The sequence below is a fragment of the Bradyrhizobium sp. SZCCT0148 genome (assembly GCF_018129985.1).
Taxonomy (GTDB): domain Bacteria; phylum Pseudomonadota; class Alphaproteobacteria; order Rhizobiales; family Xanthobacteraceae; genus Bradyrhizobium; species Bradyrhizobium japonicum_H.
The window spans coordinates 1-56453 of the sequence record NZ_JAFCKT010000003.1 but is presented as its reverse complement, the minus strand read 5'-3'; the positions used below and the strand labels follow the sequence as shown (position 1 = coordinate 56453).

Here is a 56453-nt window from a genome sequence, read left to right as displayed (position 1 = left end):
CAGGTGATCACCGTGCGCGGGCTCATCACCGTCGACAGATCGCCATTGGCGAAGGCGTTGCGGGTGAGATCGGCGAGGCGCACCATCTTGTTGACGATATCGCGGCCCTCCTGGGTGCGGTAGTGCTTGGCCTTCGCCAGCACGATCTCAACTTCCTCGTCATGGCTGAGATAGTTCAGCGTGGTGACGATCGACCAGCGGTCCATCTGGCCCTGGTTGATCTGCTGGGTGCCGTGATAAAGGCCCGAGGTGTCGCCGAGGCCGACGGTGTTCGCGGTGGCGAACAGCCGGAACGACGGATGCGGCTTGATGACCTTGTTCTGGTCGAGCAGCGTCAGGCGTCCCGAGACTTCGAGCACGCGCTGGATCACGAACATCACGTCCGGGCGGCCGGCGTCGTATTCGTCGAACACCAGCGCGACGTTGTGCTGGAGTGCCCAGGGCAGGATGCCGTCGCGGAATTCGGTGACCTGCTTGCCGTCGCGGACCACGATGGAGTCCTTGCCGACGAGGTCGATACGGCTGATGTGACTGTCGAGGTTGACGCGCACGCAGGGCCAGTTCAGGCGGGCCGCGACCTGCTCGATATGGGTGGATTTGCCGGTGCCGTGATAGCCGGTCACCATCACGCGGCGGTTGCGGGCGAAACCGGCGAGAATGGCGAGCGTGGTGGCGCGGTCGAAGCGATAGTCGGGGTCGACATCGGGCACATGAGGATCGACTTCGGAATAGGCCGGGACTTCGAGATCGCTGTCGATCCCGAACACCTGGCGAACCGACACCTTCATGTCGGGCAGACCGGAAACTTCCTCAACTTTGGACATGGCGGCGGTCGTCATCAATCCTCCGAGGTCCCGGGCGGTCCCGAAACCGGTTATTCGCACGTTGGCTGCGGCTGGGTGCTGAAAATCAACCTATCAGAGACAGCTGGCCGGCAGAAGCCCGCCCGCCAATCAAAGTTCCATTGTCTTTTCATTTAGATAGGCAAGGAACGCAGTTTTTGGAGGGCTGCCTTGCGAATCACGCTCAGATTTCGGGCGGGAGGGCGGCCCTGCCTGCGCGAATGGCACTTTCGCCCGCTCTGCTTACTTATGTAGGGTCCAACCCCCGGCGCTCCAACCCTCCACAGAGACGACGTGACGTCCTTCCTCGATCCCCTCATCTCGTTCGTCTCGGCCCATCCGTGGCTGGCCTATCTGACCCTGTTCCTGGCGGCGCTGCTCGAAGCGGTCCCGGTGGTGGGATCGGTCATCCCCGGCTCGACCATCATCCTGGCGCTGAGCGCCCTGGTTCCGGGCGGCGAGCTGAAGCTGCAATGGGTGCTGCTCGCCGCCGCCGTCGGCGCCGTCCTCGGCGACGGCTCGGCCTACTGGATCGGGCACCGGCAGCAGCGCAAGATTCTCAACACCTGGCCGCTGACGAACTATCCGCGCGTGGTTTCGGAGAGCGAAAGCTTCTTCCACCGCTTCGGCACCTGGGCCGTGTTCTTCGCCCGCTTCGTCCCGCCGATCCGCGCCTTCGTGCCTGTCACGGCCGGCGCGCTGGCGATGCCGCCGGCAAAGTTCTATGCGGTGAACATTCCGGCAATCCTGGTGTGGGCGCCCGCGCACGTGTTGCCGGGCGTGCTGGCGGTGTCAGCCCTGCACGACTATGCCGGGCTGCATCACCACGGCCATGTCGGCAAGCACATCTGGATGCTGACGGTGGTTGGCGCTGCGATCGTGGGAGGCCTCGGCGTCTGGTACTATCGCCGCCGGCAGAATGGCGGCGATGTCGAGGTGTCGAAGCCGCAGGCCTAGTGCTGCAGGGCGATTTCTCTCACTGCGGATTGAGCAACACCCACAGCCTCGAGATTTTACCGCTTTCGATTTGGGCCACGTCGGCTCCGGTGACTGCGACCGGCCCCTGCTCGGGCCCTGCGTGCCAAGCCAGGCGCCCCAAACCGTGATGCCCGACCGCCACGCCATCGGGTACGAACCTGAAAGTTGGTCCGAACTGATTCAGAAGCTCTCCGGCAACGCGTGATATTTCCGAGCGGCCCTGAACGACACCCGTCGGCTCGTACATGACGGGCTCTTCGACGAACAGTTCTGCAATCGCGGCCCGCCGCTTGTCCTCGTCCCGTTCGTTGAACACGCGTTCTAGATTCGCCCGTAGAAGGTGATCGAAGTCCGTATCTTGGGTGGTCATATCGCAGCCTTTCATCGTCTCATCTTGTTGAAGAACTTGCTCGAAGCCATCAGCCGAACTTGACCAGGTTGAGCGCCGGGAGCGGACCACCTGGAAACTGGGTCAGCCTGGCGCCGACCGCAAGCGAGCCGAGATCGACGCCGAAGAATCCGAGCCGGTCAATCAGTGCGCCGACAGTTGCCTTCGCATCAGCGTCGTCTCCCGAATAGAACAGCACACGCTTGCCGCCGTCGCTTGCCGGGTCGGTTGCGAGGAGCTGCGCCAGGAGGTGATTGAATGCCTTCACCACCCGCGCGCCGGGGACCAGATCGGCGAAAATCTCTGACGAGGCGCGTCCACCGAGTTCGGCGGGCTTGAACAGGGGCGCCTCGATCGGATTGTTGGCATCAACAACGATGCGGCCGCCGAAAGGCGGCAGGCCGGCAAGCGCATCGGGCAGCTTTGACCAGTTGACGGCGACGAAGACGATGTCCTTGCCAGCGGCCTCCGCGCGGGTGCCGGCGGTCACGAGCGGGCCGATCTCGGCCACGGTCGTCGCCAGGCTCTCCGGACCACGGCTGTTGGACAGTGTCACGGCGATGCCGTTGCGCGCCAGCGTCTGCGCGATAGCGCGGCCGATATGGCCTGCGCCGATGATGCCGATGGTGGACATGTAAAATCTCCGAGCTGTTTGAGATCAGGCGAGCTGATCGGTGGCCCAGAAATGCCCCAAACATTGCCCTTTGATTAGACGGATATCGCTCGTAAGATTATCAATGAATACTTGAAAATGAGCCCATGGAAACGCTGGCCAACCTGGAATCATTCGTTCGCAGCGCCGAATGCGGCAGCTTTTCAGAGGCTGCGCGACGCCTGTCGCTGACACCGGCAGCCGTCAGCCGCAACGTCGCGATGCTGGAGCGCAATCTCGGTGTCCGATTATTTCATCGTTCGACCCGGCGGCTGACGCTGACGGAGGCGGGTGAGTCGTTCCGCATGGCGATCGCCGGCCACCTCGAGGGGCTGCAGGCTGCGATCGGGGGAGTATCGACCGGACGCGAGGAGCCGGCGGGCGTTCTCAAGATAAGCCTGCCGCCGACGTTCGGCACAGCCCATATTCTGCCACTGCTTCCGGGCTTCCTGGCCCGCTATCCTCGGGTCCGCCCTGAGTGGCACTTCGAGAATCGCCAGGTCGATCTGGTCGGTGAAGGCTACGACGCCGCCATCGGAGGCGGGTTTGAATTGTTGCCGGGCCTTGTCAGCCGAACGCTCGCGCCGGCACACATCATCGCCGTGGCGTCTCCAGCTTACATGTCGGGGCGGGCATCACCGAACAAGCCGGACCAACTGGGCGCCCTGGACGGCATCGTCATGCGCTCGCTGCAGACGGGTCGCATCCGGCACTGGTCGATGCGCGATGTTTCGGGGCGAGAAATTCCGGCGCCGCTCTCGGAGTCGATCGTGGTCAACGACCCCGCGGCGATGCGCGAGGCGGCTCTGTTGGGCCTGGGAGTTGCCATGCTCGCCACTGCCGACATTCTTCCCGCGCTCGAAAATGGGTCACTGCTACGCCTGGTGCCACGCTGGTACGGTGACGCCGGTGCTATCTCGATTTATCACGCATCGCGCAAGCTTGTGCCCGCCAAGACCAGAGTCTTCGTGGACTGGATAGCCGAGGCATTCAGGAAGAACCGGCTCGCCGAGCGCTTTGCTGGAAGCCTGAACTAACTGCATCTTAGACTGTGTTTAGGCTCTGGATCGCAGGCCCCGCCCGCCGTCCCGGCGCCGTGTCCGGCGCTAAGCGTGCGGCGTGAATCAGATGCGCGTATAGCCACGCGAACCCCGCGGTCTGGCGATCGGGGAAGCGCACATGAGTGGCGGCCCGGTCATAGTCTCTTGGTTATGGACTTCGATTTCCAAAACTTCTAGCCTTCTGCTTCTTTGAGCAAGGCGCATGCCCGACACCTCTACGAACCTCTTATTGCTTGCTGCCATCGAGTTTTCTGACGACGCGATCGTTACAAAGACCCTCGATGGCATCATTACCAGTTGGAATAAGGGCGCCGAGCGTCTCTTCGGTTTTTCACCGGAGGAGGCGATCGGGGCGTCCATCTTCATGATCGTTCCCGAGGATCGCCAGGACGAAGAACGTCTCATCCTCGAACGCCTGAGCAACGGCGAGCACATCGACCACTTCGAGACATTACGACAATCGAAAGCCGGTCGCCTGATCGAAGTGTCGATCAGCGTATCGCCGGTCAGATTGCCGACCGGAGAGATCATTGGCGCGACCAAGATCGCCCGGGACATTTCGAAACAGAAGGAGAGTGAGCGCGTCTTGCGTCAGGCCCAGAAGCTGGAGGCGGTGGGTCATTTGACGGGCGGCGTCGCGCACGATTTCAACAACATCCTGTCGGTGATCACAGGGACGATCGAAATCCTTGCGGAAGAATTGAACGATCGCCCCGATCTGCAGGGGATCGTGAAGTTGATCGACGCCGCGGCCACCCGCGGTGCCGAATTGACCTCGCGTCTGCTGGCGTTCGCCCGCAAGCAACCGCTATCGCCGGTGGCGACCGACGTGAACAAGCTGGTGGAGCAGACTGCCGATCTGCTGAAGCGCACCCTGCCGGAGAACATCGCGCTGGAGATCGATCTGAAGCCCCATATTGCAGCAGCCATGGTGGATCCCGACCAGCTTGTGACCGCGGTGCTGAACCTCGCGGTCAACGCCCGCGACGCCATGCAGGAGGGCGGAAAGCTCATGATCGAAACCGGGGACGCGAGTTTCGATGCCGACTACCTCGCCGAAAATCCCGAGGCCATTCCCGGTCAACAGCTGATGATCGCCGTGAGCGATAATGGCGACGGCATACCCAAGGAGATCCAGGGCCGCATATTCGAGCCATTTTTCACGACCAAGGCGACCGGCCGAGGTAGCGGACTTGGATTGAGCATGGTCCACGGGTTCGTGAAACAATCCCGGGGGCACATCAAGGTCTACAGCGAGATCGGCGTCGGAACCACCGTCAAGATCTATTTGCCGCAGGCCGACGGTGCGGCAGAAGAGGTCGCCCTTCGTTCAAGTGGGCCGATCGTCGGCGGTCATGAACATGTGCTTGTGGTCGAAGACGATGAATTGGTGCGCGAGACCACCACCCGGCAGCTCCAGAGCCTCGGCTATGATGCGGTGGCGGTCGCGAACGCAAATGATGCGCTCGTGCGCCTGGCGCGCGACAGGTTCGAGTTGCTGCTGACAGATGTCGTCATGCCGGGGAATATGAATGGAAAGAAACTGGCGGACGAAGCCCAACGTTCCTTCCCCGAACTGAAGGTCGTTTTCATGTCCGGCTACACGGAAAATGCCGTCATTCATCACGGCCGCCTCGACCCCGGCACGCTGCTCCTCAGCAAGCCATTTCGAAAAGCCGATCTGGCCAAGATCATCCGACGGGCACTGGACCATGGTCTTCCACCCGGAGCCGGAGCCTAAGCTCTTGGCTAGCTGGCGAAACCTCGCAGCTCGACAGCTTCCGACAGGCGGCGGATAAGCTCGGTGGTGTCGTAGGGCTTGGAGATCGACGGAAGCCCGCCGAGATCGGCGGGCCTTGCGAAGTGATCCGAATAGCCCGTCGCGAACATCACCGGTATGCCTCTCTCGCAGACAAGACTGGCGATCGGCCACGATGGCTTTCCGTGCAGATTGACATCGAGCAGCGCCACGTCGAAAGTTTCATCGACGGCGGCCTTGAGACCGTCTCCAAGCCCGGGACAGGGCCCGACGATCGCTGCACCAGCTCGGCCGAGGACTTCGCACACGTCCTCCGCGATCAAGCCGTCGTCCTCGACAATCAGAATCGTTACACCGGTGAGTAACGGCAACTCCGGCCGCTGGAGGGCCTGTTGGTAGGAAGCCGCCAGCCCCGTTTCCGCTGGCCGGCCGCGCACGACCTTCTCGAAGGGAATATGGATCACGCAGCGCACACCGGCCGGATCCATCGCAAGAGCGACCTTCCCGCTCACGTCCGCTGCGAAGACCCGCTCGAGGAGCGTCCGACCAAATCCGCGCCGACTTGTGGGCTTGACGGGAGGCCCGTCGGACTCGATCCATTGAACAACGAGCCAGGTCTGGCCTTCCGACACGACCTCGTTCCAACTTACCGCGACTTTGCCCATCTCGACGGAAAGTCCACCGTACTTGATGGCGTTGGTGATGAGTTCGTGCAGGACGAGAGCAAAGGACAGTGCCGTGCGTGGCTCCAGGCTATAATCATCGCCTTCGACCCGGACGTTGCCTTCCAGATGCGAGCGTTGCGCCGCAATCTCGTCGTCAACGATGCTCCGCAGCGAAGCACTTTCCCAGCGCGATGCGGACAGAAGACTGTGCGCCTTCGCCATCGACTGCAGTCGCCTTTCAATGGACAATGTGAACTCCGCGAGGGTTTCGGCGCTTCTGCTGGATAGGCGCACCAACGATTGGACGGTTGCGATGGTGTTCTTGACCCGGTGATCCAGCTCATTCATCAGGAGGTCCTGATGAGCCCGCGCTTTCGCCTGTTCGCGCAGCGACTGGTCTATGCGGTGGAGCACGACCTCCAGCACGGTGGTTCGCAGCAATGTAGCGGCGTCGATCTCGACGGCGCTCCATGGGCGGGACTGGCCGGTGACGGTCTCCTGCCATGCTTCAAATGACTTGCGCGGTGTCAGCCGGTCGCCCAGAGGACCGGTCGTCACCGGCTTGGCAGGATTCCCGGCCCATTTCACCGTCGAGATCAGCTCGGGAAGAAACCACATCACGTAATCCCGAGGTTCACGCGACACCGAGAGCGCAAGCAGACCGGCGCCACGGTCGAGAAAGGACCGGGCCGGAGGATAGACTTCCGGCAAGCGGGAGGTGCAAAAGATGCCCTCCGCCTGCGTATCGTTCAGCCAATAGGCCAGGGCTTCGACCTGGACATCGTCGGGCGTCGAGCCGAGAGCGAAGTTTTTGCCGTCGATCCGAACCACCACCCCGGATGCGCAGATGTAGTCGAGCAGGTTCGGGCGATGGCCTACCAGCGCCTCGGCCAGGCCATTCTGACTCATGGCCCGAATGAGCTGATCGTGAAGGTTGCGGGTTTGAATGCGATCGGTCGCCTCGGCCAGTTCCAGCGTGCTGCTCAGGTGAAGCGAAGCGAGCTGGGCGAACACTTCGAGCGCAAGCCGCAGCCGGCTGCTCAGATAGAGCGGGGCCGCAGCGTGGCAGGCGATCAGACCCCACAGTTTGCCGCCGACGATCAACGACAGCGACAGCGACGAGCGAACACGCATGTTCGCGAGATATTCCAGATGGATGGGCGACACCGCGCGAAGGCGACTATAGGTCAGATCGAGCGGCTGGCCGGTCTTGGGATTGAAGGCCGGGTTCAGTGGCATCGGCGTGTGAACGGTGTCGGGGATATAGCGAATCCAGTTACGGAGGTAGAGCGCACGCGCCTGTGCAGGAATGTCGCTCGCCGGATAACGCAGCCCGAGATAGGAGGAGACGGCGTCCGACGACCGACTTTCGGCCGCCACGCATCCGCTCTCGTCCTCGAGGAAGCGGTAAACCATGACGCGGTCGAAGCCCGTCACTTTCTGAACCTGATCCGACAGGCTGCTCAGCAGCGGGTTGAGCGTTTCGGCCGGCTGCAGCCCGCCGATCATGGCATTCACGAGGTCAAGCACGTCCGCGGTCGGCAGCGGCCGTTGCGGCTCCAATTCCAGGATCACCAGACCGTCGTGAAGATGCGCGGTGGCGTCGATGCGAACGCCGCGCAACTCGATCTCAAGAGCAAGCGATGACCGCGGCGCCGAGCTGCCCTGCCCGAATTGCGTTTCTAGCCTGACCTTCGCAGCCGCACCGATCTGGGTTTCGAGTCTCTGCCCGATCAGGTCCTGTTGGGAGACACCAAAATAGTCGTGCGCGTTTCCGGCAACGAGGACGATTTCCAGCGTCTGGGGATCGAAAGCGACCAACACCCCATGAGGCTGTATCGAACCGGGAACATGGATTGGCTCCTGCGCGCACCTGTCCAGATCGGCGTTGCTGAATGCAGGCATCAGCCCGGTCCAATCGATATATGTTGCTACATATCGCCTATTTTTGCGCTGTTACGGTTCAGGAATCAATAGGCCTGATCTGTTGCGAGCGTGGGAAAATTGGGCAATGCTGACTCGCAAGCTCTCAGATGCGGACCGTGCATGGCCTCTCGGGTGTTGTTGAATCTCGACGACAAAGAAAACAAACCCCTGCGCAAGCGGCTGGTCGGCAAGGGCTTTCTCGCCGAACGCGTGGTGATCCAGCAGACCGCAGCGTTCGAATATCGGTGGTCGGGAGCCCCCGACTACCTGGCGTTGCATGATTTGAGCTTGAACGACGGCGAGACTTTCATCGACGGTGAGCGTTGTTCGCGGCTTTGCGACCTGGCCAACCGAATGACTTTCGTTCCCGGCGGATCTGCCATCTCCGGCTGGTCGGCGCCGAAGAGGCTAGGTGGCTCATTTACTGCCGTCTATTTTCGAACCAGCGAAATGTCTGACGAGATCGCGGAGCATTACGCGTCGGTAGAATTGCAGCCGCAGGTCTATTTCCAGGATAGTCCTCTGCTTTCCACCATGAAGAAGATCGACAACCTGCTGCTTCATCGCGGCACCCAGGATCAACTTTATGGAGAAACGTTGGGCTTGACCGCGGTGATCGAACTGCTGCGCATGCTAAAGATTGCGCCGAAGACTGTCGCATCGCGCAAGGGCGGGCTTTCGCTCGCCCAGCAGACCATCCTGCGCGACTACGTTGAAGACTATTTGCACACTGACATTTCGCTTTCCGATCTTGCTGCAGTGGTGAACCTCACCCGATTCCACTTCGCCCGCGCCTTCGCCGTCACGTTCGGTGAACCCCCACATCGCTATGTCTCACGAAGACGCATCGAATACGCGAAACAATTATTGCGGGATACCGATCTTGGGATGAGCGAGATTGCCTCCAAGGTCGGGCTGAAGAACAGCACGATGCTTGCCAGACACGTGCGCAAGTTCGTGGGAGTCACGCCGCTGTCGCTCCGCCGGCGTCAGCCGCTCTGACGGTTACCTCCAGCGCCTCTCCACAGACCGGACGTTGCCATGCGCATCCAACGGGAAAGTTCCGCGCCGCCGCGAAAATATAGTGCTGTAATTCGCCTAATCTTGCTGCCAACCTAGGCCGTCTTTAGGCCGCAGGTTTGGCCAAGGGCGATGGCGGAAGGGAAGGGAGGAATGAAAAATGCGACGGCGCGTCAAACAAACGGAATCACTTCAGGACCGAGTTCAGGAATGGGCAGACCAGTTGCGCCGGCAGGCTGAGCGACTTGCGCCGGGCCCTGAACGAGACGGACTGCTCAAGAGGGCCCGCCAAGCAGACGTTGCGTCCAACATCGACAACTGGGCCAACTCGCCAGGGCTTCAACCCCCAAGGATCGAAGGCTCCGAAACGAAGACGTAGCCAACGTCATGATGTCTGAACGGCGATCTAGGGCTTTTCCGCTACAGCCGCCCGCCGTCCCGGCGCGGGCCCCACGTACCGCGCCCGCGGCCTTATCAACTTCCCGAACTGCAATTGCTCGCTGGCGTGTGCGATCCAGCCGACGCTGCGGGCCATCGCGAACAGAGCGAGTTCGCTGCCCGCCGGCAGGCGCAGCGCGTGCACGAGCACGGCGAGCGCGTAGTCGATGTTGACGAACTCGCCGGTGGCTTCCGCGATCCGCTCCGGCACCTCGCGGGTGAATTTGCGCGGCGCGCCGGCGCGCGAGAGCGCGTTGAGCAGCGATTGCGCGCGGGGATCGCCGCGCTTGTAGACGCCGTGGCCGAAGCCGGCAAAGCGCTCGCCGAGCGCGACGCGCTCGCGCACCATCGGGGCGACGTCGCGGTCGACCAGCGTCTTGACGAGTTGGGAGGCCAGTACGCCGGCGCCGCCATGCTTCGGGCCCTTCAGCGCGGCGAGGCCGGCGATCACGGCATCGTAGAGGTTGAGGCCGGTCGAGGCGGCGCAGCGCGCGGTGAAGGTCGAGGCGTTCAGTTCGTGATCGGCCAGCAGCACCAGCGCGCGGCGGATCAGGTCGGGGGCGTGCTTGTTGTCGGCCGCCCAGGCCTTCGCGATCTGCTGATGCAGCGACTCGGATGACGGCTCGGTATTGAGCATGGTGGCGACCAGCAGCCGGACGATGCGGCCGCCAACCATGGCGCGGCCATCCGGTGCGCGGGTAAACGCGCGGGGATCGACGCTCGCGGCCAGCGCGAGCACGGCGATGGCACGGTCAATCGGCGCGGCCCGGCGCGCGGCTTGCCCGATCATGCGCATCTCCTCGGAGAGCGCGGGCTGGTTGTCGGGAGCGAACGGATCGACCTCGGAGACATCCCAGAGCAGCGTCGCGGTGTGCTCCAGCGTGTCGTTCTCGGCGAGATCCACGCAGTTCACGCCGCGGTAGATCGCGCCCTCCTCGGTGATGGTCGAGATCTCGGTGTCCATCACCGGCAGGTCGGCGTCGAAGCTGCGCAGACCGCGCGGCTCCGGCGACGGCACACGGCGCTCCTTCAGCGCGCGGACGTCTTCGGCGCGGTAGCGGTTCTTGCGGGAGTCCGGCGTCGGCTCGGACCGGATCAGGCCGCGGCTGACATAGGCGTAGAGCGTGGCCGGCGAGATCGCCAGCTCGGCCGCGGCCTCGCGTGCGGAGAGATAAAGCCCCTCGGAATTTTTCATATTGATTTATGTAATCAAGATTGATCAACCTGTCGATAGGCCCGAAATTTCCCCCTGGTGCAACGCAGAAGGAGATTTCGGCCATGAACATCCACCTCACCAAGAGCCAGATCGGGCTGGACGGCGTTCCCGCCGCCGAAACCGTGCTGAGCCATGTCGACGGCGAACGCGGCGAACTGATCATCGCCGGCGAGCATGTCGGCCGACTGGCTGCCCAGTCGAGCTTCGAGGGCGTCACGGCCCGGCTCTGGAACGGCGCCAGCAAGACCACCCTCACCGAAGCCAATGTGCGCTCACAGCTGGGCGCGGCGCGCGAGCGCGCCTTCGTGCGGCTGCCGGACCTGCTGCCGGCGACGCGCGGCCTGAGCGTCGTCGACGGGTTTCGCGCGGCGGTCGCAGGCCTGCGCGCGGAGAGCGGACTGGCGCACGAGGCGACGATCGTCGGCGCGTTTCCGGTGATCGCGGGCGCGCTGGTGCGGCGCGCCAAGGGGCTCGAGCCGGTCGCACCCGATCCGAATGCGAGCCATGCTACCGACACCTTGCGGATGCTGCGCGGCGCCACGCCTGAATCGCGTGAGGTCGCCGCGCTCGATGCCTATCTCGTCACCGCCAGCGACCACGGCATGAATGCCTCGACCTTCACCGCGCGCGTGGTCGCCTCGACGCAAGCCGATCTGTTCGCCGCGGTCACGGCGGGCTATTGCGCGCTCACGGGCCCGCTGCATGGCGGCGCGCCTGAGCCGGTGCTGGAAATGCTCGACGCGATCGGCTCGCGCGAGCGCATTCAGCCGTGGGTCGATGCGGCGCTGGCCCGAGGCGAGCGAATGATGGGCTTTGGCCATCGCGTCTATCGGGTGCGCGATCCGCGCGCAGATGTGTTGAAGACCGCGGTCGAGGCGCTGGCCTCCAACGGTACCGATCTGCCGTTTGCCGGCGAGGTCGAGGCCTATATCCGCAGCGCGTTGCGCAAGAAGAATCCGGAGCGGCCGCTGGAGACGAACGTGGAGTTCTTCACCGCGATCCTGCTCGATGCGCTGGCGATTCCACGACAGGCGTTCACGCCGATCTTTGCCGTGGCGCGCGCCGCGGGCTGGACCGCACATGCGCGCGAGCAGCAACGCACCGGGCGGTTGATCAGGCCGAGCTCGTCCTACGTGGGCGCGATGCCGGACGCTTGAGAGCGGATGGCTCCGCGAAGCCCGAATCGCAGGGTGGGCGAAGGCGCGCACTTGCGCCGTGCCCACGGATGCGACGAAAGGACCAAACGTCTAACAGGAACACGGAGGCGCGCGGCGCATTCATGCTCGCCCCGATAAAACTCTTCAGGGGTGAACAAGAAAAGGAATGATAATGAAGAAGCTCACTTGCGCCCTCGCTGCGGGAGCGCTGCTCGCTCTCTCGTCACTCGCAGCACCAGCCATTGCGCTGCCGGCTCACCCTATCCCCAGCGCAACGGTTTCCGGGGACGCCGTGAACGCACGCTATCATTACGCTCCGCGAAGAGTCTGTACGGTACGCACCGTCGTCACGCGCGTGCCATCATGGACGCCGCGTCGTCAAGCAAGTTCGCGTTTGCCGGAGCAGGTAACATTGAAGGTGCCGTCCGCTCACCAGCGGGCGGCATCCGGCGCGGTGAGGCCTTATGCCTCCCGCACCACGGTCTTCAGATAATTATACGCCTTGATGATCTCGATCAGGCGATCCTCGGTGGAGCGGTCGCCGCCGTTGGCGTCGGGGTGATGCTGCTTCACCAGCGCCTTGTACTTGGTCTTGACGTCGGCAAGCGTGGAATCGGGTCCGAGGCCCATGACCTGGAGCGCCTTGCGCTCGGCGTTCATCACCTTGCGCGTCTCGGCCTTGGGCGGAGCGTCCGGACCCTTCCGCCAGCCGGTACGGCCGTTGAGCTCCTGGAACATGCTGAAGGGATCGAAGGCGCCATCGATCTCGGCTTCCGCGCCCTTCTTGACGCCGCCATTGGCGCCCATCTTCCAGGTCGGACGATGGCCGGTCAGCGCATCCTTCTGGTAGCGTGCGACGGCATCGGCATTCATGCCGGAGAAGAAATTGTAGTTCTGGTTGTACTCGCGCACATGGTTCAGGCAGAAGTGCCAGTACTCGCGCTGGTTCTCGCGACCCTTCGGCGCGCGATGCGCGCCCTTGTTCTGGCATCCAGCCCATTCGCAACCGACCGCGGTATCGCGCGGCTTCACTTCCGGCTGCTTGCCCCGCGGCTTGACGCGGATGGAGTCGAAGAACTTTGATGAATCGATCGGCATGGCTGACTTTGACTACGCAATGCAAAAACCTTCAAGTCTTGACATTGCAATTAGCTGACCACGGGTCGCCGAAGTTTTGACTTCGGCGTCTTTGACGTACGCCCGAGAAGGGCGACCTTACGCAATTGACGGGGCGCTTGCGCAGGTTGTAATGGCACTCATGGTTATGAAAGACACTATCAGCAACAAGTTGCAGGAAGCTTTCACGCCGGAAAGCCTGCAAGTCGTCGACGAGTCACATTTGCATGAGGGCCATTCCGGCCATCGGCCGGGCGGCGAGACGCATTTCCGCGTCTATATTGTATCCGATGCCTTCAAAGGGAAGAGCCGGGTCGACCGCCATCGCATGATAAATTCGGCGCTGGCCGCGGAACTGGCAGGCAGCGTGCACGCGCTGGCGATTCAGGCCAAGGCGCCGGGGGAAGGTTGATCTGCCCACCCTTGCCTGGAGGGTCTGACGCGCAACCACACGAGTTCGTCATGCCCGGGCTTGTCCCGGGCATCCACGTTCTTCGTAGAGCCGGCAAGACGTGGATGGCCGGGTCAGGACCGGCCATGACGATGTGGAAGCTGCAGAGCCTGCTGCTGCGTCAAAACGACGTCCCGGCCCGCTTCGGCCTCGCCCCTTCCAGCTCCGCCTCGCGCGGCACCGGTGAAATACGGAGCGCGGTGATGCGGTTGCGTTCGCGGCGCAGGACGCGGAAGCGGAAGTTGTGGAAGGTGAAACTCTGGCCGCGGTCGGGGATCGAGCGAGCCTCGTGAATGACGAGGCCGGCCACGGTGGTTGCCTCTTCATCGGGCAGATGCCAGTCCATGGCGCGGTTGAGGTCGCGGATCGGCACCGAGCCGTCGACCACGACCGAGCCGTCCGGCTGGGCCCGGACACCGGCCACCACGACGTCGTGCTCGTCGGAGATGTCGCCGACGATCTCCTCCAGGATGTCTTCGAGCGTCACAAGGCCTTCGACTTCACCGTACTCGTCGACGACCAGCGCAAAATGGGTCTTGCGCCGGCGGAACGCCTTCAACTGCTCGGAGACGGGGCGCATCTCCGGCACGAACCAGGGCGGCAGCGCGATGGTGGAAACGTCGATGCGCGAGGTATCGCCGTCGGCAGCGCGGATCGCGCGCAGCAGGTCCTTGGCATGGAGCACGCCGATGATGTTCTCCGGCTTCTCACGCCACAGCGGGATGCGGGTGTATTCGGTCGCCAGCACCTCGCGCACCAGCTCTTCCGGCGGCAGATCGGCGTTGATCATCATCATCTCGGTGCGATGGATCATGACGTCGGAGACCTGGAGCTCGCGCAGGTCCAACAAGCCGCCGAGCATGTCGCGGTCCTGCTTCTCGAACTTGCCCTCGTGGTGCAACAGGTCGACCGCGCCGCGCAGGCGCTCGGTCGGCGACAGGATCGCCTGGTGCTCACCGGCGAGGCCAAACAGGCGCAGCAGCAGGCGCACGATGACTTCGACGATCCTGAGCAGCGGCCCCAGCACATACATCGTCAGCCGCATCGGGCGCGCGACCGCGAGCGCGATGCGGTCGGGCGCGTTGATGGCGATGGTCTTGGGCAACACCTCCGCGAAGATCACGACCAGGGCGGTCATCAACCCGGTCGCATAGAGCACGCCGACATCGCCGAACCAGGCGGTAAAGATGGAGGTCGCAAGTGCGGACGCGCTGATATTGGCGATGTTGTTGCCGAGCAGCAGCGCCCCGATCAGGCGCTCGCGCATGTCGAGCAGATCCGAGACGACGTCGGCGTCGCGATTACCCTGCTTGGACAGGCGAAGCATGCTGGCGCGCGAGGCGCCGGTCAGCGCGGTCTCGCTCGCGGCGAAGAAGCCGGAGACGAGCAGGCAGAGAATAACGATGGTGAATCCGAGCCAGTCCATGCACCACTCAAAAGAAGTTCAGCCGCGTGTCACGCCTTCTGCGCAAGCTTCTCTTTCAGGAAATCGCGCACCGGGGTCGGCTCGACGTCTTTCGCGATGACGGCGCGCCCGACGGCCTCGAGCAGGATGAAGGTGAGCTTGCCGCGCGTGACCTTCTTGTCCTGTGCCATCAGCGTCATCAGCGCGTCGGCATCGGCAAGCCCCTCCTGCGCGCAGCCCGCGATATCCTGCAGGCGCGTCGGCAGGCCGGCCTCGATCAGATGCCGTTCGACGCGCGCGGCGTCCTGCTCGCCGATCATGCCGAGCCTGGCCGAGAACTGCGCGGCCAGCGTCATGCCGATGGCAACGCCCTCGCCGTGGAACAGGCGGTCGGAGAAGCCGGTCGCGGCTTCCAACGCGTGGCCGAAGGTGTGGCCGAGATTGAGCAGCGCGCGCTCGCCGGTCTCGCGCTCGTCGCGCGAGACGACGCCGGCCTTGGCACGGCAGGAGGTCGCGATCGCATGCTCGCGTGCCGAACCGCCCTTGACGATGTCGGAATGGTTTGTCTCCAGCCAGGTGAAGAACGCCTCATCCCCGAGCACGCCGTATTTGGCGACTTCGGCATAGCCGGCGCGGAACTGGCGCGGCGACAGCGTGTCGAGCACGGCGGTATCGGCAATCACCAGCACCGGCTGGTGGAAAGCCCCCAACAGGTTCTTGCCCTGCGGCGAGTTGATGCCGGTCTTGCCGCCGACGGATGAATCGACCTGCGCCAGCAGCGAGGTCGGTACCTGCACGAAATCGACGCCGCGGCGCAGGATCGCAGCCGCAAAGCCGGCGAGATCGCCGACCACGCCGCCGCCGAGCGCGATGACGAGATCGTTGCGCTCGATCCTGGCGGCGATCAGGGCTTCGCTGACCTTCTCCAGGCCGGCATAGGTCTTGGAGATCTCGCCTTCCTCGACCACGATGCGCGAGGTCGGGATGCCGCTGGCGGCGAGCGAAGCCTCGGTGGGCTCGAGCCAGTGCTTTGCCACCGTGCGATCGGTCACGATCGCGGTGCGCACGCCGGGGCGCAAGGCCGCCACGCGTTCGCCGAGCGAGGCCAGCACGCCGCGGCCGATGACGATGTCATAGGCGCGATTGCCCAGCGCGACCTCGACGGTGACGGGATCGGAATGTTTCAACGGCGCAGTCATCTTGACGCACTCACTACGTCGGCAGGGGGTTGGGCGGCTTGCTCACCGCAGAGATGCGTGCGCAGCGCCTCGATGGTCTCATCGACGATCCTGTCGTGCGGCACGTCGCGCGAGGCGATGGTGAGGTCGGCTTGGGCGTAGACCGGCTCGCGCTCGGCGAGAAGACGCGTCACGGTGCCTTCGGGGTCGGCGGTCTGGAGCAGCGGGCGGTCGGCACGGCGCCGCACGCGGCGCATGATGACGTCGTGGTCCGCCTTGAGCCACACCGACACCGCCTTGGCGGCGATGCGCGCGCGCGTCTCCTCGCGCATGAAGGCGCCGCCGCCGGTCGCAAGCACCACCGGCCCGCCGTCGAGCAGCCGCGCGATCACCCGCGCCTCACCGTCACGGAAATACATTTCGCCGTGGCGTTCGAAGATCTCCGGGATGGTCATCTGGGCCGAGGTCTCGATCTCGGTATCGGCATCGACGAACGGCAACCTCAGCCTGACGGCCAGACGGCGGCCGATGGTGGATTTGCCCACCCCCATCATACCGACGAGCACGATCGAGCGCGCCCCGAGCGCCGACAGGATGTCGGTCTCTAGCGAAGCTGGTATCGGCAAGGCGGCGTCGGACATGAATCTCGCTCGATCTGCCGCCAATAGGCGGCACGCTTTGGCCACCTATACGACCCCAACGGAGCCCTCGCCAGAGGACTCTTGCCACGAAACGGCGAACATGTTGGATGATTTCATTGGTTAATTTGCCAGCCGGACCCCTGACCGATGCCCAGCCTGTTCCGCTTCCTGACGGTCGTCGCCGTGATCGCCGGCATCGTCTATGGCGTGGTCTTCGCACTGGCCAATTTCGTCAGCCCCAAGTCGCGGGAGATGACGGTGACGATTCCGCCGGACAAGTTTCTCAAGAAATAGGAGCTAGCTTCCAGGGCATGCGAAACCCGCCCTCAGATGCCAAGCTTACCGGCCTGTTCCTCGACATGCTCGCGGCGGAACAGGGCGCCGGGCCCAATACGCTCGACGCCTATCGCCGTGACCTCACCGATTTCTCGGAATTCCTGGGCCGCGTCGGGCTCAGCTTTGTCGACGCCGAGACGCAGACGCTGCGCGACTACCTCGCCGATCTCGACACCCGCGGCTTCAAATCCACCAGCGTCGCGCGGCGGCTGTCGGCGATGCGGCACCTCTACCGCTTCCTGCTCAATGAGCGCATACGGGCCGAGGATCCCGCCGCGATCCTGTCCGGGCCCAAACGCGGCCGCGGCCTGCCGAAGGTGCTTTCGATCGCCGATGTCGATCGCATGCTGACACGCGCCAAGGAATTGAGCGAGGCGGAGGATGCCTCGCCCTCGAAGCGGCTGCGGTCTTTGAGGCTCTACTGCCTGCTCGAGGTGCTCTACGCCACGGGCCTGCGCGTCTCGGAGCTGGTGGCGCTGCCGCGCTCGGCGGCCAAGCGCGACGCGCGCATGATCGTGGTGCGCGGCAAAGGCAACAAGGAGCGGCTGGTGCCGCTCAACGAGGCCTCGCGCCAGGCGATGGCGGATTATCTCGCGGCGACGGACGCCGCAAAGACGGAGAAGAAGAAGGACAGCCTCGCTGCGTCCAAGTGGCTATTCCCCTCGTCCGGCGAGAGCGGGCATCTGACAAGGCAGCATTTTGCCCGCGACCTCAAGGAGCTCGCGGTCGCCTCGGGCTTGCAGGCGCGGCTGGTCTCCCCGCACGTGCTGCGCCACGCCTTTGCCAGCCACCTCCTGCACAATGGTGCCGACCTACGCATCGTGCAGACCCTGCTCGGCCACACCGATATCTCGACGACGCAGATCTACACCCATGTGGTGGAGGAGCGGCTGAAGAGCCTGGTGCGCGACCTGCACCCGCTGGCGGAGAAGTAGTTGCTGGCGTAGCCGGATCAGCGCAGCGCCATCCGGGAATGGTGCCTGAGGCACGACCCGCCCCCGGATGTCGCTGGGCTCATCCGGGCTACAAGCTTTCGACCTCGGCCGAAACCGCCTTGACTTCGGCCACATCTCCGCAGAAAGAGCCGGGGCCTTCGCATGATTTGCCGGGCCCGCTCACGAGCACACAGGCCAACTCATTGAAGAAGCTACAGTTCTTTCCGCCGGTCTAAATCCGCTTCGCCGCCTCGCCCCGTCCTCCCTATATTGAGTTGATGCAAGACCAGATGCGCAGCTATCTCGACTTCGAAAAGCCCGTCGCCGAGCTCGATTCCAAGCTCGATGAGCTCAGGGTCATGGCGGCCTCCGGCACCGACATCGCCGACGAGATCGGGCGGATCGAGGACAAGGCGGCGCAGGCGCTGGCCGACCTCTATCAGAACCTGACGCCGTGGCAGAAGACGCTGGTCGCGCGGCATCCGCAGCGGCCGCACTTCAACGACTTCATCAAGGGGCTGATCACCGAATTCACCCCGCTCGCCGGCGACCGCAAGTTCGGCGAGGACGAGGCGCTGGTCGCAGGCTTCGGCCGTTTTCGCGGCGAAGCGATCTGCGTGATGGGCCAGGAAAAGGGCGATTCCACCGAGAGCCGCATCAAGCACAATTTCGGGATGGCCCGGCCGGAAGGTTATCGCAAATGCGTGCGGCTGATGGAGATGGCCGAGCGGTTCGGACTGCCCGTGCTGTCGCTGGCCGATTCCGCCGGCGCCTATCCCGGCATCGGCGCCGAGGAGCGCGGCCAGGCCGAAGCGATCGCGCGCTCGACCGATGCCTGCATGGCGCTGACCGTGCCGAACGTCGCCATCATCACCGGCGAGGGCATGTCGGGCGGCGCCATCGCCATCACCACCGCCAACAAGGTCTTGATGCTGGAGCACGCGATCTACAGCGTGATCTCGCCGGAAGCGGCGTCCTCGATCCTCTGGCGCGACGGCACCAAGGCGCAGGAAGCCGCCAACAACATGAAGATCACCGCCCAGGACATGCTGCGTTTCGGGGTGATCGACAGCATCCTCAAGGAGCCGGTCGGCGGCGCCCACCGCGACCCCGCCGCCATGATCGCCACCACCGGCGACGCCATCGCCAAGGCCTTCGATGAGCTCCGGGGGATGGACGGGACCGCCATCCGCCAGCAGCGACGGCAGAAATTCCTCGATATCGGCCGGAAACTGGGCTGATTCGTCCAGTTTACGGTGCCGTGGGGTGGGCAAAGCGAAGCGTGCCCACCGCTGCCAATTAAGAGGACCGGCTCGTGGCACGGCGCTTTGCGACTTTGCCCACTCTTCTGGACCGCCCACGGGCCTCCCCGGTAACCCTGCGTTAACCCTTTTTTTGCCCAAATCAGCGATCTGAGTCCTGTACCGGCCGCAAGGCCCCAGTTCCGGCCTGATTTAAGTCTCTATTGACCACACCTTCGGGCCAACGGGCTCGTGATCCCCGCTCGGGTTGCGACCACCTGACCCAGAGGTTAGAATTTTAATCAATGGCTTCAGGGCATAGCGCTGGAGCGTGAGCTGACAAAACCCGTCACGACGGGTTCGCCGGTCGGATCATGCTTCATACGAATTGGGGTTCGCGCTATCTGCCCGGCACGCTGTGGGGTCCGTCTTGATTTCTCGTCCGCTTGCTCGCGCGCTTTTGGCTTCGGTTGCGCTGATGACGGCCAGCGTGCTGCTGGCCGGCTGCGACACCGACCAGGTCTCGCTCGCGACCAACGCCAAGGCCAACCAGCCGGTGCCGCCGAAGCTGATCGCCGCCATGGCCGAGAAGGACATGGATCTGCAGTCGCCGATCCTGGTGCGCCTGTTCAAGCAGGAGGCCGAACTCGAGGTCTGGAAGCAGGCCCGCAACGGCCAGTTCGCTCTGCTCAAGACCTATCCGATCTGCCGCTGGTCGGGCGATCTCGGCCCCAAGGTGCGCGAAGGCGACCGCCAGGCGCCGGAGGGATTCTACTCGATCAACCCGAGCCAGATGAATCCGCAATCGGCCTATTACCTCTCCTTCAACACCGGCTATCCGAACGCGTTCGACAAGGCGCTGGGCCGCACCGGCTCTCAGCTGATGGTGCACGGCGACTGCTCCTCGCGCGGCTGCTACGCGATGACGGACGAGCAGATCGCCGAGATCTATTCGCTGGGCCGAGAGTCCTTCTTCGGCGGCCAGAAGGCATTCCAGCTGCAGGCCTATCCGTTCCGGATGACGCCGGTGAACATGGCCAAGCACCGCAACAATCCGAACATGCCGTTCTGGAAGATGATCAAGGAAGGCTATGATCATTTCGAGGTGACGCGGCAGGAGCCGAAGGTCGATTTCTGCGAGAAGAAATACGTCTTCGACGCGACCCGCCCGCCCGATGCGAAGCGCGATCCGGTGTTCGACGCCTCGGCCAAGTGCCCGGCCTATGTGATCCCCGAGGACGTCGTCGCCGCCGTGCGCGGCAAGCAAGCCAGGGACGAGGCGGAATACGCCAAGCTGGTCGCCAAGGGCACGCCGGTGGCGCGCATGAACACCGGCATCGACGGCGGCATGAACAAGATCTTCGCCGCAAAGATTCCGGAAGGCTCGACCGGCCTGTCAGAGGGCGCCGAAGGCACCACGCTGCAGATGCTGGCGATGGCCAAGGCGCCGGGCACGATCCCCGGCCACGTCAATCCGCCCAAGCCGAACCTCGACAGCGTGGCGTCCGCGCCCGCGCCGCAGGAAGAGCCGGTCGTCGCCGTGCCCGCGGCCAGCACCCGCGTCGCCTCGGCTCAGCCCACCGAGAAGCCACAGGACAAATCCGGCGGATTCTTCTCCAATCTTGGCCGCAAGATGGGCATGGGCTCGTCCGAGACGACCGCCACCACCCCGCCGCCGCAAGCTACGGCATCCGTGGCCCCGACCGCCGCGCCCGTGACCCCGCCGACCGCAGCGTCGCGGCTGAAGGCCACTGTCGCCCGGTTCGTGCCGGGCCATGACAAGTCCAAGGAAGCGGCGAAGGATGCGCCGAAGCCGGCTGCGACCGCGGCTGCCAAGCCCGCCGAGCCGGCGAAGCCCGACACCCGCCTTGCCCAGACGCGGCCCGCGCTGAAGCCGTCAGTGTCGGATGGCGCCGGTGAAGCGACGCAGATCATGGGCGCCGCGCCGGTGGTGTCGTCGAACTCGTTCGAGAGCAGGTTCGGGGCGGTGAAGTAGGCGTGCGGCGCACGCCTCTCTTATTCTCCGCCGTCATTCACCGCGAACGCGGGGAATCCGGCATCCAGAAACGAGCTGATGCAACCGAGAGCCTACGGCGTACTGGATGCCCCGCCTTCGCGGAGCAGGACAGCTGAAGCGGTGTGGGGCGGTGCGCTTCACGCAGCCCTACGGCGCCAGATACCGCACCAGCTCCGGATTGTCTCTCACCTCCCCCGCCTCCCCTTGCAGCGCGACCCTCCCGCGGTCGAGCACATAGGCGTAATCGGCGACGCGGAGCGCGAGGTCGAGATGCTGCTCGACGATGATGACGGCGATGCTCTTGGCGAGCTCGATCAGGCGCTCGGTGATCTCCTCGATGACGCCGATCCAGACGCCTTCGGTCGGCTCGTCCAGCAGCAGCAGCTTGGGATCGCCAAGCAGGGCGCGGCCGATCGCGAGCATCTTGCGTTCGCCGCCAGAGAGCGTGCCGGCGGGCTGGTCGAGGCGCTGGCCGAGCTTGGGAAAGATCGTCAGCACGTGGTCGACGGCGTCGGCCTTGCTGCTCGCGAGCGAGCCAACCGCGAGATTGTCGCGCACCGACAGGCGCGCGAACACCGAATGCTCCTGCGGCACGTAGCCGATGCCGGCGCGGACGCGGTCCTGGGTGGCGCGGCGGCTGATGTCGCGGCCGTCGAAGGCAACCTCGCCCTTCCACGCCGGCAGCTCGCCGACGATGGTCTTCATCAGCGTGGTCTTGCCGGCACCGTTACGCCCGAGCACGGCGACGCCGCCACGCCAGGGGATGCCGAGGGTGACGTCGAACAGGACCTGGCTGCGGCCATAGCCAGCGTCGAGGTGTTTGATTTCCAAAAATTCAGGCACGGCGCAGATAAATCTCCTGGACGGCCTTGTTGGCCTGGATCTCCGACACCGTGCCGGACGCCAGCACCTTGCCCTGGTCGAGCACGGTGAGGCGATCGCAGATGTCGCGGATGAAATCGAGGTCGTGCTCGACGATGACGAGCGAGCAATGCTGCTTGATCGGCTGCAGCAATTCGCCGGTGACGCGGCGCTCCTCCAGGCTCATGCCGCCGGTCGGCTCGTCGAGCAGCAGCAATTTCGGCTTGCCGGCGAGCGCCATCGCGATCTCCAGCCATTGCTGCTGGCCGTGCGACAGCGCCGCTGCGGCCTCGAAGGCGCGGTCGGCGAGGCGGAATTGCGTCAGCATGGTCATGACCTGCTCGTGCAGCGCATCCCGCGTGCGCGAGAACAGGAGGTCGACCAGCGAGGACTGCGCCTGCAATGCGAGCAGGATGTTGTCGTACAGCGTCAGCGACGGCAGCACGGATGTGATCTGGAATTTCAGGCTCATGCCGGCCCGCGCCCGCTCGGTCGGCGTGAACGCGGTGATGTCGGTGTTGACGAACGAGACCTTGCCCTGCGTCGGCACTTCGGCGCCGGCGATGCACTTCATCAGCGTGCTCTTGCCGGAGCCGTTCGGGCCGATCAGGCCGTGGAATTCGTTCTCGCCGACGCTGAGCGCGGCGCCGTCGAGCGCTGTGAGCTTGCCGAAGACTTTCTGGATGCCGGCGGCTTCAAGGAGCATTGCGCTTCTCCTTGACGTCTTCCCTGGGTTTCGCACCGAAGCTGCCGACGCGCTCGCGCTCGCCGAGCACGAAGCTGATCAGGCCGAGCGGCCGGAACAGGATGACGAGCAGCAGCAGCACGCCGAGAATGATCGGCCAGATGTCACGGTAATTGTCCGAGAGCCAGAAGCTGACGCCCTCGACGATGACGGCCCCGATGACGGCCCCGATCAGCGTGCCGGAGCCGCCGAACAGCACATAGAGCACGACTTGCGTCGAGACCACGACGCCGACCATGTTGGGCCAGACGAAGCCTTCGTGGAAGGCGTAGAGGCTGCCCGCCATTCCCGCGACGGCGCCGCCGATCGCGAAGATGATCGCTTTCAGGTGCTGCGCCTTGTAGCCGAAGAAGGCGATGCGCTGCTCGTTTTCGCGCAAGCCGGCGAGCGCCAGCCCAAACTGCGAGCGCACCAGGAAGCGGCAGAGCAGATAGACCACGACGAGGATGCCGAGCACGAGATAATAGAAGGCAGGGCCTTCGGTGAATTCGTAAGAACCGAGCGACATCGGCGCGATCGAGGGAATGCCGTTCTGGCCGCCGAGATAATACCAGCCGCGCGCGAGGCGATCGGCGGCATAGGAGCCTGTCAGCGTGCCCAGCGACACGAAGATCACGCTGGAGGGATGCCGCCCCAGCAGCAGGAAGCCGCCGAGCAGCAGCGCGAAGGTAAGGCCGATCAGCGTGCCCGCGGGCAGCACCAGGAAAATGTTGGTGATGTCGAGGTCGCGCGCGAGCAGCGCCACGCCATAACCGGCCGAGCCGAAGAACAGGGCCTGGCCGAAGCTCATGATGCCGGCGTAGCCCCAGACCAGATCGAACGACAGCGCAAACAGCGCCAGGATGATCACGCGGGTGGCGAACACCGTGAGATAGTCCTGCAGCAGCAACGGCGCGAGCAGCGCCGCGACCAGCACGACGCCCTCGACGATCGGCAGGATCTTCCGCGTCGACGTTTGCTTCGCCGTCCCGCTGCTATCCATGACGGCGCCCGTCTCCCCGCCGATTGCGGCGGGGATCGGCTGTTTCACTGCACCCATCGACTTCGGCATTCCGCTTTAGCATTCTTTGGGATCGACGAGCCCATCGCTGCGGCCGACGATCTCGTAATTCCCGGCCTTGGCAACCGCGGTGTACATCTTCATCTTGCAGTGCCGCTTGCCGGGAACCATCTCGGCAGGTCCGCCCGGACCTTCGGCGATCTTGGCATGGTCGAGCGCGGCGGCCACCGAATCGCGGTCGACCTTGCCGGCCTCCTTCACCGCGGCTTCCCACAGCTTGAGACCGCGATAGGTGCCGGTCGCGGCGCTGCCGGCGGCGAACAGGAAGTTGCCGGGGAAATCCTTTTCGTAGGCCGCCTGGATCTTGGCGTCGAACGGGTTCTCCTTGGTCAGCACCTTGAAATAGTCGAGGCAGCTGGCGAGCCCCTCGATCTCGGCGGCCTGATTGATGTTGAGCGTGTTCTCGTCGTAGTAGACGCAGGCCAGACGGCCGCCGTTCTTGAGGAAGCCGGCTTCATAGAGCTGCTTGAAGAACGGGCCGACGCCGGGCGGAATCACGGTGTTGAAGACGACGTCGACCTTGTTGGAGATGATGCGGTTGACGGTCGAGGAGAAGTCGACCTGGTCGAGCGGATAGTATTCCTCGAACACGACCTCGCCGCCATTCGCCTCGATCACCTTGCGGGCATAGACGTTGAGCGTGTGCGGCCAGACATAGTTGGCGCTCGGCAGCGCGAACTTCTTGCCGCCGTTCTTGATCAGCCAGGGAATGAAATCGTCGCACTGCTGCGCCGGCGTCGGCCCGGTGCAGAACAGATAGGGCGTGCACTCCTTGCCCTCGTAGAGCTGCGGATAGATGTAGAGCGTCTTGCCGCGCGCCACGATGGGGTCCTTGATCGCGTTGCGCATCGAGGAGGTGATGCCGCCCAGCACCATGTCCACCTTGTCGCGCTGGATCAGCTTTCGCACGTTGCCGACGGCGACCGATTCGTTCGAGGCGGTGTCCTCGATGTAGAGCTCCAGTGGGCGGCCGAGCAGGCCGCCGGCGGCGTTGATCTCCTTGATCACCATTTTCGCGACGTTGGCGTCGGCGTTTCCGGCATAGGCGATCGGGCCGGTGAGATCGGTGGCGATGCCGACCTTGATCGGGGCTTCGGCGGCATTGGCCCAGGGCGCCGGGATCACCCAGCTGCCGACCCCGGTCGCGACCGCGCCGGAGGCGAAAGCGAAATTGGACAGAAAGCGGCGGCGTGAGAGCTGACGATCGAACATGTGACTAAACCCCTTTTCCAGCGATGAGGCCCTGCGGGCGGAATTTGATGAAGGCAATGGCGAGAACGAAGACGAGGACGTCGGCGACGACGGGCGCCATGATCCACGGCAGCGCGGCGCTGAGCGTGCCGATGACGCCGGCGCCCGCGACCGGCCCGATGAAGGAGCCGACACCGCCGACCATCACCGCGACGAAGCCCTGGATCAGGAAGCGCAGGCCGAGATCGGCATAGAGGCTGAACACAGGCACGATCAGCGCACCTGCAAGGCCGGCGAGCGCGGAGCCGAATGCGAAGGTGGCGCCGTACATCAGCGGCGTGGAGATGCCCGAGGCCCGCGCCAGCGATGGATTCTCGAGCGTGGCGCGCATGCGCAGGCCGAAGTTGGTGCGTGACAGCAGCAGATAGCAACCGGCCATCACCAGCAGCGTGATGACGATGATGGTGAAGCGCCAGGCCGAGATGTGCATGGCGCCGATGTCGATCGAGCCGCCGATCGGCTCGGGCACGGTGAGGTAGAAGCCGCCGATCAGGCCGCGCACGGATTCGCGGATGATCAGGCCGAGCGCATAGGTGCCGAGCATGGCGACGATCGGCGCGGCGTAGAAACGCCGGATGATCAGGGCCTCCAGCACGAAGCCGAGTGCGCCGACCACGAAGGGCGCGGCGACCATGCCGGCCCAGATCGGCAGGCCCTTGGCGTAAGCGAGATAGGTGATGTAGGCCCCGAGCAGGACGAACTCGCCCTGCGCGAAGTTGAAGATGCCCATCATGCTGGCAATGATCCCGAGCCCCAGCACGATCAGGACGATGATCGCACCGAAGCTCAGGATTTCGAACGCCGCGACGAACGCGTTAGCCATGCGATAGATTCTTACTTTGACGCGTTTTCTTCACGCGAACCGGTATCCACTTCGCTCGAAAACGCTCTGGTCTTGCGTCCGCCCGCATCAATGCCGCGCTCACATCTTCTTCCAGTCGCCGATCTGCTCGAACGCATGCGCGGCACGATAGATGGTGGATTCCTCGAACATCCGGCCGACCAGCATCAGGCCGACCGGCAGGCCGTCGACCATGCCGCACGGCAGCGACATCGCCGGATGATGGGTGATGTCGAACGGCGCGGTGTTGGAAATCATCTCCAGTGCGCGGGCGACGTAGTCCTCGCGGCTGGCGGTCGGCTCCGGCAGCTTGGTCGCCTTCATCGGCGTCGTCGGCAGCAGCAGCAGGTCGTAGTCCTTGAAGGCCTTGTCGTAAGCAGCGGTCAGGCGGCGCGAGATGTTGAGCGCCTTGCCGTAGTAGCGCGGGCCGAAATTGTTGTTGATGTAGGTGCCGAGCAACAGGAACAGCTTTGTCGTTTCCGACAGCGAATCCGCCTGGCGCCGCCAGCCGCGATGGAAATCCATCAGCGTGGTGGAATAGAGATCGGCGCGGGACAAGCCATAGCCGTCGCCATACATCATGGTCTGGGTCATGCCCTCGGTGCCGATCGGGGTCCAGATCGCGGGGCCGGCGAGATGCATCGGGATCGAAACGATCTCGACCGTCGCTCCCAGATCCTTGAAGCGCTTGGCGGCCTCCCGGACGCTTTCGTTGACGGCGGCCTCGGCGGTCGCCTGCTCGAAGCCCTCCTTCAAGATGCCGATCTTCATGCCCTTGACGCCCTGGCCGAGCGCCTTGGTGTATTCCTCGACCTTGGGAGCCTTGATGCGGGGATCGTAACCGTCGTCGCCGGCGAGCACTTCGAGCAGCAGCGCGTTGTCGGCGACGGTCGCCGTCATCGGGCCGGTGTGGTCGACGAAGATCTCGATCGGCATGATGCCGGTGTAGGGCACGAGGCCCCAGGTCGGCTTCATGCCGTAGGTTCCGCAGAACGACGACGGCATGCGGATCGAGCCGCCCTGGTCGCCGCCGATCGCCATGTCGACCTCGCCGAGCGCGACGACGACGCCGCTGCCCGAGGACGAGCCACCGGCCGAATAACCCATCTTGTGAGGATTATGGACGGCGCCAACCGCGTTGGTGTGACTGCCGCCCGACATGCAGAAGGATTCGCAATGGACCTTCCCTGCGATCTCGGCGCCGGCGTCTAGCATGCGCGTGACAATGGTGGCGTCGAAATCGGGCACATAGCCCTCGAGCGTCGCCGAGCCGTTCATCATGGGAACGCCGGCGAGCATGATGTTGTCTTTCAGCGCAACCGTCTTGCCCTTGAGCTTGCCCGAACTGGCGCCTTTCACCGTCGATTTGCGATACCAGGCGTTGCGCGGATTTTCCTCCGGCGAGGGCCGGTAGCCCGGCGTGCGCGGATATTTCACCTCCGGCACCTCGTCCGGCATCGCCCCCACGAGATTGTAGGCCTCGATCGAGCCCTGCATCAGGCCGCGGAAAGAGGTGACGTCGTCGTCGGTCAGCGAAAGGCCGCACTGCTTGGCGACATCGAGAAGCTGGGCTGGCGTGGGAAGGACAACTGTCACGGCGCTCTCCTGAAGTTTCCTGATCGGCGCGCGGCCAAGATTTGCGCGAGATGCGCATCGGCCGGCCGAAACATTCAAAACGGAAATATTTTCCTTTTCAAGTATTATTTTGCGGGAGGGCGAGAGCGGATTGCCGCGCCGGAGTCAGACCGGCTTGATCAGCTTGAAGTCGAGGCCATCGGCCTCGGCGAGGTACATCTGCATCCGGGCGTGACCGTTGCGCACCGTAACCGTGCCGCGCGCGCCGGCGTAATCAATGTTGCGGCCCGCGGCGAGCATCGGCGCCATCGACAACGAACCGGCCTTGCTCGCGACGGCTTCGAGGAAGCGCAGGCCTTCATAGCTGGACTGGCCAAGCGAGCCGATCGGCGGCGCGCTCGCGCCGAACATCGCGCGATAGCGGCTTTGGAAATCGTCATTGGCGCGCGAGCCGACGCCGGGGAAGTAGCCGGAGGCACAGAACATGTTCTCGCTGTTGTCGGCGCCGATACCGAGCAGCACGGTCTCGTCCATCGCACCGGCGAGCCGCAGCGTGGTTGCACCAAGGCCGCTTTCGCCAAAGGCGCGGTTGAAGGTGATGCTGTCGGTGCCGATCAGCGAAATCAGGACCACATCCGGTCTCGCGGCGCGGATACGCTCCAGATGAGCTTCGTGGTTGTCCTCACCGAGCGGAACGAACTCCTCACCGACGACGCATCCGCCGGTTTCCCTGATGTAGCGCTTCACCGCGCGATGCGACTGCCACGGCCAGACATAGTCGCTGCCGATCAGGTACCAGCGCTGCGCCTTCTTGACGTCGGCGAGCCAGTGGATCGACGGTCTGCTCTGCCAGCGCGGCGTCTCGCCGATCGCCATCACGCCAGGCGTACGCTCGCCGCCTTCATAGACGGGCGTATAAATGTAGGGGATCCGGTTCGCGGTGGTGATCTTGCGCAGCGCGACGCGGACCGCGCTGGTGTGCATGCCGATGATGAGATCGATCTCATCGTCGACCACCGCCTGCTGGGCGCGGTTCAGAACACCGTCGAGCGGGCCGCCGGCGTCGTAGATCGACAGTTCGATCTCGCGTCCCAGAATGCCGCCACGCTTGTTGATCTCGGCGACCGCGAGCTGCGCGGTGTTGGTTGCGCACGGCCCCCAGATGCCGGGCGGACCGCTGCAGCAGATGAAGCAGCCGACGCGCAGCTTGTTGACGTCGCGCCGTCGAAGGAAAGCGTGATCGCTCGGCGACAACGCACCGTGGGCCGCCGATGACGACAGATTCCTGAGCAGCATGGACGGCGGCAACGCCGGACCGCCGTGAGCCGGGAAGTTTACCGTCGCGCGCACGCCAACTCCTGTCTGGCACCAGACCTGAAAGCACATTGTTCGGGCGGCCGCGGCCTCCGCCCTTTTGTTAGGCAAACATCCTATTTTGAAAATATTGAATATTCAACAATTGAAGTGCATATAGATGCAGCATTGATTGCAAGACATTCACTCATTCGGGTCAAGACGAAGTCTTAGCCGTGGCAAAACTAAACACTCCAATCACCGAACACCTCGCTTATCTGCTCGCGCAAGCCAACCGGGAGATCAACCGGCAGCTCGAACTGAGGTTGAGCAAGGAAGGCGTTCCCGTCGAACAATGGCGCATCCTTAAGGTGCTGTCGGACGGCAATGGCCACTCGATGGGCGAACTCGCGGATGCCGTGCTGCTCAACCATCCGACGCTCACCAAGATGATCGACCGCATGGTCTCCGACACGCTGGTCTATCGCGTGCAGGACCCGAACGACCGCCGCAAGGTGCTGATGTTCATCTCCGACCGCGGCAAGGTGCTGAGCAAGAAGCTCAACTCGCTCGCGGTCGACCAGGAGGAGCACATCCTGGAGAGCTACGGGGACAAGTCGACCAGCGAGCTCAAGCGGCTGCTCGAGAGCTTGATCGACAGCTCGAATTAGAGCGCTGAATCGAGCGTTGAGGCCTTGCGAGGCCGACACGCTCATCCGCCATTCAATGCATGGAGAGAGGACCTCCATGAAAGCACGCGCGCTGTTCGCGCCGGCATTGGTGCGCTCACAGAGCGCCCCGGAATCTCATTCAGTTCTCGAGGCTCGCCTCGAGTCCGGGCGGAAATGAGCAAGCGCCGCCAAATTGCATCATCGCCAGCACGAGAGGCGATAGCGTTGGCCGTTCCATGTCGTCCAGCCCGCGGACTTGTTGCTGACCGGTTTGGCCAAATACCATCTGTTGCCGTCGGCATGGTTGAAGTATACGCCGCCCTCCGATCCGCTGCGTGGATTTGTCAATTTCACCCATCGCGAGCCATTATCCGAGAAGCTCCCTGCCCATCGTGCTCCCGAGCTGGTGGTGCAAGTGTCGCCGTCGCAGCTTGTCTGACTGTCATCAACGGCAGCCCATTTCATTCGGGCCGGCCGGCCGTCTATGTTGCACGACCATGTTCCGCCCCACCATCCGCCCACCTGGCTCGCAGGGGCGGAATCGCAAGCGTAGAAACTCAGGGCAAGAACACACAAGGTGGTTGGCAGCGTACGTATGGACATTGTCTGGCTCCTCTTACGGCCCCCGTGCAATTCAACCAAAACACGGATTGAGCGCAGCAGAGGTGAACCAGCTCACAATGAGCAGTAGCAAAAGATTGATTGATCTACCCGCAGGCGTTCTCAAATGCGATGCCGCGTTACGCGGACAAGTGACCAACGAGCTCAAGTGGGAAGGCCCGATCAACAGCTCGAATTGACGCCGTCTGCAGCGGCGATCGGCGATCGGGCACAACCGCCATGGGAACAAAAGGCGGTACGGCAGGTTGATGGCTGCCCTGCTGTAAACGAAAACGGCCGGTGGCGCCGACTGGTCGCATGGGTCACGAAATGACACCTTCAGTTTTGATTGTCGAAGACGAAATCTTTGTCGCCAGTGACATTGCTCGCATCCTGGAAGACGCGGGCTATCGCGTGGCCGCGATCGCTGCGGATCGTAAGGAAGCCCTGGAAGCTGCGCCGAAGGCGCAGATCGCACTGGTCGACATCAATCTCCGCGACGGTTCCACCGGACCGCAGATCGCACTCGACCTGGCGCGCGATTATGGCACCAAGATCGTCTACGTCACCGCCAATCCCGCGCAGATCGTTCCCCGTGCGGAGACGGCCATCGGCTTCATCCGCAAGCCCTTCAGCGACGATGCGATCCTGACCGCGGTGCTTCACGCTGCCGGAGAAGCGGCTGAACCGCGCTCGCCGGATGTCACGTTCTTTGCGGCGCCGGTCGGCTCAGCGAGCTCTTTGGAATCATAGCCACGGCGCGGAGCCCCTCCGGCTTCCAATCGTAGGTCATCTTTCCGCCGAGCTGACTGGACATGCTCAAGGCGATCAGCTTGGAGCCGAAGCCTTCCACCGTGGGCGCCGACTTGATCTGCGGACCTCCACTTTCCGTCCACGCGACGACGACATCGTCGTCCGCCTGGCTGACGTCTACGGCAACGCGTCCATCAAGCGCCGAGAGCGCGCCGTACTTCGCAGCGTTGGTTGCCAGTTCGTGAAACGATAGCGCCAGGGGCGTCGCGGAGCGGTCGTCGATACGGAAATCCTCGCCCGTGATCAGGACCCGGCTGGCCCCCGACTGGTAAGCCGACAGAAGTTTCTCCAGAAGCCCCTTCAGCGTCGCCTGGACCGAGGTCGGCTGCGAGCGGGCGCTGTGCGGACGCACGAAATCATGCGCCTTGCCGAGCGACATGATGCGGGACCGCAGTTCATCCGCGAGCCCCTTGAGCTGCGGATGCGTACGCGTCGACAGGCCGATCAGGCCATTGATCACGGAGAAAATATTCTTGATGCGGTGGCTCAGCTCTTGGCTGATCATCTCGCGCTGCTCCATCAGCAGCTTCTGCTCGTGAATATCGGTGCATGTTCCGAACCAGCGCGTGATGCTTCCGTTGGCATCGCGAATCGGCAAAGCGCGCCCGAGGGTCCAGCGGTAATTGCCCGCGGCATCCCTCAAGCGATACTCGATCTCGTAGGGCTCGCCGGTCCGCAGAGAATGCTCCCATCTCTCCCAGGCCTTTTCCTGATCGTCGGGGTGGAACATGCCGTTCCAGCCCTCGCCGTCGGTCGAGCCTTCCGGCACGCCCGTGAATTCGTACCATCTGGCATTGTAGTAATCGTGGTGGCCGTCAGGCAGCGTCGACCACACCATCTGCGGCATCGTATCGGCCAGAATGCGAAACTTCTGCTCGGTCTCCGAAAGCGCCTGCTTCGCAACCGCCTCGCTCGCAAGCTGCATCTTCGTGGTCTTGCGATGCCCCATCGCACCCACGACCTGGGCGGCCATGACGCGCAGGCCCTGCTGTTGCAGCGGCGTCAGGCCAGCTCTCGGCTTGCGATCGATGACGCAAAGCGAACCGAGCGGAAAACCGTCCTTAGTCAGAAGCGGCGCACCGGCGTAAAACCTGATGAACGGGTCCCCCGTGACCAGGGGATTTTGCGCGAACCTCGAATCCAGCGTCGCATCGGGCACGACCATCAGGTCCGAGCCCAGCATGGCGTGCGCACAAAAGGAGGATTCCCGCGGCGTCTCGGAGACGTCGATGCCATGCTTCGCCACGAAGCGCTGCATCGTGTCGCCGACTACACTGACCAGACAGATCGGTGCCTCGCACAGCGCCGCTGTGAATCGAGTCAGCTCGCCGAAGCCTGCATCATCGGAAAGGCCTTCGAGATCATGCGCCGCGAGGATTTCGGTTCTGGTTAGCGGGAGATTGTCTGCAGAACTCATGAAACGGCCTTAACCCCGGCGCCCACGCAATTATCACCGAGCGATGTTGCCCGGCATGATGGCCGCCTCCTCCCACGCCAACGAGCGTCCCGAATTGCATTCCGATCGTCGTCGCGGGGTCAGGCACGCGGACAGCGTTGTCCCCTTGCAACGTGAGCGCACGCCCGCAAGGTCATGACAGATAACAGCAGCGATTGAAGGCGGTTCCATCCGTGCCCGGCACGGATGGAACATGATTGAACCGCACCGGCAACAGCCGGCAGGTTGGTCGATCAGGCATACCGCCCGTGGCAGTGTTTGTACTTCTTGCCTGAGCCGCAGGGGCAATCCTCGTTGCGGCCGACCTTGCCCCAGCTGGCGGGGTTGTTGGGATCGCGCAGCGCGGCGTCGGAGGTCTGGGCTCCAAGCGAGACGTTGGCGATGGCCATTTCGTCCTCGCCGGTGTTGGGGTCGAACTTGTGCGCCTCCATCGGCGGCAGCACGGGCGCTTCCTGCTCCGGCGGAACGATCTCGACCCGCATCAGCTGTGCCGTGACCGCCTCGCGCAGATGCGCACTCATCTCCTGGAAGAGATTGAAGGCTTCGGTCTTGTACTCCTGCAGGGGATCGCGCTGGCCGTAACCGCGCAGGCCGATCACCTGGCGCAGATGGTCGAGCATGATCAGATGCTCGCGCCAGAGATGGTCGAGCGTCTGCAGCAGGATGGTCTTCTCGACGTAACGCATCACGTCGGGGCCCCATTGCGCCACCTTGGCCGCCATGTGCTCGTCGGCGCGGTTCTCGATGCGCGTGAGCAGCTCCTCGTCGGCGATGCCCTCTTCCTTGGCCCATTCGTCGACCGGCAGGTCGAGATCGAGCACGCGCTTCAGCTCTTCCTTCAGGCCGGCGACGTCCCACTGCTCGGCATAGGCATGCTCCGGCACGTGCTTGGCGACGAGATCGTCGATGAAGGCGTGGCGCATGTCGTTGACGGTCTCGGCGACGCTCTCGTCCTTCATCAGGTCGATGCGCTGGTCGAAGATCACCTTGCGCTGGTCGTTCTGGACGTTGTCGAACTTCAGGAGGTTCTTGCGGATGTCGAAATTGCGCGCCTCGACCTTCTGCTGCGCCTTCTCCAGCGCCTTGTTGATCCAGGGATGGATGATGGCCTCGCCCTCTTGCAGGCCGAGACGCTGCAGCATGCTGTCGAGGCGATCCGAGCCGAAGATGCGCATCAGATCGTCTTCGAGCGACAGGAAGAATTTCGAACGGCCGGGATCGCCCTGACGGCCGGAACGGCCGCGCAGCTGGTTGTCGATACGGCGGGATTCGTGGCGCTCGGAGCCCATGATGTAGAGGCCGCCGGGCTTCCTCACGGTCTTGGCGGGCTTGTTGCCCTTCGCCGGCTCGATCTCGACGACCTCTTCGGCCTTCAGCACGATCTCGCGGAAACGCTCGACGTCGGCCTTGATCTGCTCGATCTTCCTGGCCTTCTCGGCCTCGTCCTCGATGCCCGCGGTCTCCTTCGGGATGCGCATCTCGAGTGAGCCGCCGAGCTTGATGTCGGTACCGCGTCCCGCCATGTTGGTCGCGATCGTGATCGCGCCGGGCACGCCGGCCTCCGCGACGATATAGGCTTCCTGCTCGTGGAAGCGCGCATTCAGCACCGCGAACAGTTTCGCCGGCTTGCCGGCGCGGGCGGCAGCGTAGAGCTTGTCGAGCGCGTTCTCCTTGGTGAAATCGATCTGCTTGTAGCCGTTCTTCTTGAGGAACTCGGCGAGCACTTCCGACTTCTCGATCGATGCGGTGCCGACCAGCACAGGCTGAAGCCTCGCATTGGCCCGTTCGATTTCGGCCAGGATCGCGCCGTATTTTTCCTGCTGGGTGCGATAGACCTCGTCGTCCTCGTCGAGGCGGCCGATCGGCACGTTGGTCGGGATCTCCACGACTTCGAGCTTGTAGATGTCGAAGAGCTCGTCGGCTTCGGTCAACGCCGTGCCGGTCATGCCGGCGAGCTTCTCGTACATCCGGAAATAATTCTGGAAGGTGATCGACGCGAGCGTCTGGTTTTCCGGCTGGACCTGCACGTGCTCCTTGGCTTCCAGCGCCTGATGCAGGCCTTCGGAATAGCGGCGGCCGGCCATCATGCGTCCGGTGAACTCGTCGATGATGACGACCTCGTCGTCGCGCACGATGTAGTCCTTGTCGCGCGTGAACAGCGTGTGCGCGCGCAGCGCCTGGTTGATGTGGTGCACGACGGAGACGTTCTCGACGTCGTAGAGCGACTCGCCCTTGAGCTGGCCGGCATCGCGCAGCAGGGTCTCGATCTTTTCCATGCCCGCTTCGGTCAGCGTCACCGTGCGCTGCTTCTCGTCGACGTCGTAGTCGGTCTTGTCGAGCTTGGGCAGGAAGCCGTCGATGGTGTTGTAGAAATCGGAGCGGTCGTCGAGCGGGCCGGAGATGATCAGCGGCGTGCGCGCCTCGTCGATCAGGATGGAGTCGACCTCGTCGACGATGGCGTAGAAGTGCGGGCGCTGGACCATGTCCTCGAGCCGGTACTTCATGTTGTCGCGCAGATAGTCGAAGCCGTATTCGTTGTTGGTGCCGTAGGTGATGTCGCAGGCATAGGCGGCCTTGCGTTCGGCATCGTCGAGGCCGTGGACGATCACACCGGTGGTCATGCCGAGGAAGCCGTAGATCTGGCCCATCCAGCCGGAGTCGCGGCGGGCGAGGTAGTCGTTGACGGTGACGACGTGGACACCCTTGCCGGCGAGCGCATTGAGGTAGACCGCGAGGGTCGCCACCAGGGTCTTGCCTTCGCCGGTCTTCATCTCGGCGATGTCGCCCTCGTGCAGCACCATGCCGCCGATCAGCTGGACGTCGAAATGGCGCTGGCCGAGGGTGCGCTTGGCGGCCTCGCGGACGGTGGCGAAGGCGGGGACCAGCAGGTCGTCCAGCGTCTTGCCCTCGGCGAGCTGCTTCTTGAAGTCGGCGGTGCGGGCCTTGAGCGCCTCGTCGGAGAGCTTCGAGACCTCGGCCTCCAGCGCGTTGATCGCGTTGACGCGGGACTGATATCCCTTCACCCGCCGGTCGTTGGCGGAACCGAAAAACTTGCGGGCGAGCGCGCCGATCATGCCTAGTTCCTATGTTCGCGATTTAACCGCGTTGGGCCCAAGAAGTTGTCACCCGCCCGCCTATCAACTCACCGTGACGCCTCGCGGCGTCAGAGCCCGGACTGCGGGGTCATCCGCCATATGGGTGGGAATTGGGCAAGTCTGGGTTCAACGGCCAAAAACGCAGCAAAATAAACGCCATCGCCATGGTCGCGACCGGGCAGAGATATGGCCCGGTCAGGGCCTTGTCAACGGCGGGCGCATTGCGGCTAATTCATCATTTTGACAGACTTTTCGCGTTGCCAAGCCCCCCTGAATTGGGCGAGTGTCCGCCCCGCTCGAGCAGCCCCCTGCTTCAACATAAGGATTTTTCATGACCACCTCGTTCCCGGTAACCAAAACCGGCCTGCGCTTCGGCCTCGCCACCGCCCTTGTGGGCTGCCTTGCGCTGGCGCTGATCGCAGGTCCCGGCCGGGCTGCCGACGATCCGGTCCTGGCAAAGGTCAATGGCGCTGAAATCAAGAAGAGCGACGTTACCATGGCCGAGGAGGAACTCGGGGCGAGCCTCGCCCAGATGGACCCGGCGACCAAGGACGAAAACGTCCTGTCCTTCCTGATCGACATGAAAATCGTCGGCAAGGCCGCCGAGGACAAGAAGGTCGCCGACAGCGAGGAGTTCAAGAAGCGCCTGGCATTCGCCCGTACCCGCCTGCTGATGGACAGCGTGCTGGCTCAGGAAGGCAAGGCCGCTACCACCCCCGACGCCATGAAGAAGGTCTATGAGGAGGCCTCCAAGCAGATCACCGGCGAGCAGGAAGTGCGCGCCCGCCACATCCTGGTCGAGACCGAGGACGAGGCCAAGGCGGTGAAGGGCGAACTCGACAAGGGCGCCGATTTCGCCGAACTGGCCAAGAAGAAGTCCAAGGATCCGGGCTCGGCAGATGGCGGCGATCTCGGCTTCTTCACCAAGGAGCAGATGGTGCCGGAATTCTCCGCTGTCGCCTTCGCGCTAGAGCCGGGCAAGATCTCCGACCCCGTCAAGTCGCAGTTCGGCTGGCACATCATCAAGGTCGAGGAAAAGCGCAACCGCAAGGCGCCTGATTTTGAGCAGGTCAAGGCCCAGATCGAGCAGTACGTCACCCGCAAGGCCCAGGCCGACTACGTCGCCAAGCTGCGTACGGAAGCCAAGGTCGAGCGGCTGGACCAGCCGGCGGCGGATGCCAAAGCGGCCGACACAGCCAAGCCGTCCGACAGCAAGATGGCGCCGCCTGCAAAGAAGTAACACCGCGAAGCCGTAAGAATTCGCTGTCACTTCACGGACGCCAAGAGTATCTAACGTCGCAATGGCCGGGCCACTTGATGGTCCGGCCATCTGCATATCCAGACCCCACCAAGGCGCCCCCGCGATGTCCTCCTCCGTCTCTCCCCTCGCCCCGAAAAACGTTCCCGATATGCCCGTGATCGCGGGCGTTCGTCTTGCGACGGCCGAGGCCGGCATCCGCTACAAGAACCGCACCGACGTGCTGCTGGCGGTGATGGACAAGGGCACCGCGGTCGCCGGCGTCTTCACCAAATCGAAGTGCCCCTCCGCACCGGTGGAATGGTGCCGCGCCAAGCTCAAGGGCGGCAAGGCGCGGGCGCTCGTCGTCAATTCCGGCAACGCCAATGCCTTCACCGGCAAGACCGGCCGCGCCTCCACCGCGCTGACCGCGAAGATCGCGGCCAAGGCGGTCGGCTGCAGCGAGGGCGAAATCTTCCTGGCCTCGACCGGCGTGATCGGCGAGCCGCTGGACGCGACCAAGTTCGACGGCGTGCTGGGCCGACTGGCCGAAACTGCCGAGCCCGCGGATTACCTCGCCGCTGCCAAGGCGATCATGACCACCGATACCTTCCCGAAGGTGGCGACCGCGACCGTCAAGCTCGGCAAGGCCAGGGTAACCATCAACGGCATGGCCAAGGGCGCCGGCATGATCGCCCCCGACATGGCGACGATGCTGTCCTTCATCTTCACCGACGCACCGATCGCGCCGGCAGCCCTGCAGGCGCTGCTCAAGGCCGGCGTCGAAGACACCTTCAACGCTGTGACGATCGATGGCGACACGTCCACGTCGGACACGCTGCTGGCCTTCGCCACCGGCGCTGCCGCCGAGCACGGCGCCCCGAAGATCAGCCGCGCCAGTGATCCGCGCCTGAAGGCGTTCGTCAAAGCCTTCAATCAAGTGCTCGCGACTCTTTCCGAGCAAGTGGCCCGCGACGGCGAAGGCGCGCGAAAGCTGGTCGAGATCACGGTCGAGGGCGCCAAGACCAAGGCCTCGGCGCGCAAAATCGCGATGTCGATCGCCAACTCGCCGCTGGTCAAGACCGCGATCGCCGGCGAGGACGCCAATTGGGGCCGCGTCGTGATGGCGGTCGGCAAGGCCGGAGAGCCGGCCGATCGCGACAAGCTCTCGATCTCCTTCAACGGCATCCGCGTCGCCAAGAGCGGCGCGCGCGATCCGTCCTACGATGAAGCCCAGGTGTCGGAAGCGATGAAGGCGCCGGAGATCGCGATCAAGGTCTCGCTCGGCCTCGGCAAGGGCCGCGACCGCGTGCTGACCTGCGACCTCACCAAGGAGTATGTCGCGATCAACGGCGATTACCGGTCATAGCGAAACCGGAAATCCTGTATCGGCTGCTATTTGGTGATGTGCGCAGTGATCAGCGCGTGGTTGAACATCGCGTTCAGGGCAGCCGTGATATCGGCGGGCGTGTTGGCCGTATAGAAGAAGCCCGGCGATGCACAGCCCTGGAGGCTGGCCGGAATGAGCGGGATATTCCAGTTTGCATAGTCGTCTTCGTCATTTGCGAACGATGTGTTGACCGGATCGATCGGTTGATAGGGAATATAGAGCACCGAAACGATGATCCCGCGGTCCTTGAGCGGCTTGCACGAGGTGGTCGGATTGATCACGGTGGCATGATTGCTGCCGGACCACCCCCCGTTGGGAACGCCTTTGACTTGCGGATCCTGCGCACCGTCCGTGACCAGGAAGACATAAGGCTGCGTGTTGCTCGATGTGCTGCCGTCGCCGACGCTGCTGATCAGGCTGTTGACGCTGCTGAGCGCGGTGTCGATATGAGTCCCGCCGGAGCCCAGGCTCGCGTTCATGTTGGTATCGAGCAGTGAAGCAAGGTTGGCGGCCGCATAGTTGATCGTCGATGGGTTGGTCGGAGACCCGTTGATGCTGGAGGTCAGCGGATAATACGCGGGGTCCAGATAGCGAATGAACGGATAGATACCGATCCGGAATTGGTTGGTCACCTTCATGCTGTTGTTGGCAGTGATGAAGAGCTGATTCACCGCATTGCCGACCGCGTCCAGGCGGAGCTGGATGCAACTGTCCGTGCCGTCGCTGGCACAGTTCGAAACCGGCGACAGTGCGGAATAGAGCGAGTTCGGCAGGCCTGACACCATGGTCGAACTCAGCTTCTTGCCCATGGGATAGGTCGAGTTGACCGCCGTCGTCGACAGCAGGTTCCTGTAGCCGCTCTGACTGACGCGTGAGATCGCGTAGCCCAGGCAGTAATTGTTGGTCGGGTATCCCTGCGTTCCGCTGTCGGTGCAGGCGCTGTTTTGCGGCGAAAAGTGACAGGCCAGCGTACAGCCCGTCGGATATTGCCGGTAGTTGTCGGGATTGATCGATTGCATCCGGACCGCTTCGGCCGAGGTCGACGGCAGCCCCATGGACCCTGAAACGTCCAGCGTGAGATAGAAATCGAGATAGGGCGGCAGCGACGACGACGCGTTCGAATTGCCCGATACTGTGAGCTTGCGATATCCCAGAATGCCCATGAACGTGACGGGAACGTCGGCACTGAACTGAACGTTGGCGGTCAGTGTGATACCCGACTTCGTCACCGTGCTGGTGCGAGACAGATTGGTCAGGCCAGACGTTTTGCTCGCATTGCCGTCGAAAACGCCGTTCGCGTCATTGACGCCGGCGACGACTGTTCCGTTGCCAGTCATTGCGGAGGCAGCAACAAAGCCGGGAGATTTCTGTGAGACCGCAGCAACGGCGGCGCTGTCGGCCGCTGCCAGCAGCTTTGCCTTCACCCGCGTTGCCATGGAGTAATCGACGGCGCACCCAACCGCCGCGATGAGGGGAATGCAGCCAAGCGCGAAAATCACCGCGATATTGCCGCGCCGGTCGTGAACGAAGCGGCGGATGATGGTGGAAAGCGCAGTGCGCATGGTCGGGCCCGGAGTGGTTAAGCGTTTCCACTCTAGGAACCCTGAATTAAATATGACTTATGGAAGCTTGGAAAGCCGGGTCGCACCGGGTTAACAAACCGTTGCGGACGATCTTCAGCGAGCGAGCGATATCGACGTATGGCCGATCTGAAATTGACATTGGTTGTGGCTTGCGCGCTGATCGACTCCGACAAGCGCGTCCTGATCGCGCAGCGCCCCGAGGGCAAAACCCTGGCCGGCCTCTGGGAGTTTCCCGGCGGCAAGTGTGAACCGGGCGAACGGCCGGAGCAGAGCCTGATCCGCGAACTGCACGAGGAGCTCGGCATCACCGTCGCCGAGCCGTGCCTGGCCCCGCTGACCTTTGCAAGCTACGGCTACGAGACCTTTCACCTCCTGATGCCGCTCTATGTTTGCCGGCGTTGGGAGGGACTGGTGACGCCGCGCGAAGGCCAACACCTCGCCTGGGTCCGCGCCAACAAGCTGCGCGACTATCCGATGCCGCCCGCCGACATTCCGCTGATCCCGCATTTGATCGATTTGTTGATGTGAGGGGTTCTGTGCCCCGGACGCGGCAGCGCGTCCGGGACACACGTCACTCCCTACCCGCCTTCTTCACCGCGTCCGCCAGGCTCGCCTTCGCCGATCCCGGCTTCAGCGGCTGCTGCTGGCTCGCATGCGGGGCCCAGCCGGACAGCCAGATGATGTCGAAAGTCGCACGGATCCGGCCGTCGGCATCGGCGAAGCGCTCGGCATAGATTTCCGCCATCCGCAGCAGCGTCGCGCGCCGCGACGGCGTGCGCCGCCGCTCGATCAGCACATTGGCCGCACCCATGCGGCGGAGATCCTGCATCAGCGCGAACGCATTGCCGTAGCGTACCACGACGCGGTCGACGTCGGTCACCGGCAGCGCAAAGCCCGCCCGCTGCAACAGCGCGCCGATGTCGCGCAGGTCAGCGAACGGCGCCACGCGCGGCGACACGCCGCCCTCGCATTCGGCCTCCGCCGCCGCAAAGGCCTGGCGTAGCTCTGTCAGGCTGTCGCCGCCGATCATCGCGGCCAGCAGCAGGCCATCGGGCTTCAACGCGCGCCGAATTTGCGCGAGCACGCCAGGCAAATCGTTGACGAATTGCAGCGCCAGCGCGGAGACGACGAGATCGAGGCTTTCCGGCGCGAAGGGCAGTTTCTCTACGCCACCCGCATCGAGAGCGATGTGCGCGATGGACGGAAGCCGCGTACGCAGGTCCGCCAGACCTTCGCCGGGCGTCCAGAGATCGGCCGCCGCATGGAAATCCCGCATCACCGCAGCGAGCCGATCGGACATGTCCTCGGCGACCCGGTTGAGCAAGAAGCCTACGGCACCTTGCGCCTGCGCCCGCCGCTGCCGCGCATGCAGCAAGGCACGATCGAATAAAGCCGGCGGGGTTTGGGGTGTCTGCGCCATGCCGCTGGTTACGCCGATCCAAGTCGTTCTGGCAATCGCTCTCGTGTCCCGGACGCGGTGCGGCACGCAGTGAACTCCGCAGACCCAGGACCCAGAATGCGGCACCGTACGATTCGCTGAGATGGGCCCCGATTCCGCAGCGCACCGCCGAAGTGGCGTGCACTGCGTCCGGGCACGAGGACATGGCTTGAGCGCCATCGAGCGGGACGCTAGCCTCCCCCCATGGAAGCCGACGCCGCCCGCACCCGCTCCATCGCTGCCCCGCTGCGGACCGCATGGTCGGCGGGCCGCCACATCCTGTCGCGCGCGGCACGGCTGGCACTCGACATCGCACTGCCGACCCAGTGCGTCTCTTGCCACGAGCCAGTCGATGGCGAGGGCGTCTGTGCGGCGTGCTGGGCGCGGCTGTCGTTCATCGAGCGGCCCTACTGCCCGCGGCTCGGCATTCCCTTCGTCTATGATCCCGGCCCCGACATGCTGTCGATGGAGGCGATCGCGAGCCCGCCGGCCTACCAGCGCGCCCGCGCGGCCGTGCGTTACGACGACGTCGCGCGCACGCTGGTGCATGCGCTGAAATACCAGGACCGCACCGATCTGGCGCCCGCGATGGGTCGCTGGATGGCGCGGGCGGGCGGCGAACTGCTGGATGGCACCGACATGCTGGTGCCGGTGCCCCTGCATTGGCGGCGGGCCTGGCGCCGCCGCTACAACCAGTCCGGGGCGCTGGCGCAGGTCATCGAGCGGCTGAGCGGGGTCAAGGCGAGGACTGAGGTGCTGCGCCGGGTGCGCGCCACCGAACAGCAGATCGGCCTGTCGCGGGCCCAGCGCGCCACCAATGTGCAGGGCGCGTTCCGAGTATCCCCCGAACGTCAGGCTGACATCCAGGGCCGCCGCATTGTCCTGATCGACGACGTTCTGACCTCCGGGGCGACACTGGATGCCTGCGCGCGGGTCCTGCTCCGGGCCAAAGCCGCCCAGGTCGACGTGCTGGTCTTCGCCCGGGTTGTCGAGAGCGGTCCTCGTCCCATATAATTCAATGACTTCATCACATGAAAGCGCCGGACGCCATGACTGCTGCTGTCGAGATCTACACCAGGCCGGGCTGCGGTTATTGTTCCGCGGCGAGGTCCCTGCTGACCCGCAAGAAGGCGAATTTCACCGAATTCGACGTCGCCAAGAACCCCTCCTGGCGGGACGAGATGTACGACCGCGCCGGCGAGGGCTCGACCTTCCCGCAGATCTGGATCGGCGGAACCCATGTCGGCGGCTGCGACGATCTCTACGCGCTCGATCGCGAGGGCAAGCTCGACGGCATGCTCGAAGGTGTGAAGGCCAACTCATGAGCGAGAACCGCACGTTCACCGCCGCGATGGTGCAGATGCGCACCGGCCTGATGCCGGAGCCGAGCCTCGCCCAGGCGACGAAGCTGATCCGGGAGGCGGCCGCCAAAGGTGCCGACTACGTTCAGACGCCCGAGGTCAGCAACATGATGCAGTTGAACCGCAAGGCGCTGTTCGAGCATCTGCAGAGCGAGGAGGACGACACCTCGCTGAAGGCCTACCGCGCGCTCGCGGCTGAATTGAAGATCCATCTCCATGTCGGCTCGCTGGCGCTGCGCTTTTCAGCTGAGAAGGCGGTCAACCGCTCCTTCCTGATCGGGCCTGAGGGCAATGTGCTCGCGAGCTACGACAAAATCCACATGTTCGACATCGAACTGCCGGACGGCGAGAGCTATCGCGAATCCGCCAATTACCAGCCGGGCGAGACCGCGGTGATCTCCGATTTGCCTTGGGGCCGTGTCGGATTGACGATCTGCTATGATGTCCGCTTCCCCGCGCTTTACCGCGCCCTCGCCGAGAGCGGCGCCTACTTCATCACCGTGCCCTCGGCTTTCACCCGCAAGACCGGTGAAGCGCACTGGCACGTGCTGCTGCGTGCGCGTGCGATCGAGACCGGCTGCTTCATCTTCGCCGCGGCGCAGGCCGGCACCCACGAGAACAAGCGCGAGACCTACGGCCATTCGCTGATCATCGATCCCTGGGGCGAGATCCTCGCCGAAGGCGACGTCGAGCCCGGCATCGTCATGGCCGCGATCGACCCGGCCAAGGTCGAGACCGCACGCCGCGCAATCCCCTCGCTCCAGCATGGCCGCCGCTTCGGCGTTTCCGACCCCAAGGCGGGGCCGGACCATCTGCATCTGGTGCGGGGATCGGCATGATCCGCTACGCGCTCCGCTGCGACCGCGACCACGACTTCGAAAGCTGGTTTCAGAGTTCGTCGGCCTACGATTCGCAGGTCAAGCGCAAGCTCGTGACGTGCCCGATCTGCGGATCCGCCAAGGTCGACAAGGCGATCATGGCTCCGCGTATCATCGGCAAGAAAGGCCGCGGCCGTGCAGCGCCGCCGCCTGAGCCCGCGGCCGCTCCCGCGCCGGAGGCTGCGCCGTCGGGACCGACCTCGCTGTTGATGGCGCAGGAGAAAGAGCTGCGCAGCAAGCTGAAGGAGCTGCGCGATCACATCGTGAAGAACGCCGACAATGTCGGCGAGCGCTTTGCCAACGAAGCCCGCGCGATGCATTACGGCGACAAGGAGCACCGTCCGATCTATGGCGAGGCCTCGCCGGAGGAGGCAAAGTCGCTGATCGACGAAGGCATCGAGGTGTCGCCGCTGCCGACCCTGCCGGAAGACAGGAACTAGGCCCCCACCAGCACCGCCACGCCGATGATGATCAGCGCGATGCCCGCAAGCTCGCGCGGGGCGATAGGCTGCTTGAACGAATAATACGCCACCGCTTGCGCGAACAGCACCTCGATCAAAGCGAGCGTGCGAACATTGGCGGCGGCCGTCAGTGCGAACGCAAGGAACCAGAACTGCGAGGCGAAGGCACCCATGAAGCCCGCCAGCATCGACGGCTTCCACAGGCCGAGGATCGCCTGCAGCACCTTTGGCGCACGCCAAAGCAGATAGATCGTCAGCACCAGCGTCTGCACGAACAGGCCGAGCACCAGCGTGAACGAGGCCGAGGTCACGAACGAGACACCGGGAACGTTGATGATGGCGCCGCGAAAGCCGACAGCGGACAACGCGAACGCTGCCGCGGCAACGAGCCCGGTGATGGTCGGCTTCAGCTCCGCAAAACTCTTCTCGCCGCCGGACCTGAGCGCCGTGATGACGACGCCGATCGTCGCGACGACGATCGCCAGCACCTTCAGCCAGGTGAGGTGGTCGCCGAGAAAGACGAAGCCGAAGATCGCGGTCTGGATTGCCTCGGTCTTCAGATACGCCGTCGTCACCACGAAGGAACGGTCGTTCATGGCGAGCAGCATCAGGCCGGTGGCGACAATCTGGCTGAGCGCCCCCAGCAGCAGCCACGGCCAGAATACGGAGGGCGGCGGGCCGAGATGATCGCCGGTGGCGATCAGCACCACGCCCAGAAAAACCAGTGAGAACGGAAAGCCGAACAGGAAGCGGATATTGGTCGCTCCCCAGGTCCCCAACGGCTTCGTCAGCGACCGCTGCATCGCATTGCGCGCGACCTGACCCAGCGCGGCGACGACGGTGAAGGGAATCCAAAGGCTGGCGATGGTGAACATGGGATGGGGCTAATGCAGGGAAGGGACCGCAGCCAACCTGCCGCTAGCGCTCAGGCAGGTCAATCATGCCCACGTCATAGGAGCGATGCTTGGGCCTGCTTACGCGCTCACACCATGCCTTCCGCCACCACCATGTAGTTCACGTCCATATCCGACGAGAGCGACCATTTGTCGGCGAAGGGCGAGTAGACCACGCCGGTCTGCTCGGTGATGACGAGGCGGTTGTCGAGCAGGTATTTGGTCAGCTCGTCCGGGGTGACGAACTTGTTCCATTCGTGGGTGCCGCGCGGCAGCCAGCGCAGGACGTATTCGGCGCCGACGATGGCGAGCGCAAAGCTCTTCCAATTGCGGTTCAGCGTCGAGACCACCATCAGGCCGTTCGGCTTCAGCATCGCGGCACAGCGCTTCAGGAAGACGCCGACATCGACGACGTGCTCGACGACCTCCATCGCCAGCACGATATCGAAGCGCTCACGCGGATCGATCTCCTCCACCGTGGTGCATCGGTAGTCAATCGCAAGATGGCCCTTGTCGGCATGCAGCTTCGCCGCGGCGATGTTGCTTTGGGACGGATCGACGCCGATCACTTGTGCCCCGAGCCGCGACAGCGGCTCGCACAACAGGCCGGCGCCGCAGCCGATGTCGAGCACGCGCAGGCCGCCGAGGCAGTTGAGGCTGCGTACGTTGCGTTCGAATTTGCGGCAGGCGGCATCGCGGATATAGCCAAGCCGCAGCGGGTTGATCCGGTGCAGCGGGGCCATCTTGCCGTTGGGGTCCCACCACTCCGCCGAGAGCTTCGAGAATTTGGCGATCTCGCCGGCATCGACGGTCGAGCCGTGCTGCGGGCTTGCGGTTGCGGAAGTATCTTGCTGCATGCTCATTGTTACGCGCGGTCCTACCGCGTGGTGATTGAACTGCGGAAAGCGAGCGGCGAGGCGATGGTCTTGATCGTCTCGATCCCCTCGCCGACGCCGCGAATCGTCACGTCCCCGTAGTTGAAAATACGTCCTAGGATGGTCTGATCGACGTCGACGCTCTCGACCTTGTCCAGCGCCATCTCGAAGGTACGGCGCTTGATGAAACCGGTCTTGTGCACAACCCTGAGATTGGTGACATCGGTCTCGATGGTCCAGCGATGGAACCAGGCCTTGAATGTCCAATAGAGCGCCGCGAGCGCGACCAGGCCGGAGGCGACGAGGCAGAGCAGGACGAGCCCATCGGCCATCGGCTGCCGGGACGTCACGAAGAGCGCGCCGGCCACGATCCAGGCCACGATGGCCGGGAAATAGAAAATCCAGTGCGCATTGGTCGAATACAGAACCCGTTCGCCGGGCTGTAGAATCTCGTCGATGTAACGCGCCATGACCTCGGTCAACCCATTGCCGCACCCGGTCCCGCAGGAACCCGCTTGCCCCCGGCCCCGCCGCTATGTATACGCGCGGTCGGTGTCCGCAGGCACCTGTCCGGTGCGGGTCACCATACTGATCCCTTTGAAGGAATGCACGCGTCGTCATGAGCCGCCTCGTGATGAAATTCGGCGGCACATCCGTCGCCAACATCGAACGTATCCGCAACGTCGCACGCCATGTGAAGCGTGAGGTCGACGCCGGCCACGAAGTGGCCGTGGTCGTCTCGGCGATGTCCGGGAAAACCAACGAGTTGGTGGCCTGGTGCACCGAGGCCTCGCCGATGCACGACGCGCGCGAATACGACGCCGTCGTCGCTTCCGGCGAACAGGTGACATCCGGCCTGCTCGCCATCGCGCTCCAGGGCATGGGCATTCAGGCCCGCTCCTGGCAGGGCTGGCAGATCCCGATCAAGACCAGCGACGCCCACGCCTCGGCCCGGATCGAGGACATCGACGGCACCGAGATCATCAAGCGCTTCAGGGAGCGCAAGGAGGTCGCGGTCATCGCCGGCTTCCAGGGCATCGAGCCCAAGACGGGCCGCATCACCACGCTCGGCCGCGGCGGCTCCGACACCTCGGCCGTGGCGATCGCCGCCGCCGTCAAGGCCGACCGCTGCGACATCTACACCGACGTCGACGGCGTCTACACCACCGACCCGCGAATCGTGCCGAAGGCCAAGAGGCTCGACAAGATCGCATTCGAAGACATGCTCGAACTGGCCTCCCAGGGGGCAAAAGTGCTCCAGGTCCGCTCGGTGGAACTCGGCATGGTCCACAACATGCCGATCTTCGTCCGTTCGAGCTTCGACAAGCCGGAGGATATCGACCCGCATGCCAACCAGCCGCCCGGCACGCTGATCTGCAGCGAGGAGGAGATCATGGAAAGCCACGTCGTCACCGGCATCGCCTTTTCGAAGGACGAAGCCCAGATCTCGGTGCGCCAGATCGAGGACAAGCCGGGCGTCGCCGCCTCGATTTTCGGCCCGCTGGCGGATGCCAACATCAACGTCGACATGATCGTGCAGAACGTGTCGGAAGACGGCAAGACCACCGACCTCACCTTCACTGTGCCGGCGGCCGATTTTACCCGCGCCAAGGACACGATTACCGCCGCCAAGGCCAAGATCGGTTATGCAAGGCTGGATACCGCGACCGACGTCGCAAAAATCTCGGTGATCGGCAGCGGCATGCGCAGCCACGCCGGCGTCGCGGCCCAGGCGTTCTCGGCCCTTGCGGGGCGGAATATCAACATCCGGGCCATTACAACCTCCGAGATCAAGTTCTCGGTGTTGATCGACACCGCGTATACCGAGCTTGCGGTGCGCACCCTGCATACGCTCTACGGTCTCGATCAGGCCTGACGCACGGCCATCGCGCGCTTCAGGTTGCTGTTGGGTCTTTCCGGAAAACCGCTTCGCTTTTTTCCGGACCATGCATGGACTAATTTTCTCTTAGCGGTCGCAGCAAACGCTGAGGTCCCCACACATTCGCGTTTGGCAGGCGTTTTGCTTGGCAAAACAAGCCTCAATTCGCTATACGGCGAACAGGGTGGGCTGCCGCAGACTGTGTCCCAGTTCAGGGCGGCGCTGATTCGGCACAAGCGCTGATCTCAAGTAGATTTTGGCTTTGTGCCTGCGCCGGACAAACAAATTGGTTGTTTTTCTGGAATTTAGGCCAGCCGCCGGCTGATACCGCCGGGCCGGGCAGACGGAGGAGATTGACGGGACATGCGGAGCGCGTCGGGAGGTCCCCGCGTCTTGTTGAGACGGCTCCGCGAAACCATGGCGGAGCAGGTCTCGGCCCAGGAGCGGCTGGACAAGATCGTGGTGCTGATCGCCGCCAACATGGTGGCCGAAGTCTGCTCGGTCTATGTGCTGCGCGTCGACAACACGCTCGAGCTCTACGCCACCGAGGGCCTCAACCGCGAGGCCGTCCACCACACCGTGCTGAGCGCCCATGAGGGCCTGGTCGGCCTCGTTGCCAGCGAGGCGACGCCGCTCAACCTGAACGACGCGCAGAGCCACCCGGCCTTCTCGTTCCGCCCGGAGACCGGCGAAGAGATTTACCACTCCTTCCTCGGCGTGCCGATCCTGCGCGCCGGCAACACGCTCGGCGTGCTGGTGGTGCAGAACCGCGCCAAGCGAACCTATGTCGAGGAGGAGCTCGAGGCACTGCAGACCACCGCCATGGTGCTGGCGGAGCTGATCGCCTCCGGCGAACTGTCAGCGCTGGCCCAGCCCGGCCTGGAGCCGGCCGCGCGCCACTCGATGCAGAAGGTCGGTGCGATCCTGTCGGAAGGCATCGCGCTCGGCCATGTCGTGCTGCATGAGCCGCGCGTCGTCATCAAGGACTACATCGCCGAGGACCTGCCCAAGGAAATCAAGCGGCTCGACACCGCGCTGGCCAAGCTCCGCGCCGATCTCGACCGCATGCTGGAGCGCGGCGACGTCGCCGAGGGCGGCGAACATCGCGAGGTGCTGGAAGCCTATCGCATGTTCGCCAACGATCAGGGCTGGTCGCACAAGCTGCATGAGGCGGTCGCCACCGGCCTCACCGCGGAAGCCGCGGTCGAGCGCGTGCAGTCCGACACCCGCGCGCGCATGCTGCGCTCGACCGATCCCTATTTGCGTGACCGGCTGCACGATCTCGAAGATCTCGGCTACCGCCTGATGCGTCAGCTGGTCGGCCAGGACCATGCGCCGTCACGCGAGCAGCTGCCCGACAACGCCATCGTCATCGCCCGCGCGATGGGGCCGGCTGCGCTGCTCGACTACGACCGCAAGCGCCTGCGCGGCATCATCCTGGAGGAAGGCACCGCCAATTCGCACGTCTCGATCGTGGCGCGCGCACTCGGCATTCCCGCGGTCGGCGAAGTGCCCAACGCGCCCGGTATCGCCGATCCCGGCGATGCCGTCATCGTCGACGGCACATCCGGCATGATCTACGTGCGCCCGTCGCAGGAGGTCGAGGCGGCCTTCGCCGAGCGCGTGCGCTTCCGCGCCCGCCGCCAGGCGCAATACCTGGCGCTGCGCGACCGGCCCTGCGTCACCAAGGACGGCCAGAAGGTCGAGCTGATGATCAATGCGGGTCTTGCCATCGACCTGCCGCATATCGAGGACACCGGCAGCGCCGGCATCGGCCTGTTCCGCACCGAGCTGCAGTTCATGGTCGGTCAGAGCCTGCCGCGCACCAGCGACCAGCTGGCACTGTATCGCACCGTGCTGGACGCGGCCGGCACCAAGCCCGTCACCTTCCGCACCCTCGATATCGGCGGCGACAAGGCGCTGCCCTATATGGAAGCCGTGATCGAGGAAAATCCCGCGCTCGGCTGGCGCGCGATCCGGCTTGGGCTCGATCGTCCCGGCCTGTTGCGCGGCCAGATCCGGGCGCTCTTACGTGCCGGCGGCGGCCGCGCGCTGCGCATCATGTTCCCGATGATTTCGGAGGTCGCCGAATTCGATTCGGCCAAGGCGCTGGTCGAGCGCGAACTGACTTATCTGCGCCAGCACGGCCATACGCTGCCGGAGCGCATCGACATCGGCACCATGGTCGAGGTCCCCGCGCTGCTCTATCAGCTCGACGAGCTCCTGAGGAAGGTCGACTTCATCTCGGTCGGCTCCAACGATCTGTTCCAGTTCCTGTTCGCGGTCGACCGCGGCAACGCAAAAGTCTCTGAGCGCTTCGACACCATGTCGGCGCCGATCCTGCGCGCGCTGCGCGACATCGCGCGCAAGTCGCAGGCGGCGAAGAAATCGCTCTCGCTCTGCGGCGAGATGGCGTCCAAGCCAATCGGAGCGCTGGCGCTGATTGCGCTCGGCTACCGTTCGCTGTCGTTGTCGGCAACCGCACTCGGCCCGGTCAAGGCGATGGTCATCGATCTCGATGCCAAGAAAGCCGAAGCCGTGCTCGGCCCGCTGCTGGACGCACCGGCGGGCAGCGTCTCGATCCGGCAGAAACTGACGGAATTTGCCGAGGCCGAAGGCCTGGCGTTGTAGCGGGCCTTTTCGCCGCTCCTTGCCGCCGCTCCCGCCGCCTTCCGCCATTTGAGACTGAACCGATGTCGTCACTCCCCGAAGCCAAACTGGACGTCCTGCTTGCGCATCACGCCTCGCTCGAAGCCGAATCGCTGCGGCAGCTTTCCTCCGAACGCTATGTACAGATCACGCGCGAGCTCGCCGAGATCACCCCGCTGATCGACGCCGTGAAGACATATCGCTCAGCCGTGAAGGAGCTCGCCGACACCGAGGCGCTGATCGCCGATCCCGCGACCGATGCCGAGATGCGCGCCATGGCGGAAGCCGAGCGCGACGAGCTCACGCCGAAAATCGAGGAGCTGGTCCAGAAGATCCGCGTCGCCCTGTTGCCCAAGGACGCCATGGACGACCGCAACGTGGTGCTGGAAATCCGCGCCGGCACCGGCGGCGACGAAGCCTCGCTGTTTGCCGGCGACCTGTTCCGCATGTACGAGCGCTTCGCTGCCTTGCAGGGCTGGAAGGTCGAGGTGATTTCGGCCAGCGAAGGCACCGTCGGCGGCTACAAGGAAATCATCGCGGAGGTGCAGGGCCGCGGTGCATTCTCCAAGCTGAAATTCGAATCCGGCGTGCATCGCGTGCAGCGCGTGCCTGATACCGAGACGCAGGGACGTATTCATACATCTGCCGCGACCGTCGCCGTGATGCCGGAGGTCGAGGAAGTCGACGTCGACATCAAGAACGACGATCTCAGGATCGAAACCATGCGCGCGCAAGGCGCTGGCGGCCAGCACGTCAACAAGACCGAATCGGCGATCCGCATCACCCACATTCCGACCGGCATCGTGGTGATGATGCAGGACTCGCGCTCGCAGCACAAGAATCGCGCCTCCGCCATGAACATCCTGCGCTCGCGCATCTACGACGCCGAGCAGCAGCGCGTCGATGCCGCACGCTCCGCCGAACGCAAGGAGAAGGTTGGCTCCGGCGACCGCTCCGAGCGCATCCGCACCTACAATTTTCCGCAAGGGCGCGTCACCGACCACCGCATCAACCTGACGCTCTACAAGCTGCCGCAGGTGATCGCAGGCGAAGCCCTCGGTGAACTGATCGACGCGCTGACCACCGAGCACCAGGCAGCACAGCTCGCCGCCCAAGGCGCGGCGGCGTGACGCGTGAGCAATCCCTTTACCGGACAATCCATCGAGAACGCGCGACGCGCGCTCGCTGCGCAGCTCAAATCGGCGCAGAGCGACGAAGCCGAGACCGACGCCCGTGTCCTGCTCGGTGCTGCGCTCGGACTCAATCTCACCGGCCTGATTGCGCAAGCGGCCCGGCCGCTCACCGAGGCCGAGGCGTCGCAGCTCGCGCAATTCGCGCAGCGACGGATCGCCGGCGAACCGGTGGCACGGATTCTCGGGACGAAGGAATTCTGGGGCCTGCCGTTTCGCCTGTCGGAGGCGACGCTGGTACCGCGGCCGGACACCGAGACCGTCGTCGAGCTCGCGCTCGAGATCTTTCGGGGGCTGAAGATATCAGGGCGACGCCCACTCATTGCAGATATCGGAGTCGGATCGGGCGCCATCCTGCTCGCATTGCTACACGAGATTCCCGACGCGTTCGGGATCGGCACCGATGTCAGCCTGACGGCGCTCGACACGGCGCGCGACAACGCGGTCACCCTCGGCCTCGCCGGCCGCGCCGGCTTCGTCGCTTGCTCCTATCTGGCGGCGCTGCGCGGCCCGTTTGACGTGATCGTCTCGAACCCGCCCTATATTCCCTCCGCCGAAATCCCGACACTGAGCCTCGAGGTGCGCGAGCACGATCCGCTTCTGGCGCTCGACGGGGGCAACGACGGCTATGACGCCTATCGCGCCCTCATCCCGCAGGCCGCCGAGCGTCTCGCCCCTGGTGGAGCGCTGATCGTCGAGGCCGGACAGGGGCAGGCCCTGACGATTGAAACGCTGATGACGGCCGGCGCGTTAACGGTGGACAGGCCATCCAAGGCCGACCTGGCCGGCATCCCGCGGGCGGTTTCAGCCCGAAAAATGCCTCCATAAAAGCCGGATTGGCCTGCAAAAAGCTCTTGGAATATCCCTTGGGAACGACTACGTTCCGATCAACAGATCGGTGCCGGCCCCGTAGACCTACGGGTGAAAGCCGGGCTCTCGGGCGAGAGCTTTACTGATAAGGTTCCAAGCCGCAGGTCCTGTGAAGCGCGATAGCCAGTGGAGCTGCGCTGCTCTCCGACCGCAAAGTGAACGAAAGCCTGATATTGCGCTTGAAGATTTACGCAACACAGCTGGGCTTGTTTCGACAAGCAAAATGAATGGGTTCGCTGGCGATCAGTGCTGGCGGGTGGGGAACGCGTCCTTGTTGAACGCGACGGTCGACGTACATCGGCAGGGTTCGATCCGCTCTTGCGTGCGGTGCGCGCGAGCGATGTGAACCGCTGGCACCAGATCACTCCTAGCAATCAGTAACGCGTGCAACGTTTAGGGCTGGAATTAAAGGCAGGACATGAGAAACGGTCAGAACAAGCAGCGGATGCGCAACCGCAACAATAACAATAACAACAACAATAATAACCGGCGCAGCCAGAACCCGATGACCCGGGTCTACGAGTCCAACGGACCCGACATCAAGATCCGCGGCACCGCCTCGCACATCGCCGAAAAGTATCTCCAGCTCGCACGCGACGCGCGCTCCTCCGGCGACCCCGTTGCGGCCGAGAACTACTACCAGCACGCCGAGCATTATTTCCGCCTGATCGCTGCGGCCCAGGAACAGTTCCGCCAGAACCAGCAGCCGCGCGGTGACGAGCCGATCAGCAGCAATAGCGACGACGGCGACGACGACGGCGAGAATTTCTCGAATTTCGGCCAGGAGCCGGGCTTCGTCCCGCAGCCGCAACAGCAGCCGCCCTTCGCGCGCGACCGCGACGGCCAGCGCGATCATCACCAGCGTGATCATCAGCCGCGCGAGAACCAGCCTTACCAGCGCGAGAACCAGCAGCCGCGCGAGCACCGCGAGCGGGAGCACCGTCCGCAGCCGCAATATCAGCCCCAGCCTCAACCGCTGCCGCTGAACCAGCCGCAGCCCGTCGTTGCCGACACCGGCAGCGTCGACCGTCTGCCCTCGTTCATCACCGGCCCGCAGCCGCAAGTGAATGGTGGAGCGAATGTCCCGGGCGCCTTCGAAGGCGGTGGTGCCGGTGAGCGCTTTCCGCGGCGTCGCCGCCGCCCGCATGGCCCGCGCCCCGAGCGCGAAGCTGCGCCGGCTGCATCGAGCGACGAAGTGGCCCCCGGCGAGTAGGCTGCAACGCCTTCGCCAGACGTCCTGAACCATTTCCTGAACTGAATCGTCCCGGCCTCGCGCCGGGACGATTTGTTTTCAGCCGCTCGTCGCCGTCGTCGAGGATGGCACCAGCACCGGCTTGGCCAGCGAGGGAATCAACCGCGCCCGCTCGCGCTTGGCGGGGATGGCGCGGTAGACCTGCTTGGTGGCCTCGACGATGTGCACGCCGGCGAAGGGCAGCGACAGCGCCGCACCGGCGCGCTCCCACATCTGCGCGGATTTCAGCACCCAGCCGCCGGCGTAGGGCGGCATGAAAAGCGCCTCGCCCCATGCGGTCGGGGTGAACCAGGTCTGGCGCAAAAGGTCGGTGATCTGCGAGCGCGAATACGGTCGGCCGTGACCGAACGGCGTGCTGTCGGTGCGGGTCCACACCCCGCGCCGGTTCGGAATGACCGCGATCACGCGGCCGGATGGCGACAATACGCGCCACGCCTCGCGCAGCAGCGCGGCCGGATCGTCCGACATCTCCAGAGCGTGGACCACCAGGATGCGGTCGACCGCGGCGTCAGGAAGCGGCAGCGAGAACTCATCGACCAGAGAGGCCAGGGCCGGCCGCCCCGTCGGCCATTTCAGGACACCCTGGGCCGCCGGCATGAAGGCGAGGCAGCGCTCGGCGTCTTCACGGAACAACCCCAGATAGGGCGTGGGATAGCCAAGGCCAAGCACGCGCTGGCCCTCAGCGCTCGGCCAGCGCTCCCTGATGCCGCGATTGATCATTTGCCGCGCCACGATCCCGAGGCGGCGGGAATAGAACTCGCGGAGGTCGACGACGTCGATGGTCATGACGGCAATGTAACATGCACGAGAGCGACGCCGCGCGCGGAATATTGCATTGCCTGCGCAACGTTAACGCCATATTTGTCTGGCGGGGCTGAGCCCGATGGAGATGACATGGCCGCCGAAATTCGTACTTTCAGCTGTTTAAACGACAATTTCGGCTATCTGATCCACGATGTGGAAACCAAGGCGACGGCGTCGATCGACGCGCCCGAGGCTGGCCCCATCCTGGCGGCGCTGGAGCGAGAGGGCTGGCAGCTCACCGACATCCTGATCACCCATCATCACGGCGATCATGTCGGCGGGGTCGCCGAACTCAAGCGGAAATATAATTGCCGCGTCGTCGCGCCGCACGACAAGACCACTGCAATCGCCAACGTCGATCTGCGTGTCGCCAATGCCGACGTGGTCAAGATCGGCAACCTGCTGGCGCGCGTGCTTGAGACGCCCGGCCACACGCTCGACCACGTCTCCTACGTGTTCGACACCGAGAAGACGGTGTTCGCCGCCGATACGCTGTTCTCGATCGGATGCGGCCGCGTGTTCGAGGGCACCTATCCGATGATGTGGGATTCGCTGCTGAAGCTGCGGGCCCTGCCCGACGACTTCAAGCTCTATTGCGGCCACGAATACACGGCCTCCAACGTCAAGTTCGCCCTCACCGTCGACCCCGACAACGCCGCCCTCCAGGCACGTGCCGCCGAGGTGACGAGGTTGCGGGCCGAGAACAAGCCCACCATTCCTTCACTGCTTGGTGACGAGAAGCGAACAAACGTGTTCCTGCGCGCTGATGCGCCCGAGGTCGCCGCCAGGCTACACATGAAGGGCGCGGAGGCCGCCGCCGTGTTCGGCGAATTGCGCGAGCGCAAGAACAAGTCCTGAGGCATAAGTCGCGAAGAACCAATCCTGACGGGGATCGATGCCGACCGCAGCCGAGATCATCGCGCGCCTCGAATTGCGGCCGCATCCTGAAGGCGGCCATTACCGCGAAACGTTCCGCGACCAGGCCACCGACGCCAACGGCCGTTCGCGCTCGACCCTGATCTACTTCCTGCTGGCGCGCGGCGAGCGTTCGCACTGGCATCGCGTCGATGCAGTCGAGACATGGCACTATTACGCCGGCAGCCCCTTGATGCTGCGCATCGCGCATGAAGGGTGTTCACAGCACGAAGTGCGGCTCGGCACCGACCTCGTGGGCGGCGAGCGGCCGCAGGCCATCGTGCCGGCGGACGCCTGGCAGATGGCGGAGACGACCGGCGATTGGACGCTGGTCGGCTGCACCGTGGCACCGGCCTTTGAGTTCGCGAAATTCGAGCTCGCACCGAAGGGCTGGCAGCCGTAAATCGGCGATCTGGAATCGGGTGGGTTGGATCGGTTCTCCGGAATAGGACTGCGCTTCCAATGAAGAGGAGCGCACGATGCACGGAACACTCGGCTCTACCGCCGTCCAGATCGACCCGGCCATTCTGTATTTCGGTACGCCTGTCGTCCTGATCGGTTCAACCAACGACGACGGCTCTTACAATCTCGCGCCGATGTCGTCGGCGTGGTGGGTGGGATGGCGCTGCATGCTCGGGCTCGCGCGCAATTCAAGGACCACCGAGAACATGCTTCGCAGTGGCGAATGTGTGCTCAATCTGCCGTCGGCAGGTCTCGTCGCCGCCGTCGACCGTCTCGCGCGCACAACCGGGTCGAATCCGGTGCCGCCGGGAAAACTCTATCGCGGCTACAGGCATGAGAAAGACAAGTTCGGCCTTTGCGGTCTGACGGCGTTGCCGGGCGAAACGGTCAGCGCGCCACGTGCGGCCGAGTGTCCGGTGCAGATGGAAGCCAAGGTCGCCCATGTGCATGAGATGGCGCAGGACGATGCAGCGTGGCGCGGCAATCTCGCCGCGCTCGAGGTCCGCATCACCCGCGTGCACGCGCATCCCGAGATCATGATGGATGGGGCGAGCAATCGTAAGCGCTGTTTCGGCCCCACCTTCCATTGAAGGCGTCGAGCGAGGAATGATCGATCTCTGATTGGAGATCGGC

52 protein-coding genes (1 of these 52 running past the window's edge) are annotated in these 56453 nt (G+C 64.1%); 27 read left to right on the top strand and 25 right to left on the bottom strand.

Annotated elements, in window-relative coordinates; all coding sequences use genetic code 11:
* Positions 1-839 carry the 5' portion of a cobaltochelatase subunit CobS gene (gene cobS / locus JQ580_RS12085; protein ID WP_106949537.1) on the bottom strand. 160 nt of this gene lie to the left of the window's left edge, so the window shows 839 of its 999 coding nt (coding positions 1-839); the start codon lies at positions 837-839; the stop codon falls past the left edge of the window.
* 297 nt (positions 840-1136) lie between these two features.
* Between cobS and JQ580_RS12080 the strand changes: the two genes are divergently transcribed.
* Positions 1137-1799, top strand: a complete 663-nt coding sequence (locus JQ580_RS12080; protein ID WP_212280288.1) for a DedA family protein — start codon at positions 1137-1139, stop codon at positions 1797-1799.
* 19 nt (positions 1800-1818) lie between these two features.
* Here the strand turns inward: JQ580_RS12080 and JQ580_RS12075 are convergent, their stop codons facing one another.
* Together JQ580_RS12075 and JQ580_RS12070 are read right to left on the bottom strand one after the other, a co-directional pair.
* Positions 1819-2205, bottom strand: a complete 387-nt coding sequence (locus JQ580_RS12075; protein WP_249134136.1) for a nuclear transport factor 2 family protein — start codon at positions 2203-2205, stop codon at positions 1819-1821.
* A 34-nt stretch (positions 2206-2239) separates the two neighbouring features.
* Positions 2240-2842 (bottom strand): NADPH-dependent F420 reductase, encoded by a 603-nt coding sequence (locus JQ580_RS12070; RefSeq protein WP_212280287.1) that lies wholly within the window; start codon positions 2840-2842, stop codon positions 2240-2242.
* A gap of 125 nt (positions 2843-2967) precedes the next feature.
* Between JQ580_RS12070 and JQ580_RS12065 the strand changes: the two genes are divergently transcribed.
* Positions 2968-3897, top strand: a complete 930-nt coding sequence (locus JQ580_RS12065) for a LysR family transcriptional regulator (protein WP_212280286.1) — start codon at positions 2968-2970, stop codon at positions 3895-3897.
* Positions 3898-4123: 226 nt separating this feature from the next.
* Positions 4124-5662 (top strand): PAS domain S-box protein, encoded by a 1539-nt coding sequence (locus JQ580_RS12060; protein WP_212280285.1) that lies wholly within the window; start codon positions 4124-4126, stop codon positions 5660-5662.
* Positions 5663-5670: 8 nt separating this feature from the next.
* On the opposite strand, the gene JQ580_RS12055 is transcribed toward JQ580_RS12060, so the two are convergent.
* Positions 5671-8250, bottom strand: coding sequence for an HWE histidine kinase domain-containing protein (locus tag JQ580_RS12055; protein ID WP_212280284.1), 2580 nt, complete (start codon positions 8248-8250; stop codon positions 5671-5673).
* 141 nt (positions 8251-8391) lie between these two features.
* On the opposite strand from JQ580_RS12055, the gene JQ580_RS12050 reads away from it, so the two are divergent.
* A complete protein-coding gene (locus JQ580_RS12050; protein ID WP_212280283.1) occupies positions 8392-9273 on the top strand; it encodes a helix-turn-helix domain-containing protein in 882 nt (293 codons plus the stop codon).
* Between the two features lie 424 nt (positions 9274-9697).
* Here JQ580_RS12050 and JQ580_RS12045 read toward each other — a convergent pair whose 3' ends face one another.
* Positions 9698-10924: a citrate/2-methylcitrate synthase gene (locus JQ580_RS12045; protein ID WP_212280282.1), complete on the bottom strand. Its 1227-nt coding sequence runs from the start codon at positions 10922-10924 to the stop codon at positions 9698-9700.
* A gap of 83 nt (positions 10925-11007) precedes the next feature.
* Between JQ580_RS12045 and JQ580_RS12040 the strand changes: the two genes are divergently transcribed.
* Positions 11008-12102, top strand: coding sequence for a citrate synthase/methylcitrate synthase (locus JQ580_RS12040; RefSeq protein WP_212280281.1), 1095 nt, complete (start codon positions 11008-11010; stop codon positions 12100-12102).
* Between the two features lie 462 nt (positions 12103-12564).
* Here JQ580_RS12040 and JQ580_RS12035 read toward each other — a convergent pair whose 3' ends face one another.
* Positions 12565-13200 carry a J domain-containing protein gene (locus JQ580_RS12035; protein ID WP_106949543.1) on the bottom strand — a complete coding sequence of 212 codons (636 nt, stop codon included), beginning with the start codon at positions 13198-13200 and terminating at the stop codon, positions 12565-12567.
* A 160-nt stretch (positions 13201-13360) separates the two neighbouring features.
* Between JQ580_RS12035 and JQ580_RS12030 the strand changes: the two genes are divergently transcribed.
* Entirely contained in the window at positions 13361-13630 is a 270-nt protein-coding gene (locus JQ580_RS12030; protein ID WP_409363202.1) for a BolA family protein, read from the top strand.
* 160 nt (positions 13631-13790) lie between these two features.
* Here JQ580_RS12030 and JQ580_RS12025 read toward each other — a convergent pair whose 3' ends face one another.
* Genes JQ580_RS12025 through JQ580_RS12015 form a run of 3 tightly spaced genes read right to left on the bottom strand, consistent with a single transcriptional unit; the run spans position 13791 to position 16893 of the window.
* Positions 13791-15095 carry an HlyC/CorC family transporter gene (locus JQ580_RS12025; protein ID WP_212280279.1) on the bottom strand — a complete coding sequence of 435 codons (1305 nt, stop codon included), beginning with the start codon at positions 15093-15095 and terminating at the stop codon, positions 13791-13793.
* Between the two features lie 29 nt (positions 15096-15124).
* A complete protein-coding gene (gene aroB / locus JQ580_RS12020; RefSeq protein WP_212280278.1) occupies positions 15125-16273 on the bottom strand; it encodes a 3-dehydroquinate synthase in 1149 nt (382 codons plus the stop codon).
* On the bottom strand, positions 16270-16893 hold the full coding sequence (locus JQ580_RS12015; RefSeq protein ID WP_212280277.1) for a shikimate kinase: 624 nt from the start codon (positions 16891-16893) through the stop codon (positions 16270-16272). Before JQ580_RS12015 ends, aroB begins: the two co-directional genes overlap by 4 nt.
* 147 nt (positions 16894-17040) lie before the next feature.
* Here JQ580_RS12015 and JQ580_RS12010 point away from each other — a divergent pair, with 147 nt between their 5' ends.
* The 4 genes from JQ580_RS12010 (at position 17041) to JQ580_RS11995 (ending at position 21401) form a co-directional block, all read left to right on the top strand.
* A complete protein-coding gene (locus tag JQ580_RS12010; RefSeq protein ID WP_014439243.1) occupies positions 17041-17187 on the top strand; it encodes a hypothetical protein in 147 nt (48 codons plus the stop codon).
* 17 nt (positions 17188-17204) lie between these two features.
* Positions 17205-18164: a site-specific tyrosine recombinase XerD gene (gene xerD, locus JQ580_RS12005; RefSeq protein WP_212280276.1), complete on the top strand. Its 960-nt coding sequence runs from the start codon at positions 17205-17207 to the stop codon at positions 18162-18164.
* A 278-nt stretch (positions 18165-18442) separates the two neighbouring features.
* Entirely contained in the window at positions 18443-19405 is a 963-nt protein-coding gene (locus JQ580_RS12000) for an acetyl-CoA carboxylase carboxyltransferase subunit alpha (RefSeq protein ID WP_212280275.1), read from the top strand.
* A 478-nt stretch (positions 19406-19883) separates the two neighbouring features.
* On the top strand, positions 19884-21401 hold the full coding sequence (locus tag JQ580_RS11995) for a L,D-transpeptidase family protein (protein ID WP_249134134.1): 1518 nt from the start codon (positions 19884-19886) through the stop codon (positions 21399-21401).
* A 168-nt stretch (positions 21402-21569) separates the two neighbouring features.
* On the opposite strand, the gene JQ580_RS11990 is transcribed toward JQ580_RS11995, so the two are convergent.
* The 7 genes from JQ580_RS11990 to JQ580_RS11960 all read right to left on the bottom strand — a co-directional run bounded on the left by JQ580_RS11990 (position 21570) and on the right by JQ580_RS11960 (position 29105).
* A complete protein-coding gene (locus tag JQ580_RS11990; protein WP_212280273.1) occupies positions 21570-22265 on the bottom strand; it encodes a branched-chain amino acid ABC transporter ATP-binding protein in 696 nt (231 codons plus the stop codon).
* Positions 22258-22989: an ABC transporter ATP-binding protein gene (locus JQ580_RS11985; RefSeq protein WP_212280272.1), complete on the bottom strand. Its 732-nt coding sequence runs from the start codon at positions 22987-22989 to the stop codon at positions 22258-22260. Before JQ580_RS11985 ends, JQ580_RS11990 begins: the two co-directional genes overlap by 8 nt.
* Positions 22979-24079, bottom strand: a complete 1101-nt coding sequence (locus tag JQ580_RS11980; RefSeq protein ID WP_212280271.1) for a branched-chain amino acid ABC transporter permease — start codon at positions 24077-24079, stop codon at positions 22979-22981. The genes JQ580_RS11985 and JQ580_RS11980 overlap by 11 nt, the downstream gene beginning before the upstream one ends.
* Positions 24080-24085: 6 nt before the next feature.
* A complete protein-coding gene (locus JQ580_RS11975; protein WP_212280270.1) occupies positions 24086-25300 on the bottom strand; it encodes a substrate-binding protein in 1215 nt (404 codons plus the stop codon).
* 4 nt (positions 25301-25304) lie between these two features.
* On the bottom strand, positions 25305-26162 hold the full coding sequence (locus JQ580_RS11970) for a branched-chain amino acid ABC transporter permease (protein WP_094973564.1): 858 nt from the start codon (positions 26160-26162) through the stop codon (positions 25305-25307).
* Between the two features lie 99 nt (positions 26163-26261).
* Positions 26262-27776: an amidase gene (locus tag JQ580_RS11965; protein WP_212280269.1), complete on the bottom strand. Its 1515-nt coding sequence runs from the start codon at positions 27774-27776 to the stop codon at positions 26262-26264.
* 144 nt (positions 27777-27920) lie between these two features.
* On the bottom strand, positions 27921-29105 hold the full coding sequence (locus JQ580_RS11960; protein ID WP_311982450.1) for a substrate-binding domain-containing protein: 1185 nt from the start codon (positions 29103-29105) through the stop codon (positions 27921-27923).
* Between the two features lie 179 nt (positions 29106-29284).
* On the opposite strand from JQ580_RS11960, the gene JQ580_RS11955 reads away from it, so the two are divergent.
* Complete coding sequence (locus JQ580_RS11955; protein WP_212280267.1) at positions 29285-29719, top strand: MarR family winged helix-turn-helix transcriptional regulator; 435 nt, start codon at positions 29285-29287, stop codon at positions 29717-29719.
* Between the two features lie 198 nt (positions 29720-29917).
* On the opposite strand, the gene JQ580_RS34300 is transcribed toward JQ580_RS11955, so the two are convergent.
* Positions 29918-30322 (bottom strand): DUF6006 family protein, encoded by a 405-nt coding sequence (locus JQ580_RS34300; protein ID WP_409363201.1) that lies wholly within the window; start codon positions 30320-30322, stop codon positions 29918-29920.
* Positions 30323-30649: 327 nt separating this feature from the next.
* Here JQ580_RS34300 and JQ580_RS11950 point away from each other — a divergent pair, with 327 nt between their 5' ends.
* Positions 30650-31072 carry a response regulator gene (locus tag JQ580_RS11950; RefSeq protein ID WP_212280266.1) on the top strand — a complete coding sequence of 141 codons (423 nt, stop codon included), beginning with the start codon at positions 30650-30652 and terminating at the stop codon, positions 31070-31072.
* Here JQ580_RS11950 and JQ580_RS11945 read toward each other — a convergent pair.
* Positions 31023-32549 carry a sensor histidine kinase gene (locus JQ580_RS11945; protein ID WP_212280265.1) on the bottom strand — a complete coding sequence of 509 codons (1527 nt, stop codon included), beginning with the start codon at positions 32547-32549 and terminating at the stop codon, positions 31023-31025. The genes JQ580_RS11950 and JQ580_RS11945 overlap by 50 nt on opposite strands.
* A 272-nt stretch (positions 32550-32821) precedes the next feature.
* Complete coding sequence (gene secA / locus JQ580_RS11940) at positions 32822-35662, bottom strand: preprotein translocase subunit SecA (protein ID WP_212280264.1); 2841 nt, start codon at positions 35660-35662, stop codon at positions 32822-32824.
* A 352-nt stretch (positions 35663-36014) separates the two neighbouring features.
* Between secA and JQ580_RS11935 the strand changes: the two genes are divergently transcribed.
* Together JQ580_RS11935 and argJ are read left to right on the top strand one after the other, a co-directional pair.
* Positions 36015-36923 (top strand): peptidylprolyl isomerase, encoded by a 909-nt coding sequence (locus JQ580_RS11935; RefSeq protein ID WP_212280263.1) that lies wholly within the window; start codon positions 36015-36017, stop codon positions 36921-36923.
* 124 nt (positions 36924-37047) lie between these two features.
* Positions 37048-38289 (top strand): bifunctional glutamate N-acetyltransferase/amino-acid acetyltransferase ArgJ, encoded by a 1242-nt coding sequence (gene argJ, locus JQ580_RS11930; protein ID WP_212280262.1) that lies wholly within the window; start codon positions 37048-37050, stop codon positions 38287-38289.
* 26 nt (positions 38290-38315) lie between these two features.
* Here argJ and JQ580_RS11925 read toward each other — a convergent pair whose 3' ends face one another.
* Entirely contained in the window at positions 38316-39872 is a 1557-nt protein-coding gene (locus tag JQ580_RS11925) for a TadE/TadG family type IV pilus assembly protein (protein WP_212280261.1), read from the bottom strand.
* A gap of 138 nt (positions 39873-40010) precedes the next feature.
* Between JQ580_RS11925 and JQ580_RS11920 the strand changes: the two genes are divergently transcribed.
* On the top strand, positions 40011-40421 hold the full coding sequence (locus tag JQ580_RS11920) for a (deoxy)nucleoside triphosphate pyrophosphohydrolase (protein ID WP_212280260.1): 411 nt from the start codon (positions 40011-40013) through the stop codon (positions 40419-40421).
* Between the two features lie 43 nt (positions 40422-40464).
* Here JQ580_RS11920 and JQ580_RS11915 read toward each other — a convergent pair whose 3' ends face one another.
* Complete coding sequence (locus tag JQ580_RS11915; protein ID WP_212280259.1) at positions 40465-41313, bottom strand: methyltransferase domain-containing protein; 849 nt, start codon at positions 41311-41313, stop codon at positions 40465-40467.
* Positions 41314-41535: 222 nt separating this feature from the next.
* Here JQ580_RS11915 and JQ580_RS11910 point away from each other — a divergent pair, with 222 nt between their 5' ends.
* Genes JQ580_RS11910 through JQ580_RS11895 form a run of 4 tightly spaced genes read left to right on the top strand, consistent with a single transcriptional unit; the run spans position 41536 to position 44010 of the window.
* Positions 41536-42345, top strand: a complete 810-nt coding sequence (locus JQ580_RS11910; RefSeq protein WP_212280258.1) for a ComF family protein — start codon at positions 41536-41538, stop codon at positions 42343-42345.
* 35 nt (positions 42346-42380) lie between these two features.
* Complete coding sequence (grxC, locus tag JQ580_RS11905) at positions 42381-42656, top strand: glutaredoxin 3 (protein ID WP_212280794.1); 276 nt, start codon at positions 42381-42383, stop codon at positions 42654-42656.
* Positions 42653-43531 carry a carbon-nitrogen hydrolase family protein gene (locus JQ580_RS11900; RefSeq protein WP_212280257.1) on the top strand — a complete coding sequence of 293 codons (879 nt, stop codon included), beginning with the start codon at positions 42653-42655 and terminating at the stop codon, positions 43529-43531. The genes grxC and JQ580_RS11900 overlap by 4 nt, the downstream gene beginning before the upstream one ends.
* Positions 43528-44010 carry a DUF1178 family protein gene (locus JQ580_RS11895; RefSeq protein ID WP_212280256.1) on the top strand — a complete coding sequence of 161 codons (483 nt, stop codon included), beginning with the start codon at positions 43528-43530 and terminating at the stop codon, positions 44008-44010. Before JQ580_RS11900 ends, JQ580_RS11895 begins: the two co-directional genes overlap by 4 nt.
* Here JQ580_RS11895 and JQ580_RS11890 read toward each other — a convergent pair.
* From JQ580_RS11890 to JQ580_RS11880, 3 genes are all read right to left on the bottom strand, one after another.
* Positions 44007-44906 carry an EamA family transporter gene (locus tag JQ580_RS11890; RefSeq protein WP_212280255.1) on the bottom strand — a complete coding sequence of 300 codons (900 nt, stop codon included), beginning with the start codon at positions 44904-44906 and terminating at the stop codon, positions 44007-44009. The genes JQ580_RS11895 and JQ580_RS11890 overlap by 4 nt on opposite strands.
* Before the next feature lie 107 nt (positions 44907-45013).
* On the bottom strand, positions 45014-45787 hold the full coding sequence (gene ubiG / locus JQ580_RS11885; RefSeq protein WP_212280254.1) for a bifunctional 2-polyprenyl-6-hydroxyphenol methylase/3-demethylubiquinol 3-O-methyltransferase UbiG: 774 nt from the start codon (positions 45785-45787) through the stop codon (positions 45014-45016).
* 14 nt (positions 45788-45801) lie between these two features.
* Entirely contained in the window at positions 45802-46269 is a 468-nt protein-coding gene (locus JQ580_RS11880) for a PH domain-containing protein (protein WP_212280253.1), read from the bottom strand.
* Positions 46270-46418: 149 nt separating this feature from the next.
* Between JQ580_RS11880 and JQ580_RS11875 the strand changes: the two genes are divergently transcribed.
* The 5 genes from JQ580_RS11875 (at position 46419) to JQ580_RS11855 (ending at position 53600) form a co-directional block, all read left to right on the top strand.
* Complete coding sequence (locus JQ580_RS11875) at positions 46419-47675, top strand: aspartate kinase (RefSeq protein ID WP_212280252.1); 1257 nt, start codon at positions 46419-46421, stop codon at positions 47673-47675.
* A gap of 366 nt (positions 47676-48041) precedes the next feature.
* Positions 48042-50309: a phosphoenolpyruvate--protein phosphotransferase gene (gene ptsP / locus JQ580_RS11870; RefSeq protein ID WP_212280251.1), complete on the top strand. Its 2268-nt coding sequence runs from the start codon at positions 48042-48044 to the stop codon at positions 50307-50309.
* Between the two features lie 62 nt (positions 50310-50371).
* The gene (prfA, locus tag JQ580_RS11865; RefSeq protein WP_212280250.1) at positions 50372-51457 is read left to right on the top strand and encodes a peptide chain release factor 1; all 1086 of its coding nucleotides are present in this window, start codon (positions 50372-50374) and stop codon (positions 51455-51457) included.
* A 3-nt stretch (positions 51458-51460) separates the two neighbouring features.
* Positions 51461-52345 carry a peptide chain release factor N(5)-glutamine methyltransferase gene (gene prmC / locus JQ580_RS11860; protein ID WP_212280249.1) on the top strand — a complete coding sequence of 295 codons (885 nt, stop codon included), beginning with the start codon at positions 51461-51463 and terminating at the stop codon, positions 52343-52345.
* Positions 52346-52805: 460 nt separating this feature from the next.
* A complete protein-coding gene (locus tag JQ580_RS11855) occupies positions 52806-53600 on the top strand; it encodes a DUF4167 domain-containing protein (protein ID WP_212280248.1) in 795 nt (264 codons plus the stop codon).
* 78 nt (positions 53601-53678) lie between these two features.
* On the opposite strand, the gene JQ580_RS11850 is transcribed toward JQ580_RS11855, so the two are convergent.
* A complete protein-coding gene (locus JQ580_RS11850; RefSeq protein ID WP_212280247.1) occupies positions 53679-54425 on the bottom strand; it encodes a methyltransferase domain-containing protein in 747 nt (248 codons plus the stop codon).
* 108 nt (positions 54426-54533) lie between these two features.
* Here JQ580_RS11850 and gloB point away from each other — a divergent pair, with 108 nt between their 5' ends.
* The 3 genes from gloB to JQ580_RS11835 all read left to right on the top strand — a co-directional run bounded on the left by gloB (position 54534) and on the right by JQ580_RS11835 (position 56410).
* A complete protein-coding gene (gene gloB, locus JQ580_RS11845; RefSeq protein ID WP_212280246.1) occupies positions 54534-55301 on the top strand; it encodes a hydroxyacylglutathione hydrolase in 768 nt (255 codons plus the stop codon).
* A gap of 37 nt (positions 55302-55338) precedes the next feature.
* A complete protein-coding gene (locus JQ580_RS11840) occupies positions 55339-55761 on the top strand; it encodes a cupin domain-containing protein (protein ID WP_212280245.1) in 423 nt (140 codons plus the stop codon).
* Positions 55762-55837: 76 nt separating this feature from the next.
* Entirely contained in the window at positions 55838-56410 is a 573-nt protein-coding gene (locus JQ580_RS11835) for a flavin reductase family protein (protein ID WP_249134133.1), read from the top strand.
* The last annotated feature ends 43 nt before the right edge of the window (positions 56411-56453 follow it).

Excerpts from the sequence above, each read along its gene's own strand:
- JQ580_RS12075 (WP_249134136.1), bottom strand. The coding sequence starts at position 2,205 with ATGAAAGGCTGCGATATGACCACCCAAGATACGGACTTCGATCACCTT.
- JQ580_RS12070 (WP_212280287.1), bottom strand. The coding sequence starts at position 2,842 with ATGTCCACCATCGGCATCATCGGCGCAGGCCATATCGGCCGCGCTATC.
- JQ580_RS12065 (WP_212280286.1), top strand. The coding sequence starts at position 2,968 with ATGGAAACGCTGGCCAACCTGGAATCATTCGTTCGCAGCGCCGAATGC.
- JQ580_RS12060 (WP_212280285.1), top strand. The coding sequence starts at position 4,124 with ATGCCCGACACCTCTACGAACCTCTTATTGCTTGCTGCCATCGAGTTT.
- JQ580_RS12055 (WP_212280284.1), bottom strand. The coding sequence starts at position 8,250 with ATGCCTGCATTCAGCAACGCCGATCTGGACAGGTGCGCGCAGGAGCCA.
- JQ580_RS12050 (WP_212280283.1), top strand. The coding sequence starts at position 8,392 with ATGGCCTCTCGGGTGTTGTTGAATCTCGACGACAAAGAAAACAAACCC.
- JQ580_RS12045 (WP_212280282.1), bottom strand. The coding sequence starts at position 10,924 with ATGAAAAATTCCGAGGGGCTTTATCTCTCCGCACGCGAGGCCGCGGCC.
- JQ580_RS12040 (WP_212280281.1), top strand. The coding sequence starts at position 11,008 with ATGAACATCCACCTCACCAAGAGCCAGATCGGGCTGGACGGCGTTCCC.
- JQ580_RS12035 (WP_106949543.1), bottom strand. The coding sequence starts at position 13,200 with ATGCCGATCGATTCATCAAAGTTCTTCGACTCCATCCGCGTCAAGCCG.
- JQ580_RS12030 (WP_409363202.1), top strand. The coding sequence starts at position 13,361 with ATGGTTATGAAAGACACTATCAGCAACAAGTTGCAGGAAGCTTTCACG.
- JQ580_RS12025 (WP_212280279.1), bottom strand. The coding sequence starts at position 15,095 with ATGGACTGGCTCGGATTCACCATCGTTATTCTCTGCCTGCTCGTCTCC.
- aroB (WP_212280278.1), bottom strand. The coding sequence starts at position 16,273 with ATGACTGCGCCGTTGAAACATTCCGATCCCGTCACCGTCGAGGTCGCG.
- JQ580_RS12015 (WP_212280277.1), bottom strand. The coding sequence starts at position 16,893 with ATGTCCGACGCCGCCTTGCCGATACCAGCTTCGCTAGAGACCGACATC.
- JQ580_RS12010 (WP_014439243.1), top strand. The coding sequence starts at position 17,041 with ATGCCCAGCCTGTTCCGCTTCCTGACGGTCGTCGCCGTGATCGCCGGC.
- xerD (WP_212280276.1), top strand. The coding sequence starts at position 17,205 with ATGCGAAACCCGCCCTCAGATGCCAAGCTTACCGGCCTGTTCCTCGAC.
- JQ580_RS12000 (WP_212280275.1), top strand. The coding sequence starts at position 18,443 with ATGCAAGACCAGATGCGCAGCTATCTCGACTTCGAAAAGCCCGTCGCC.
- JQ580_RS11995 (WP_249134134.1), top strand. The coding sequence starts at position 19,884 with ATGACGGCCAGCGTGCTGCTGGCCGGCTGCGACACCGACCAGGTCTCG.
- JQ580_RS11985 (WP_212280272.1), bottom strand. The coding sequence starts at position 22,989 with ATGCTCCTTGAAGCCGCCGGCATCCAGAAAGTCTTCGGCAAGCTCACA.
- JQ580_RS11980 (WP_212280271.1), bottom strand. The coding sequence starts at position 24,079 with ATGCCGAAGTCGATGGGTGCAGTGAAACAGCCGATCCCCGCCGCAATC.
- JQ580_RS11975 (WP_212280270.1), bottom strand. The coding sequence starts at position 25,300 with ATGTTCGATCGTCAGCTCTCACGCCGCCGCTTTCTGTCCAATTTCGCT.
- JQ580_RS11970 (WP_094973564.1), bottom strand. The coding sequence starts at position 26,162 with ATGGCTAACGCGTTCGTCGCGGCGTTCGAAATCCTGAGCTTCGGTGCG.
- JQ580_RS34300 (WP_409363201.1), bottom strand. The coding sequence starts at position 30,322 with ATGTCCATACGTACGCTGCCAACCACCTTGTGTGTTCTTGCCCTGAGT.
- JQ580_RS11950 (WP_212280266.1), top strand. The coding sequence starts at position 30,650 with ATGACACCTTCAGTTTTGATTGTCGAAGACGAAATCTTTGTCGCCAGT.
- JQ580_RS11945 (WP_212280265.1), bottom strand. The coding sequence starts at position 32,549 with ATGAGTTCTGCAGACAATCTCCCGCTAACCAGAACCGAAATCCTCGCG.
- secA (WP_212280264.1), bottom strand. The coding sequence starts at position 35,662 with ATGATCGGCGCGCTCGCCCGCAAGTTTTTCGGTTCCGCCAACGACCGG.
- JQ580_RS11935 (WP_212280263.1), top strand. The coding sequence starts at position 36,015 with ATGACCACCTCGTTCCCGGTAACCAAAACCGGCCTGCGCTTCGGCCTC.
- argJ (WP_212280262.1), top strand. The coding sequence starts at position 37,048 with ATGTCCTCCTCCGTCTCTCCCCTCGCCCCGAAAAACGTTCCCGATATG.
- JQ580_RS11925 (WP_212280261.1), bottom strand. The coding sequence starts at position 39,872 with ATGCGCACTGCGCTTTCCACCATCATCCGCCGCTTCGTTCACGACCGG.
- JQ580_RS11920 (WP_212280260.1), top strand. The coding sequence starts at position 40,011 with ATGGCCGATCTGAAATTGACATTGGTTGTGGCTTGCGCGCTGATCGAC.
- JQ580_RS11915 (WP_212280259.1), bottom strand. The coding sequence starts at position 41,313 with ATGGCGCAGACACCCCAAACCCCGCCGGCTTTATTCGATCGTGCCTTG.
- JQ580_RS11910 (WP_212280258.1), top strand. The coding sequence starts at position 41,536 with ATGGAAGCCGACGCCGCCCGCACCCGCTCCATCGCTGCCCCGCTGCGG.
- grxC (WP_212280794.1), top strand. The coding sequence starts at position 42,381 with ATGACTGCTGCTGTCGAGATCTACACCAGGCCGGGCTGCGGTTATTGT.
- JQ580_RS11900 (WP_212280257.1), top strand. The coding sequence starts at position 42,653 with ATGAGCGAGAACCGCACGTTCACCGCCGCGATGGTGCAGATGCGCACC.
- JQ580_RS11895 (WP_212280256.1), top strand. The coding sequence starts at position 43,528 with ATGATCCGCTACGCGCTCCGCTGCGACCGCGACCACGACTTCGAAAGC.
- JQ580_RS11890 (WP_212280255.1), bottom strand. The coding sequence starts at position 44,906 with ATGTTCACCATCGCCAGCCTTTGGATTCCCTTCACCGTCGTCGCCGCG.
- ubiG (WP_212280254.1), bottom strand. The coding sequence starts at position 45,787 with ATGAGCATGCAGCAAGATACTTCCGCAACCGCAAGCCCGCAGCACGGC.
- JQ580_RS11880 (WP_212280253.1), bottom strand. The coding sequence starts at position 46,269 with ATGGCGCGTTACATCGACGAGATTCTACAGCCCGGCGAACGGGTTCTG.
- JQ580_RS11875 (WP_212280252.1), top strand. The coding sequence starts at position 46,419 with ATGAGCCGCCTCGTGATGAAATTCGGCGGCACATCCGTCGCCAACATC.
- ptsP (WP_212280251.1), top strand. The coding sequence starts at position 48,042 with ATGCGGAGCGCGTCGGGAGGTCCCCGCGTCTTGTTGAGACGGCTCCGC.
- prfA (WP_212280250.1), top strand. The coding sequence starts at position 50,372 with ATGTCGTCACTCCCCGAAGCCAAACTGGACGTCCTGCTTGCGCATCAC.
- JQ580_RS11855 (WP_212280248.1), top strand. The coding sequence starts at position 52,806 with ATGAGAAACGGTCAGAACAAGCAGCGGATGCGCAACCGCAACAATAAC.
- JQ580_RS11850 (WP_212280247.1), bottom strand. The coding sequence starts at position 54,425 with ATGACCATCGACGTCGTCGACCTCCGCGAGTTCTATTCCCGCCGCCTC.
- gloB (WP_212280246.1), top strand. The coding sequence starts at position 54,534 with ATGGCCGCCGAAATTCGTACTTTCAGCTGTTTAAACGACAATTTCGGC.
- JQ580_RS11840 (WP_212280245.1), top strand. The coding sequence starts at position 55,339 with ATGCCGACCGCAGCCGAGATCATCGCGCGCCTCGAATTGCGGCCGCAT.
- JQ580_RS11835 (WP_249134133.1), top strand. The coding sequence starts at position 55,838 with ATGCACGGAACACTCGGCTCTACCGCCGTCCAGATCGACCCGGCCATT.